Genomic DNA, 57,263 nt, shown 5'->3' with positions numbered 1-57,263 from the left:
ACATCAGTGACGTCATCGACATACGGCTGACCCTGGAGCCGATCGTTGCGCGTCAGGCGACGTCGAGCATCACCACCGAACGCCTCGACGCCATGCAGGCGGCGCTCGACAGCATGCACGAGAATCTGGACGACTACGAGAACTTCCAGGATCGAAACGCGTTCTTCCAGACGTCGATCTACAAAGCCGCGGGCAACCCTGCGTTTCGGATCATCATGGAAACCCTCTGGCTACTGGTGCGCGACGCCGAACCGAACGAGCACCCCATGGCGACGCGCAAGGCCACCGTCGTTGCGCAGCAAGTCATTCTCGATGCAATGAGAGCAGGCGACCCGGACGCCGCCGCCGAGGCGATGAGTGACTTCGTACACGACACTGCCCGGTACTACCGAAAGCGCCTGTCCAAGATCATTTCCCAGCCGGTGCACTGGCAACTCTGACGGTGCGATAGGTCAGTTCCTAGACACCCGATCCAGAAAGTCATGTTTGTTCTCAAACATGTACACATTTGACAGAGATTGGGGTTACAGTGTGATCGCGCACACCCCACCTGATCTCCGCTGTGCTCCTCCCAGCCGTGCGCGCTACCGCTCTTTCGCCTCACACAGAACCGGAGCCGTTCGTGGCAACCTCACGCACCCTCGAGCAGACCCGACGCCGCGGCGTTCTCGCCGCTGCCGTCGGCACCATCGTCGAGTACTACGACCTGACCGTGTACGCGTATCTCGCCGTCGTGGTCAGTCCTTTGTTCTTTCCCGGAAACGACCCGACGGCGTCGCTGCTGGCCAGCCTCGCGGTGTTCGCGTCGGCCTACATGATGCGACCCATCGGTGGCATCTTCTTCGGCCGCCTCGGTGATCGGCACGGCCGTAAACGCGCACTCCTGTTCTCGGTGGTGCTCATGGGTGCGGGAAGCGCGTTGATGGCGTTTCTTCCCACGTACGAGAACGCCGGAATCCTCGCGCCCGTCCTCCTCGTCATCGCCCGTCTCGTACAGGGCTTCTCGGCCGGCGGCGAGCTCGGCGGCGCATTGACCTACGTCTACGAAACAGTCGGCGAGAAGCGAAAGGGTCTCGGCGCGTCGTTCGTCGCGTTCGGCAGCAACAGCGGCTTCGCACTGGCCGCGATCGTCGTCGCGACGACGTCCGCACTGACGTCCGACGCCCAGATGACAAGTTGGGGATGGCGTATCCCGTTCCTTCTCGGCGTCCCGCTCGTCCTGTTCTGCCTGTGGGTACGTACTCGCATCGAGGACTCCCCCGAGTTCGAGAAGGTCGCTGCCAAGGACGAGCTCGCAAAAGCCCCTCTCGGAGAACTGCTTCGCACGCACCCCAAGCAGGTGTTGCAGGTGTTCGGTCTCGGCGTCGCCCAGAACGCCACCGGGTACATGGTGCTCACCTACATCGGAATTCACCTCGTCCGCGAAGGTGGTTACAGCCAGACAGCGGTGACGTGGACGGCGGCACTCGTCATCGTTCTCGTCGCACTGTCGATGCCGGTCGCCGGCCTGTTCGTCGACAGGTTCGGAAGCAAGCGTGTGTTGACGGTCGGGCTCGTCGCATCCGCCGTCATCGCCTATCCCGCCATGGTCATGATGGGTGACCATGGATTGTTCGTTGCTGCAATCGCATTCGGATTCTTCGCCTTCGGAACACCGCTGATCCAGACGGCCACTGCTCCGCTGTTCCCGTCGCTGTTCGACCCCCGAGTGCGCCTCACCGGTGTCGCTCTCGGGTTCAACCTCGCAACGATCGCAACGGGAGGCACCGCGGCCTACATCGCGACGTGGCTGATCGATCGCACCGGAAACTCGGTTTCCCCTGCGTTCTTCGTCGTCGGCTCGTGCCTCGTCGGACTGATCACGCTGGCCACCATCCGCCAGACGACCTACCTGGGGTCGCGTGCGGAGCGCACGGCCCCAGCGGCTGTCTGACGCGCGACCAGCCACCCGCCCACGCACAGGCATATGCGTTTGCGTGGGCGGGTGCGTGGAGGCGTTATGCCACCACGAGTTCCTCCCTCGATTCTCTCCACCCGTCCCGGCGGTAGGTCGAGGGCGTCATTCCGTGGATGTCGGTGAAGACTTTCGTGAATCCGGACGACTGCTTGTAACCGAGCGTCCGCGCGACCTCGCCCGCCGCCAGGCCGTCCCCCAGATACCGGCGGGCAAGGGTCATCCGTACATGGGACCGCCACCGTGGAAAGCTCTGCCCGATCGTCGTCGTGAAGCACTCGTTCAGCACCTTGCTGTCGATTCCGGCCTCATGCGCCCACTCCGCGAGCGTCCGGGCGTCGGCCGGGTTACCCCGCACCGCAGCAACCACCGCATTCACCACGTGCACTGCGTCATCGAACTCGACAGCAAGAGAACAGAACTCGCGAAGGGCAAGGTCGAACAGTCGATGGCCGTCGTGCATCACCGGGCGGAGAAGGCTGTAGTTCGCCACGACGGTATGCATGAGATAGTTCTCGGCCTCGATCGGAAAGTGGACGACATCGTCGAACCAGGACCGTGCCGAGTCGCGAACCGGGCTGGATCCCAGCGGAAGCAGAAGCAAACCGGGGGTGGTTCGGACGCAATTGCGCATTCCTGCCGGAAGCAGAAGTGCGTCGCCCCTCTCCAGACGGACAGTACGGCCGCCGACGGTCACCGAGGCACATCCTCGGTAGACCCACACGAAAACATGGAAATCGTTGACGCGCGCCCAGGTCTCGCTGGCCGGAACGATCGGAACCGTTGTCGTCGAGACAGATTCGTAGGGGCCAGCGGAACCCGCCGATAACTCATGGCGAGTACGTAGGAAGTCGCTCGGGTTCGAGCCCGTATGCCGACGGAACGCGCGCGTGAATCCTCCCGCTGTCGTGAATCCGACTCGATGGCCGACCCACCCGATACCGCGACCCGCGTCCAGGTAGGTCGCAGCTGCAGCAATGCGTACCGCAGTACGCCACCGAGTGAACGGCATTCCGGTCTCATCGACGAATTGCCTCTGAAGAGTGCGACATCCGATGTGCAGCGAGCGTGCAAGCGCAGCGAGGTCGTCGTCGTTGTCGGGTGAACGCAGCAATCCGCGCGCAACGGTGACCGCCTCGGGCGATACCGGCATCGGGGGCACGCCGACACTCGTAGCAAGGGGCCGCGCCCCGGCGATCAGCTCGACGAAACCGTCACTCTCCACCGCTGCACCGCGAAGGTAGCCCAGGCTCCGGGCGAAACGATGGACGAGCCAGTCCTCCCACTCGGTCGTGATTGGCACGCGCACGACATCGCCCGACCCGTCCGGAGTGTCGGCGACCGGGACGAAGATGGGAAACGCGACGGCACCTGCCTCCGCGTCCAGGCGGTACCGAAATCCGGCCGGAACCCACAACGCTTCCCCCGAGCGGAGCGCGAAGGACCCACCCCCGACGTCGACGACTGCTGCACCCGATCGAACCCAGAACAGAAGCGGTTCACGCGAATTCGTGACGAAGTCGGTACGCGCCGGAGGAATCGCGGGGACGGCATCCGCGTCGAACATTCGGTTGCGCGCCATAGCCGTTCGATCTCCTGTCGTCTCACCGATGCCGGGTGCAAGAACTCGGCAGATCGAGACAACGCTATCTCATCGACCAAGGCTAGCCTTACTCGCCTTGTCCATGAATCGAAGGAAAAGGGCAGCCGATCACATAGTGCCGCTCGTTTCCACCGCACTCTGATGTCCCCGACCTGGCGCGGAGTCGCTGCGCGCCAGGTCGATAGTCATGTTCGGTCGCCAGATTTTCGCGTCACGGTGCGTGACGACGACGAGAGTCGCGCCGGTGGCCACTAATGCATCGACGACGACTCGCTCGGTCCTCTCGTCCAACGCCGAAGTCGCCTCGTCGAGTACCAAAATCGGAGCAGCCGCGAGCAAAGCTCGTGCGATCTCGACACGCTGGCACTCCCCACCCGACAACGCACTACCGGCATGTCCGACGTGTTGGTGAATCCCCTTCTCGGAGCGGTCGATCACGGGACCGAGCGCCACTTGTCTCGCCACGGATTCGAGGTCCGAATCCGTCGCGTCGGGTCGTCCCAATCGGATGTTCGACGCCAGCGACCCGGTGAACACGACGGGATTCTGCGGCACGTACCCGAAACACGACGCGACATCGTCGAATGGCACGGCGCTCAACGGAACCCCGCCGAGTCGGATGCTGCCACCCAGTGGGTCCTCGAATCTCATGAGCAGTCCGAGCAAGCTTGTCTTCCCACTTCCCGAAGGCCCGCGAAGTACCACACGAGAGCCTGCGGTCACCGACGCGGAGACCGCAGGCATGCCGGGTACAGCAACAACATCGACGACGTCGATCACGGTGTCCTGCATGACCGATCGCTCGCCCGACGATGGTTCGGTCAGAGACGGTGCCGTCGCCACTTCGATGAAGTCCGCGACGGTGCCGCGCAGAGTATTGATCCCGATCCCGGCAAGCGCCAGGTCGTCGAGAGGCGCCGACGCGCGAGCCGTGAGTACGATCGCCGCGAGTGCCACCGATGCTGGGACATCGGATACCAACAGATACCCGAGAACTCCGACGAGTGGAACAGTGGTCGCCAGCGCTGAGACGAAGGTTGTTGCAGCCGCGGCGACAGTGGTGCGTCGGGATGCACCTTCCTGCCCGGACCATACCTGCTCGAGTCGCGCGACGGCACCACTCGGACCAGCCGTCGACCGCAGCAGCGCAAGGTGGTCGACGAATTCGAGAACTGCTGCGGTCGCGGCATTCTCGATGTCGTGCTGTGTCGAATCGATGGTGGCGAGACGACGCTGCGCGAAGACCTGTGCCACGAAGCTCGCGATCAGCAGCACGGCGACGACGGCCGAGGCGATCCAGCCGACGGTGACACCGATGCCGATCAGAAGCATCAGCGGAACGAGCGGCGTGACGATATACGTCTGCATCTGGTGTGCCGGAACGGCCATCAGCGTCGGCACGCAGCGACCGGCCACCGAGGAGACGAGCGCACGGTTCGCGTCGGTGAACCACGACAGCTTCGCGCGGGCGAGAGCTGTGCCGACAAGACCGTACAGGTCACCGGCGAGGCGAGCCCCGGTCAGATATCCAGCGCGCGTGACGATCACGGTGATCACCACCGCCGCGAGTGCTGCCCCGACGACAGCAGTCGGCGACCAACCGTGCACGATGGACCAGGCAAGTACGGAATATACGACGGCTTCCGCTGCGGCGGCCACTACCCAACCGCCGCCGGCAGCAAGCAGTCGACGTCGAATGATCGGTGTGAGTGCACGATTCACCGTGATACCTCCGAAGTCGGAACGCGTGCGCCACCGAGAACGATCGAATCGTCTGCGAGAGCGCGTATGTCGTTGTCGTGTGTCACCATCACCACGGTTTTGCCGCTGGAGCGGGCCAAGCACCCGATCCGTCCGACTACCGACGCCGCGGTGTCGTGATCGAGTGCGCTGGTCGGTTCGTCGAACAGAATCACCGGCGCTTCGGACAGGAATGCGTGCGCAATACGGAGCCTCTGCTTCTCGCCCCCCGACAGGTACTGCGCATTCACGTCGAGATCGACTCGCAGGTGGGCCGATTCGAGTGCGTCGAGCAACGTCGCGTCCGTGGCGCCTGGCGCACTCAGCTGAAGGTTGGCGCGGACCGTTGCCGCGAGGACGTCGGTGCGTTGCTGGATCAGCAGGATGGACCGATGCCTCCTTCCCTCCTCCACGTCCTCGATCGGCACCTCTCCGAGAGAGACCGATCCCGCACTCGGGATGTCCACTCCGGCCAGCACATGCAGCAACGACGACTTCCCCGAACCACTGGGACCGACAATCGCGGTGACAGCGGCAGGCAGAAATCCGTCTTCACCCACGATGGTTTGGTCTCCGTCTTGGATCGTCTTGATCGCCGCACGAGCATCGCCGAGAAGCGTCGTAGAGCGAGATGACCCTGGATACTGGTTCTGCACAAGAATCGCTGCGGCAAGCTTGATCGTTAGCGTGTGCACGATCTCGGGAACCTTTTGAAACGGAACGGTGTAGAGATTCGCGAACGCGGTGTTGATCTCCGCCTCAGCTGCGCGGCGCTGCTGATCGATGACGGTATCGCTTAGGTTGTAGGCATTCTCGAAGCCGGCCTCCTTGCGGATCTCGCTCAGGCTCGCGTAGTGGCCAAAGTCGTCACCACGGGTTGGCGTCGAGTCCTTGAGTGCAGTCTCATCGAGGGTGACCGCGTTGTAGTACGTGATCCGATACCAGTAATTGGAGTTGCCAACACTGTCCGTGTAGTAGGTCGAAAGTTGGTCGGGATCGACTGAACGCGTTCCCAATACAGTAAAAGCCTCATCGGGTGGAACCTGTTCGTTGATGTTGGCAGCTCGATAGACATGGATCATGCCGCCCAGGACTGCGGTGACTGGCTCGAACCGGTCGTGAGCGCGGACCAGTGGAGCCGCAAGCGTCAGTACTGTCTCGCTTACTGCACCTGCAACGACAGCCTTCTCGCACCCCTCACGGCTCAACTGTCCAACGTAAATGATCTGCCCGGACTTCATAACCCTGGGTACTGTCGACTGGAAGCGAGGTCATCCCCGCTAGCACTGCCTCTTCCAAGGTAGCGCGTTCTCGTTTGCTATTAGCGCTGAATGATTCGCTCGCGAGTGTTGTTGACATGCATGTGTTACCGCTTATTTGTTCTTATTATGTTGACGTTACTCCTCGCGGTCAATCGCGCACCCCGGCTTACTGGTGCGACTGCGTTGAGCGATGGTTTAATGACGATCACCGTTGCCCGAGTAGCAACATTGCCGACCGCTTCCTCGACGCTCAACTTGAAGACCCCTGCTAACTGGACTGTTCCGAGAGCAAAGCCAAGCACTAACGCAGGCTCCCATACGGGATCTGCATTTTGTCAGTCTGCATCGTCGATAAGTCGTCATCTACCTCTAATTTACAACAAGACCGTAATAGAACGAACCCTCCACTCATTACCAGCCCTGACAGCGAGCAGTTCTACTTCTTCTTTCTTACTTCGCTATTTATCCCCCACATGAAGAAAATCGACAAAAGAATACTAATAAAACCAAATGGATAGATCAGGTGGATAACGCCGATTGCGCAAACAGTCGCGACAAATGCTACCGGCCTACCGTACTTAGCATCGCCACCGGAGGCCTTTACGATGCCGCCACCGGTTGACCGACGGGCGTAGGCGTTGACTGCGTAAACGTTAAATTTGTCGTCGAAGCGGAAGAGCTTGATACCCACCTCATTGCCGTACTGCAACGCCTGAGCTGTGTAGCCCGAGTATGAGAAGAAGAGCATGTCCATGTGGTGCGAGTTGCCCCGCGCCCCGTACAACCGCTGCAAGTCAGGGCGACCCACCGGAACCCGATGCCGCTTAACCTGAGCGATTCCGCCGTGAGCCTTAATGTCAATACCCGCGTCTGGACCGACCGGAAGCGCCCTGGCTCCCTTGTAACCCATCTGAGTCATCGCGTGCGCCATCCCGATCTCGGCTTGCTCGGGGGTCATCATGGCCTAGTTCCTTTCTCAGCTCTCCTAACGGAGTAGGCGGATCGTAACCGAGGGATACGACTAGATCAGGCCTGCAAGAAGCAGTCCCACGAGCGATAACGCCAGCAGGAAGCCGATTGTCGCCACGTACCCAACGTCCGTACCGAAGATCCAGCCGTTCAAGTTCATCTGTTTGAATGACACTTTTGCTCGTCCATCATTCGTTTGAATGAACGCTTTCGCTACTTTGTTCGATGGTTCTACTTTGCCTACCGGGTCATAGATGAACAGTCCGATTGGTAGTAAAGGTTGCCGGTGTCACGTACTGGTACGTCCCGGTCGTCGTCGGGGAACTGTTGCCGGACTCGTAGATCGTGCCGCCTACCCGCAACTGTGTGCGCGTCAGCGCGTCGACGTTGTCTACCTTCATGACCGAGGCACCCACGGAGACTGGCTGAATGATTGCACCTACTGGGATGTTGGACGCATCGACGGTGAAACGCATGAAGTCGCCACTGTTTGCCGAGTAGACAGCGCTCGTGGCCCCGTCATCTGTGGACATCTTTGCAACAGTTGCCGCGCCCTCTGGGTTCCAGCCTGACGCAGTAAGTAAAAGATTGGGAAGCAGATGAAGCGTTGCCACCGCTACGCCACCATGATCGGACAGATCTTCATTGTGATTGACCGGGTGGTAGAAGCCAGATTCCACGTCGCGGTGACGTCAACCATCTGATCCACTGTCGTGTCGACGGTGACTACTGACCCTGTGTTGTCCCAGAACTTTTGCCCAGAGACGTTCGTGTAGTTGATCGTGCCGCCAGCAACGACAGACCCGGTTGCACCTAGCGAGCGACACACGAGCCGGATGTTGAGCGAGATGGCCTTCTTGTCCGCACCGAGTAGCAGGCTTGATGTTGTGGCAGAGGCGATTATCGTATTGCCGAGCTTGACCTTGATTGTCATGTTCGATGTGAGCAGCGCAGGCACTGTGTAGAGCCCTTCGCCGCTGATCAGGATGCGTTTGCCGGGTGCGAGCATATTGGCGAGGATCATCTGACTACCGACGCCGCCGTTGAGCACACTGGTTTCAGCTGTGGTGTTGGTGACGGTCGTGTCCGCCGTCTGCGAGAAAATGATTGCGTCAGTGTTGCATCCCCCGGCACCAACGTGAACTCTTCCCCTGTAGTTGAGGGGGAAGGTGGGATCTGGACTGTGCCGATCAGTAGGTTGACGTGGGGATCGAACGATGCCATGTACATCTAATTAAGCACATTCTGAAAGCTTTTGGGATAGCTTGCGACTCAACTTGCTCATTGAATCTTTTTCCTCACCCACATTCCGACAACTATGGCCGCTAGGGAAATAGCCGCTAAGCTATATAGATGAGTCGCCAGTTTCGACCACGTGCGAATAGCACCGTAAGCGGGTTCATTGAATTCCGGATTAAGTAAGATTAGCTTATCTATCAGAAATACATGTACATCCAACAGCAATGAAAGCAGCACTCCCAAGGCTGCTACCACGAAAACGGCTAGCTTAAGGAGAGGTGGCAAGAACCTTTCGCTATCTATTTTCCTCAAGTTTCGCATAGGCCGTGACTGGTCCTTGAACCTGCAACTAACCGCAAGATCGCCCGGCTGAGAGTCGAACAGAAACCGCATCGTGAAGCTCTCTCGAGGATTCCAGTAATGCGGGAAAATCTCTGCTGGGCTTGACTTCGACGAACCGTCGTCGCTCTCCGACAGAACAAGGTTCTGAGCGCTCTCCTGCGTGATCGTGGCATGGACCGCTCGCTTACCGTCAAGCTCTACGACAATTCCTTGTCTGTAATCAGATTCACTGATAGTTGAACGGCCGTTGTTTTTAAACTGAATTATTGCGACTCTGGGGTTCTCGATTACCCTGCCACCGTAGGTAACCGCGAGCCCATTTGGTTTAATCTTATCCTTAGCAACCAGCATGCTGAACTCATCGACTACTTGGTAATCGACTGTCTTAGGACTAGCGTTCTTCCGATAAACAGTAATGGCGATGGTTGCTGCGACGACTGCTCCTAGGATCGTCAGTAGCCAAGTGTTCGCACGCAACCACTCAAGAGTGAGGCTCATCGCCGGATCGTAGAGCAAAGACTGCCTGCCTGCCAAGATCAAAGACCACCCCCATCAGGCGGTCTCGTGTGCTGTGTTGGTGTTGACGTCTACTTCGTTGACGTAGCTGGTTTGGTCTCAGATGCCTTCTTAGCAGTGTACTGAGCGTCTTTGACGATCTTCTCAGCTTCAGCCTTCGCATCAGCCTTGATCTTGTCCGCATCCTTCTGTGCCTCGTCGCGGATAGCTTTTGCCTCAGCTTCAGCGTCGCTGGATAGCCGTCACCTGCAGTCTGTGTCTTCGCTTTAGGGTCGCAAGCTGCACCTGCGGTGATCAAATCTTTTACAACTTCATCTTCGCCTTCGAAGTATGTACCAGCTTCGTGGCGAACGCCGTCGTGGTGAACAGGGTGTAGTAGTAAAACTTTTGTCATGTCGTCTCTCCTTACGGTTCGAGAATCGTTACTTTGTATTGGTTGGCAGCAGTCGCGTTTGCCGCGAGCGTGACCGTGAGAGTCGTGCTTGAGATCGCAACGTTGTCGACGAACTGATCCTGGTTGCCAGCTGGGTAGATCCCGAGGACCAAGGACCCAGCAGTCACCGTTGCAGTACCTGTAGACGCACCAGCGCTTACAGTCACGCTGATGGTCTTGAAGTTCTTTGGAACAATGCTTCCCCGTATGCGAGGAATGATGCTTAGTGGTTTAGCCATGTGACCTTCTAGTTCGCGAATGCGTTCTTAAAGCAGTACCAAGCCTCTGGAAGTAGCAACTGCAAGCTGTAATAGTCAGTTGCTACGATCTCGGTGTACGCAGGGTTGTGTTTCTGATCTTTAGTGACTTCACGACCGCTTGTAAGTGCGAATTTGTAGCCACCGTTGATTTGCTTACGAAAAGGTTTGTTAGTGACGTAGCCCAAGCAGACGTCGCCGTCCCAGATGTCGTTGATGCTTTCAGTCGTGCCCTCTGGTGAGAAGTTCGCCTTAGCCTGCCCGATAATGATGTTCGTGATGCTGTAAGGGGTGAACAAGTTCTTGAGTTGATCCATACTGACAGCGCCGCCTTGTGCCCATTTGAGGCGATCAAGGATAACCGGGTGACTGATCAAGCTGAGGTAGCTGTTTCGGCTGATAGCCAACGTGTTGTACTTTACGAATCCTGATTGTTTGACCGCAAGACGAACAGCATCAAGTGGACCAGAGTTCTCATCGCTAAGCGCAAGGAGTGCTGCGGACTACCTCAACTCGCAGATTGACAGCATGGGTTCGTGGTATCTGATCAAGAAGCGGACTCTCAAGCGCGATCGTTCCTACAAGAAAGGACGTGCATACCCCTTGGTCGCCCATCCGTATGAATCCTTACTTATGTGCGAGAAGGCAGAGCAGGCGAGGGCGAACAGACCGAATCAAACTAACCGCAGACCTCTTCAGACATGGCAAGACGCCGAGCTGTTCGCCGAACAGTGGATGCACGCAAACGGCTACCCAGACGCTCACCGAACCGGCCCCGGCGCGGACGGTGGTCTCGACGTCATCTCACGAGATGCTGTCTGCCAGGTGAAGCCCCACGCCAAACCGGTCGGAGTCAGCGAGATACAACGACTCGCAGGTATCGCATCCCACCTGAACAAGAAGGCGATCTTCTTCTCGCTGAATGGCTATACACCCCAGGCCAAGAAGTGGGGCGACCTCGCAGGGGTGAAGTGTCTGACCTACCGGGCGCGGTCCTGAACGATACGGTTGTGTCTCACTGACGCCGTAGCATCGGCAAGGTGGTGGACTGCAAACACTGTCGACAGCCGCTCTACACGACGATGAGTGGCAAATGCCGAACCTGCGGCAAGCAAGCGGGGTTCTTTCGGCAGCTAGGCGGCACGTCTACGTTCACGCAAAAGGGCGCGGTCAAAGATCTTCAGCGCAAGATCGACAAGGTTCAGTCCGAACTCGACACGGACCCGCAGGATCTGTATGCGATCCCAGTGACCGACAGTCCTCACGGCATGACGTGGCAGGCTGCCGAACAGATGACACGAGACTGGATGAAGAAACACGGCTACAGGGATGCCGAGCTGACGCCACCGGGAGCTGACGACGGGATAGACATCACTTCGCGTCGAGCGATCGGTCAAGTCAAACACCACGCGAAACCCGTTGGCATGTCTGAAATGCAGCGCATCCATGGGATCGCTGTCTCACGCAGGAAGAAGGCACTGTTCTTCTCAGCCAACGGATACACACCTAAAGCTTTGGCTTGGGCCGACCAGCACAAGATCGAGTGCTACGTCTACCCGAAGGTCACGCGCGTTCGTAGCTAGTACTCCAAGTAAATCCCGCAGCGACAACGGGGATGTGCGGATGGCTTGTCCTTCCCGTTGCTGAACATCTCGTCAATGTCGACAGTCTCTCCATCGAGCGGCGCACACACCTTGCACGCGCCAGCTAGTGACTCCCATGTCTTGCGCTTCGCACCTGACGCGAGGCCGAAGTTCTTCAGACCGGTTTGGTAGGCGTTCACGCTCTCCGTCTGCGCGATCATCTCGGCACGTACCGGGTTGTTGATGACCTTCTTGATGCGCTCAGCAGCGTCCTGCAGGGTCTCTCCCCTAGTCAAGCTGCTCCTGATTGCCTCGCGGATGAGCTTGCGGTTGGTGTCGAATACACCGCTGACCAATTCGGCCACCTGGTCACGTGCCGCCTTCGTCACTGAGTCCGTGAGACTAGTGATCCCCAGTGCGATCCCGTATTCAAGCTCGCCGGCCTGTCCCCCAGTCGCGATCAGTAGTTCGATCGCATCAACCACCGCCTTGGTGAAGTTGATCTGTTCCTGCTTCCACACAGCGTCCGTCGCGTTGAGGTCGCCATCCGCGGATGCGTTGAGCTTGCCTGAGTAGACAGTCCAGTCAACGTACGTAGGAGCCCGCTCTGCGAGTCCAGCGAGATATTCGCTGACTTGTTCCTCAAGCTCGGCTTCGTGCTTCAGAAGCGCTTTAAACGTCTCAGGGTGCGCCTTGTAGCTAGGCTGCCACTCCTCGCTCGCACGAATCGCGACTGACACTTCCCTGCGGGCCTCAAGCAGCGTGTGGCGTTGTGTGTCCGGTTGTGCCATATAAGTTCTCGGTTCGAGGTTGCTTCATCTCACGTGCAGCTGCGAGAGCGCGTGCTGCGTCGACCTTCTTCGTTGTCTTCTCCTCACCGTTCGGAAGATCCCCGTAGTTGATGGCGGAAGTTTTGATCGACTTACCGTTGTAGACCGCGCCTAGACTCTCAACCCATCTGTCAGCCGTGGCTTGGTCCTGTTCGACGTAGGCAAGTGTGAGATGCAGCTTGTACTCGCTGAACGTCTGTACGTGCGGTAGGAGTGTGAGACGTTCGTGTCCATCGACTAGCTCTGGTGTTGTCTCGATGTGAGCAACGATCGCGTAGCTCTCGCCCAGGTCGAAGTAGCCAACTTCAGCAATGACGGCGCTCATCGAAATTCCCCACTAACGCTCACCAAAATTCCCCACCCGTGTGGCACCGCCAACGAGGGCGGGTCTCCCACGATGCTGATGGTCTCTGACCACACACCAGCGATCCGAAGGAGACCCGCTCCTCATGCTTACACGGGAGGAAGATGTGGAAATGCACGCCCTGCACAAACGAGGCTGGAAGATCGCGGACATCGCGCGTCACACCGGCCGGGACCGCAAAACGATCCGGTCGTACCTCAACGGCACCACCGCACCGGGAGTGCGTAAACGCAGCATCCCGGACCCCTTCGATGTATTCCTCGCCTACGTCACCGCCCGCTTGATCGACGACCCACACCTGTGGGTCCGGACGCTGTGCGACGAACTCGAAGACCTCGGCTACGCGATGTCGTATCAGACACTTTCCCGCAAGATTCGCGAGCTGAAACTGCGACCGATCTGCCAAGCCTGCCTGACCGCCACCGAGCGACCCAACGCAGTCATCGATCACCTGCCAGGCGAAGAGACACAATGGGATTGGGTCGATCTTCCCAACCCGCCAGCGTCGCGGGGATGGGGTTCGACGGCGCACTTGTTCGTCGGAACCCTCGCCTGCTCGGGGAAATGGCGCGGCATCCTCGCACCCGACATGACTCAGCCTCGTGTCGTCGACGGCCTCGACCGGATCTGCCGTGGGCTCGGCGGCATCACGCGGGTGTGGCGGTTCGACCGAATGGCGACGGTCTGTCACCCCGACACCGGTCGGGTCACCGCCAGCTTCGCCGGCGTCGCGAAGTACTACGGCACCTCCGTAGCGATCTGCCCACCACGGCGCGGTAACCGCAAAGGGGCGGTGGAGAAGTCCAATCACACTGCAGCACAACGATGGTGGCGAACTCTCCCTGACGATGTGACCGTCGAGCAAGCGCAAGCGCGCCTCGATCGGTTCTGCTGTCTGCGCGGTGACACCCGCCTGCGTCCGACGAAGGACGGCAAAGCGTCGGTGGCAACGATCGCGACGGCGGAAGGATTGCATCCGATGCCCGCGACCGCCTATCCGGCGACCCTGACCACCGAACGGGTGGTGTCCCGCCAAGCGCTTGTCTCCTACCGCGGGAACCGCTACTCCGTTCCACCGGAGTTGGCATCCGCGCAGGTCACCGTCAATCAGGTTCTGGGCACAGATGTGATCGACATCGTCACTGCATCCGGCATCACCATCGCACGGCATCACCTCGCCGCCGACGGGACCGGGACGATGGTCCGCGATCACGGGCACACTTACGCCCTCGAGCAAGCTGCGATGGCCGATGCGAACACTGGCCGCCCGCACCGCCGAGAAGAACGCATCCCACCCGGGTCGGACGCTCTCGCCGCCGCGGACAGACTCCGAACCAACTCTGGTGCAACACCTTTCGCAGCAGAGACTGGTGACGAGAACGCCAGTGACACGAAAGAATCAGCTGCCGCAGGCGCGACCGTCTACGACCTGTCGATCTACGAACACGCTGCCCGAGGAAGGAACACCCTCCGATGAGCGACAAGAACACTATCGATCGAATGCCGGCACCGAACACCGCCGAAGCAGCCAGTCTCTACCAACGCCTGCGCGGACATTTGGCGGTATTGAAACTGCACGATGCAGCCGAAGCGCTCCCGTCGGTCCTCGACCAGGCCGCTACCGAGAAACTGTCGATGGACCGCAGCGTTGGATCGGCTGCTGTCCATCGAGGTCGAGGCCACCGAGGCACGGCGGCTGATCGGGCGGCTTCGGTTCGCGTGCCTGCCGACACCGGCTTCGCTCGTGGACTTCGATTTCGATGCAGCCGGTGGGGTCGACAGGAAGTTGGTCGAGGAGCTCGCGACCTGCCGATATTTGGAGACGGTGACGAACGTGCTGCTCATCGGCCCGCCCGGTGTCGGTAAAACACATCTGTCGGTCGGGCTCGCGCGGGCGGCTGCGCATGCTGGGTATCGAACGTATTTCACCACCGCCGCCGACCTCGCGGCCCGCTGCCACCGGGCTGCGTTGGAAGGAAGATGGGCAACGACGATGCGGTTCTACGCCGGCCCGACACTGCTCGTGATCGACGAACTCGGATACCTTCCGCTTCCCGGCGAGGCAGCGTCGGCGTTGTTTCAGGTTGTCTCGCAACGTTGTATGAAGACCTCGATCGTGATGACCACCAACCGAGGCGTCGGATCGTGGGGTGAAGTTCTCGGCGACAACACCGTCGCAGCAGCAATGCTCGACCGGCTCCTGCACCGCTCCGTCGTGCTCAACCTCGACGGTGATTCCTACCGACTCCGCGACCACAACGCCCGATCCGAGAAACTCCGCAAAACCACCACCGGAACCCGCCAACCACTACAGTGAACACCACTCACGAGTAGGGAATTTCGGTGAGCACGGTTGGGGAATTTCGCTGAGCCTCGTCAGCAACCTTGAACTTGTCTAGCGACCATCCATCGAGAACCGTATCGACTTCCTTCTTTCAGATGTTCCCGTTGCGGAGTAGACCGAACAGAAGCGTCACGTGTGCTCTTCGTTCTGCAACTGCACCACGTTGATGCAGTCCGTCATCTGTTGGTGGGATCAAGTCAGCCTCGCCATCTTCCACGTGTTTCGTCACCTCTAACGCTTCAGCGTTAAGCATGATGCAGCCGAGATTCTTGGTGTCGATGCCTAGGCCTTCGTGTAGTCCCGCGAAGTCTTTCGAACTAACTGATGCTGCGATCCGCTTGACTGGCTTGCGTGAGGCATCCACCTTCGTCTTCTCAGCCTCTTCGCTCCCTTCCACGTCGTCGGCGGCGTCCTTGTCCTTCGCTTCGGTCTTCTTAATCGTGCGATCTACCTCTAGATCCTCTGGCATGTCTGGGAAGTGGAGCACCTTGCGTACATGAGCTTCGTCCTCGTTAGTCGGAGTCAGTAGCTTGGCCGTGGTCATCTTGGCGACGGCATCACTCAGCGTCTCGACTGAGTCCTTAGCGATCCGGTCTACCTTCCACTTCGGGTAGTCAGTGACAGTGAAGTTCATGTCGATTATCGCCTTGACCACCTTCTCGTTGATCTCGGCGGCGATCTGCTCTGCGATGGCCTGGTCTTGCTGTTCGAGGAGTTCACGCTGGTCGTTGGATGCAGCGAATGAGCCTGAGCTGCCAGATGATCCGATGTCGATGTACTGAACGGCCATGTTCTTGAGGATCTGGCGGTCGTGGTGGTTGATCGCGTTGGTTGGGTCACTGGTGGTGCGAGCCATCATGTCCATGAAGTTGATATCGAACCCTTCTGGCTCCTTGATGAAAGCTTGCTCGTTGGCACGCACGTTCATCGCGGCACGGCGAGCGTTCTCTTTGTCGATCTCCTTAGCGTTCTTCGGGAACTTGATCTTGACGACACCGAGTGCCTGGCGCTCGTGCTTGACCGCCTCCATTTGGTAGAAGTTCTTCTTGAAGTACCAGTTCTGGTAGGCAGAGCGCAGCATCGAGACACCCATCCAGTTGTCGCCCTCTTGCTGGTGAGTCAGGACCAGAAGCTTTTCATCTGGGATCGAGACGGATGTTCCGTCAGTCTTGCACTGCACGATGCCTGGTGTGCCGTCTTCCTGCGTCCACTTCTCGATAGTGGTCTGCTTGCGGTAGGCGATTTTCGAGAGCACGATCCGGTCAGTGCCGTTGACGTTGCGCCAGTCGAAGACCAGCTCTGCCACGCTGAAGCCGAACTCAAGCATGGTCGGCATCTTCGTAAGAACTGCCTTCCAGTTGAGCACCTGCGCGAAGTTGAAGTCGATGAGTTCCTTGGCCTGTTCATCCACTGCGTCATCGCCGCCGGCTTCCGCATAGTAGTCGGCCGCGATGATCGGTTGCTTTACCGCCATGAGTCCTGCATGCACTGTCGCGTCACCACGGCGCATCTCTTCGATCGTGCGCATCAACTGACGGCCACGGAGTTCAGGGCGATACTCGTCGCCTGTGATAACGCCGTTGAAAATCTGGATGCCAGATACGTTGAGTTCGAGTGGTTTCTTGCGTGCAGCCATCTACCACCTAATGTAAGTCAGAATGATGAACCGATCAATCCTGAAAATATTGTGCCGCTTGCACTTTCGCCGCCACCATGGTCTGGGAACGACTCAACCGGACGCAGTGCAACGTAGAGCGGCATGATCACTGAGTCGAAGATGTCAGGGCTGACACCGAGGCGTTTCTTGATCTGTTCCTTGCCCTCGACCTTCAGCACTTTGTCCGTGATGTCAAAGTTGTGGTACGTCGCTTCCTTCTGTAGCTCCTTCAGGTACGGACATCCCTTGAAATGCTTGATGATTCCGAGTTCCACGCCACGTGAGTACAGGTAGATCATCTGCGAGCGGAGGTTGTTGAAGTGCAGCGGTATGTCTGCGACACCCGGTAGCCTGATAGCTGGGTCTGGGGCAGATCCGCTCATGAACTCGTATGGGTGCAGCCCTTCTGTCACCAAGTCACCAACGAGGCCTGCTCCGAGACCTACGGCGTCCACTGCCGTGTTGTCGATGCCGTACTCGTTCTCGTTGGCTTCGTTGATGAGCCATGTCGCTTGATCTGGCAGTTCGACGCGCTCGTTCTTGTCCTTGGCGATGGCGATGTCAGCAATCACTAGCCCGTATAGCAATGCACGCGACGAACGGTCGACACCCTCCCATGCAACGTCAAAGCCTGCGGCTCGTTCTGCATCGGCGTCGATCTCATCGATCGACTAAGGATGCTGCCCACTGACGGGATTTGAAGAGGCTGTTGCTCTCGTCAAATATGATCATTAAAGAAAACAACCACATAAACATCCCTCTTACCGCTAAAGCAACCTTGACCCCCTACCTCAAGACAGCCGAAGCTATCATCAACGACTTCTTCGAACGACCGCTCTAGTCGCGAACTTGTGACTGTACAATCTGCGCATGAACAGCGAAAGACCCCAACATCGCGATCCTCTGAAATACCTGAAGAAGTGGGGTCGAGACGAAAGCTTCTACAGGGATATCGCCACCAGGACACTCTCAATCCTGATATCTAGCGTGTTTGTCTACGTTGGAGCACTCCTCCTGGGGTATGCAAGGCGGCCCGAGACAGCGGCGTTGTTCTGGATCGGCGTGGTCACAGCCGTAAGTGCCGTCCTCGTTTGTGTCTATCGCAAGGTCGATGCCGGAATCGATGAACGGGCAGCTAAGCACTTCGAAGCTCTCGCGCGCAAAGAGGACAAAGAGATCGGTTCATATCAGGGTCGACGCGAGGCCTGGGAGTTCAATCGATCTTTGTTCGCACTCGGAGCACTCGTGATTGCCATAATGGTCATGGTCGGACTTGTGCTGGCCTTCTACGGACCAGAGCCCCAGGAACCGATCACCGAGGGTCTTAGTTTTCTGGCTGAGCAGCAGGCCTAACTACCCACGCGGGTACCCACTGCGACTGCGGTGCCTTATCGCGGTTGAACTCCAGCTTGTACGTCACGTAGAGCAGCGTTTCGCCTTCGACGGTGAGGCCGATTCGACTCAGCTCTCCCTCAACGACCTCGCACACTCGTAGCCCCTGCGCCCGGTGCGCCACCTTGTGATGCGGCGAAGATGGAAACAGCGCTGTCAGATCCACCTGCACCTTCTCGGGTGGGTTCACGAACTTGATGGGGTTGAACGTCGAGCGAGCCATTTAGCAATGTTCGCACACGCGTTCGACTCCGTGGTAGCGTCTCGTTCGGCAGGTTCGGTGGACAACCACTCCCCTGGTTGCCTAACTGGGAAGCGCCGGTCCTGCCCTCCCTCAGATTCCAAACCGTTCGGTCGTCTACTGTCGCTTGATGGGTTTCGTGACGTTCCTTGTATGCCTGCTCTTCGTCGTCGGGGTCATCACGGTGGGTGTCTCCTTGTACCAGCTCTACGACGTCACGAACACGACGCAAAAGAAGCTCGATAAGTGGGCGTTGAAGGCAGTTCTGGTTGTCCTCGCAGTAGGCATCGTCGTTGACAGGGCTCTGTGTTTGGTACCTGGTTGAACGCTGGACTTAAACCCGCACAGCTTGCCGTCTTAGAACCAGGACACTCGTTGCGCCACACGGCGTGTCGTGTTGACGGAACAAAACGAACCACCTTGCACGTTTGAAATTCGCACGGGACAATCTGTAGGTACGACCCGCCCGCATCGTGGCTGGCCTCCCTTCCCAGCACCGGAGTCCTGCCATGCGCGAATCAGATGAGTTGACCCCTACCTACGATCTGCCTGATCTGAAGCCGGCCGAATCGCCAGAACCACCAGATCGGAAGTCTGACCCGCCGAACGAACGGCTGTATCTGCTCATCGAGTTCATCATCTTCGACGTCATCCTTCGCACGTTGTGGATGACCGGGTATCTAGTTGCCTTCACGCTCGGCTTCCTGGTGTTCGCCATCGTCGTGGTGCTCCTGCTGTGCACGATTGCCGTCATGCCGCACTGGTGGATGAACAACTACGAGACAGCCTTCATGGAAGCAAACGAGAACCAGCCGATTGTGCACGAGTGGGTGGACATCGATCACATGAGCCTTAACGCCCTCGCTGCGGCAATTGTGTTGGAGGACGTGGACTTTGGGGACCGGGTGCTGGCGTTCAACATCGACAAGTTCATCGACACGGCACAGCAACACATGGCTGGTCTTGAGCCTGAGGGCGGCTCTACGATCCCTCAGCAGCTCGCAAAGAACCTGTACCTAACGGAAGGTCGTTCTGCGATCCGCAAGGCCCTAGAAGCGCCCCTAAGCATGACGTTGAACGCGATGATGAGTGAGAGGCCGTTAAAGGCGAGTACAGAGGACGTGCTGACGACCAGGACACTAGCGGCCACGATGACCTGCATACGACGGCTGTGTTTGAGGGGGTTGAGGGAGATCATAGCCACGCCCCTGCCCAAAGGATTACTACGACTACAAACGCTGCCGCTATAAGAGCACGCAAGATTCCTAGTCCATCAATCTTAGTATTATTCCTGTGTTTAATACGCTTGATTCCTTGTTTAACTTTTACAAATGATTATTAGCCAATTGGGTTATAAAGTCAATAGGACTTAGCATTTAAATAGCTGGAGTTATCCACAGTTACTATGGAATATACCCTCGATCGGTTCCGCCGCGGTCTTTGTCATCAAGTATTCGAAGGATCTCTGTCACCTTCGGGGATTGTTCCTTCAGCAGTTCGAGCAACTTGGCCTCTGCCGCTGCAGCTTGCTTGTCTGTCCGCTGCTTCGGGTACTCGTTGTGCAGAGCAACATCGAACCACTGCCCAGCCACAATCGACGTCCAGTCCGCGACATGGGTTAGCTTTATTCTTAAACCGACATCGGCTAGCCGGCCTGCGAGGGACTTCAACGAACTCTTGCCCTGGTTGACGGTATCGGGAACCGCGGAGTCCTCGAAGCGACCGTTGCGTATGGCGGTCAACGCCCGCTGATAGGCCGCGCTTAGATCCTCCAGCTCAACTCGCACCTGATCCTCCAGCTCACGCTGACGCTCACGTACCGGGGCCTTCTTCGCATACCAGAAATTGTAAACGCCCAGTAGGAACGACAGAATAGCCACGATACCTACTACTACCTGCATGCCAAACGGTGTCATGAGTAGATAGTAAGTAGAGAGAGCGACAGAGACCGTATGCCCCTCAGATGCATTCATCCGTTTGAATGAGTGCCGATAGGCCTAGGCGTCTAGCTACCGCTCGCCTGATTCAATACCTCCGTGACCAAGAAGCCTGACGTCCCGGTGAAGCGCCCACTCCACAAGCGAGTACTCGACAAGTTGCGCGCCAGTATGGGGTTCAGCATCTTCTGCACGGTGCTCATCCTGTCGCTCATCGTACTCAGCATCATCGGGAACTACTACGACCAGGGCTGGTCAGCAGAGCAGTGGGGCCCGGTGGCCGCGTGGTTCGGTGGGTTGTTGACGGCGGGTGCGGTCACTCTTTCGCTCTATCAGTCCCGTGAGGCAAAAAAGGAGGCGGATCGCAACCGTGAAGATGCAGAAAGACGGCACACAGAACAGGCTCAAGAACGAAGCGAGATCCGGCAAATACAATCACTTAAGCCGGTATGGGACGCCCTCACTGCCCTTGCCGTCCCCAGCGCGAAATACCTAGCCTCGTTGACTCTCGTCGAGCACACTCTTACGCAGTTGGAGGTGGAGCGGACGACCGGAAACGACAACACGATGCTCAAGATCGCTCAAGACGCCGTCGTTTCGGCGCGGCAGCAGGCTAGAGACTTTTATTTAGACATGGCACCTTTTCTGATGGAGGTAGAGATGTCGTTCACGGAAAGTCTGATCGTTGTAGACCAAGACGATGTGTGGAAGCTAGTAGAAGACCTCTATGAGGCATCTGGCGTGTATCACGGCAAACTCGCCGATTCATTCAGCGCACTCATGGACAAACAACCCGTCGATATATCCGAAGTTGAACTCTATAAGAAATATGTCAACACCAAACGAAGCGATATTGTCGCCGCTGCGCGCAAACATCTTGCACATGCCAAACCTATGAGAGCAATCCATACTGGGGAGAAACCAACGCAAACAGACCCTCCCAAGAGCAGGTAAGCAGCCAACATTTTAGCTACTCATTATAGGGGAGGTTAGCGTCCATATGGCCGACATCCTAGAAGCGCATGACGAGTACAAGCTCAAGAACAAGGGCGCTAAAAAAATCAGCGGCTTAGCCGCTACGCTCCACCAGTCATCCCCGCCCATAGCGCTTCGAGCATCCAACCGTACTTGTTAACTAGGTAGACAACCCCAAGTGCCAAGATCACACCGATCAGCGGAACCAGCAGTCCCCTGCGATGCAGCTTCCGCACCCACGAGCTGCGCCAGTCGCTCCGAATCTCGGACACGGTCTTCCAGACGATGACCACGAGGAAGAGCAGGGCGACGTACTTGAGCACCGGTTGAGTGTACGAGCAACGGCGGACGACCTAACGTTAGAAGTCACCACCCCGCTTGCAGTGACGACAGATGAGCCGTAGCGAGATCAGGCTGTCGTCATCGGGCTCGGTCTCACGGAAGTACATCGGCCAGTAGCTGGCCTTTAGGCAAGCAGTACACAGACGCACATTAACCCCACTGGCAGCGAGCGTTGCGATTACGCGGCGACGAAGCGGATCTTTCTGTATAGGAGGCAGCCGCTTAGGGCGAGGCCCGGAGTATCGGTTGATCGCCTTCTGCACTGAGCGGAGATGTTCGGCGGGGATACCTGCGGCCTCCATCACGTCGGGAGCTGAGCGGTAGTTACCGCTCTCCCAGTAAGCAAGACGCTCGTCTAGGTCGTAAGGGCGTGGGCGAGGCATAGATAACATTTATTATAACGGAGTAACAAAACCATGACAGCACTACTATCAACAAATGGCCAGTATGAGATTGCGGCCTACATCTGCAGGAAATTTGGAGCGAACGATGCAGACCAGGATCAACTAGATGGAATTCTGGAGTTCGTAGACATTGAAAGCATATCAATGTTCCTTCAATATACGGGCGATAACAATAGTTCGCGTTAGGGCACTCCGTCAGACGTAGATTGTGCGTCGCAAAAGCGTGAGGTCTGGAACCCGCTCAACAGAGGTCAAACGTTGAAATCTAAGTTAGAACATCAGGCATAGGTGTTTGTCAAACAGGATTTGACATTGACGCGAGGTACGAGATACGTCAAAGCTTGTTACCAGAACATCAAACACCATTTTGGTGCAAGCACCCACATGGTCAGCACCAAACGACGACTTTTCCACAGTTGCGGGATGAACAACACACTTGACAAAATTAACGCGGTGCAGTCCGTAAGGAACAACCCAAATGAAAACACGCATTAAGGCCGAACAGTTCGTACGTCTATGGAACGAAGCGGTTGAGAATCGACGCAGCATCAGCTGGATTGCCGGGAAGATCAGTTGCAGCGACCAGCACGTTCATCACCTGGCTGCATCGCTCCGCAGTCAGGGAGTCGAGCTGCCGAAGATACGACGAACGTTTGTAGAGACTGTTGACGTCAAGCAGCTGAACCGGTTGATCGCCGAGAAGTTCGGCGGGAGGTCAGTCTGATGCCGCTCCTTAACTACACAACCAGCATCTCCCCAACCAAAACCATCATGGAAATTCAGGCCGCACTCGCCAAAGCTGGTGCGTCCGCGAGCATGGCGAACTACGACAGAGAAGGCAACATCGTTTCGCTGAGCTTCCGCATCATGGCGGATGGCCAGGAGATCTCGTTCCGACTGCCGACAGCTTGGGAGCCTGTCCAGCAGACGCTCAAGAAGCAGCGAGTCTCACCGAAGTACCAGACGCCCGAACAAGCGCTCCGCGTTGCCTGGCGCATCACGAAGGATTGGGTCGAGGGACAGCTTGCGATCATCGAAACGCAGATGGTCACAACCGCACAAGTCTTCCTGCCGTACGCCATTACTAACGATGGATCGACTGTGTGGGAGTACATGGCGCACAACCCGCAGATACTCATTGGAGACGGCAAGCGTGACTAGCATGCCTAACACCTATGCATGAACAGTCAAGCCAGGGGACTGCCCCGAGTTCAGTTGACTCGTGGGGTTGAGTGAATCAGGCCGCGTGTGCGGACTGGTTGATTGTCTCAAACTCGATTGGGGTGAGCTTGCCGAGCCTGCGTTGGCGACGCTTGCGATGGTAGGTCCGTTCGATCCAGGTGACAATCGCCAGCCGTAACTGCTCTCGTGTGGACCAACGTTGTCTATCAAGCACGTTCTTCTGTAGCAGCGCGAAGAACGACTCCATCGCAGCATTGTCTCCACACGCTCCGACTCGGCCCATCGAACCCTGTAAACCGTTGCGCAACAGCTCATGTACGAACTTTCGTGAACGGAACTGGGCAAGTTCAACCGGTCGTTGCAACACCGGGCTGTTGGAGTGAGCTTAGCTGCTCGGCAAAGACTTCGGCTGGTGTCCGCCATTTGAGGCTCTTGCGTGGTCGGTCGTTGACGGCGAGTGCGACGGCCTCGAGGTCCTTGGCGGACCAACGGGACAGATCTGTACCTTTCGGGAAGTATTGCCGCAGAATCCCGTTCGTGTTCTCGTTCGTTGGTCGCTGCCAGGGTGAGTGCGGGTCGGCGAAGTACACCTTGGTACCGGTATCGAGCGCGAACTGGGCATGCCCGGACATTTCCTTGCCACGGTCCCACGTGAGGGTCTTGCGAAGCTGCCCGGGGAGCTCGGCCATCGATTCCTTCAGGGCGGCGTTCATCGCCACAGCGCCGTAACCGCCCAGTGAGAGACCGTTTTTCACTGGCGGGTTATCACCCCAACCTTCCAGACGAGGAAGGTGCACGAGGAGCGTGCATCGACTGCTGCGCTCGACTAGCGTGCCGATCGCAGACCGGCCCGTCCCGATGATCAGGTCACCCTCCCAATGCCCAGGGAATGCGCGGTCATCAGCTTCGGCTGGACGTTCGGAGAGAACGACATCCGCGGTGACATGCCCCTGTGGCTTATTCTGCGACCGAGCGCGTGGCTCCCTCAATGCGCGGCCTGTACGCAGATACGTCACCAGATCACGCTTGAGGGCGCCGCGGCCCTCGATGAACAATGACTGGTAGATCGCCTCGTGGCTGATACGCATGGACTCATCATCCGGGAAGTCGATTTTCAACCGGTGCGAAATCTGCTCCGGGCTCCACGCAGTCGACCACTTCCGGTCCTGTCGATGCGGCTTGTTCAACCCCTTCCATGCCGGCGTCTGCGGACCCTCGACGACGGTGCCGTCGGGTAGCCGTACGCTGCCAGCTAGCCGTTCTTGGACGTATTCACGTAACTGTGTGTTGTCCAACAGTTTTGCGGACTTCGGACGCTTGGAAGCCTGTTGCGCTTTCCACTGCGCCACCAGGGCGCGGTAGACCTGCTTCCCGCTTCGGGTTGCTGCGTTACGGCGCAGTTCGCGTGAGATCGTCCCCGGGTCGCGGCCGATCCTGCGTGCGATCTCACGCACACCGACGTCCTGAGCGCGTAGCAATGCGATTTCCTCGCGTTCGGCGAACGAGAGGTAGCGGCCGGTGGGCTCATCCAGACTCAATGGCGTCATTCCGCCAGCGTGGCGGAACCACCGCGACCCAACCGGGACCGACACGCCGATCGCTAACGACGCCTCCGCAGTACTCATGCCGGTTGCGATCAACCGCCAGAACTGACGCTGCACCGCCCGCGAGGGCTCCGGACGCCCGGGCGATCGCATCGCTGGCCGAAGCGCACGATCAGCACGCCACTGGCGACGAGCCCCCTCTGGAACATCGCTCGCCTTCTTGCTCCAGTCTGCCGTAGCCACGTCGCACACCTCCGAGATCAGGGTGTTGCGACGACCAGTTGAATCCACCCTGGCTACCGCGATCGGAGTGGACGATGGTGCCGTCCGGATCTCGTTGCTCGACGGCGTTTCGCAGTGCAGATACTGCGAGCGAGGCTTTCATACGGCTGTCGATCGAGTATCCGACGATCTTGTTCGAGTACAGGTCCTTGATCGCGCAGAGGTAGAGCTTGCCCTCGTCGGTGCGGTGTTCGGTGATGTCGGTCAGCCAGATCTGGTTGCGTTCCTCGGCGGTGAATTGGCGGTCGACGAGGTCGTCATGGACAGGCGGGCCGGCTTTCTTGTTCAGTCCGCGCTTCTTGGAGAACACGGACCAAAGCCGTTCCTGTGAGCACAGTCGTGCGACTCTGTTCTCGCTGGCGGTGATGCCGCGGTCCGGTAGTTCGTCGGCGATGAAGCGGTATCCGAACGCTGGGTCGTCGGCATGGATTTCACGGGCGATGTTGATCAGATGTGCGTCGTCCCAATCACGTTGTGTGACTGGCTGTTTCTTCCATTTGTAGAACGCTTGGGTAAAAAATTAAGCACCCGGCAGGTCACTGTGACGGGTACTCCGTCGGCAGCAAGGTCGAGGACCAGCGGGTAGATCATTTTGGGTTGACATCCCGGGACAGGTAGGCGACGGCGCGGCGCATGACCTCTGCTTCTTGCTCGAGGAGCTTGATCCGCTTGCGGGCCTCTCGCAGCTCGGCGGACTCGTCCGAGCCAGTAGATGTCGTCGAGCCTCGTTCGATGCCGTCGTCGCGGTCGGCGATCTTCAGCCACCGGTGCAGGCAGCCCTCCGAGATTCCGAAGTCCTTCGCGATCTGGCGCAACGGGGCTTCGCCCTTGCGCGCAACAGCGATGACGTCGCGACGGAACTCCTCTGGGAACGCTTTTGGCATGGAGAACATCCTTCCACCGTGAGGAGTGATCCTCACAGATCAGATGTCAACCAAACCTGGGGCAGTCCCTTGGTGAACCTGGTACGCGTCGTTGCCGCCTGATCGTTCGAGAACACAAAGCCCCGGCTCCGGAAGGAGTGCGGGGTGTTTACATGCACGCGGATATGGCCGCCTGACTCTGACATAATGCCCTCATGTCCGACCCGAATGGTGGAGCTGCTGATCAGGCGACGCGGCGCAAGCAGTATGGTGCACAGTTTGACGATGGAGTTCAGGCATTGCGCCGCCTCGGTGGAGAAGTGCAGTTTGCACTTGAATCAGCACTTATTGTGGAGAAGATCAAAACACACTCCGTCACTCACCGAGTCAAGGACAAAGCCAGCTTCCTTGACAAGATCGAGCGCAAGGCCTACGAAGATCCCTTCGGTCAAACTCCGGATTTGGTTGGTGCCCGTGTGGTGTGTCTCTTCAAAGAGGATCTGGAACGTATCGACTCAATCGTACGGAGTACTTTCGAAGTACTCGAACACGAAGATAAGTTGCAGACAGCGGAGACTGATCAATTTGGCTACATGTCGGTCCACTACGTATGCGAGCTATCGGCCAAAGACTCGGGCGCTCGATATAATGGAATCAAGGGTTTGAAGTTTGAGATACAATGCCGCACGTTGCTGATGGATGCCTGGGCAAACGTGTCACACTATTTGGCCTACAAAGGTGAAGCAAGTATACCCGATGAAATTTTGCGGGATTTTCACGCGCTAAGCGCACTGTTTTATGTCGCGGACAATCAGCTCCAAAACATCTATAATCAGTCGCGGAACTCGGAAAACGAGGAGGCAGTAAGCGTCGAAAGTTCCGGCAGCCCCACCAGTGACAAGATCGATCGATCATCACTGAAGGCAGTACTCCGGCATCTCTACCCTGATCGTGAAGCATCAACAGACATTGAGTACTCGGAGTTCGTGGAGGAACTCGCAACTTTTAGTTATAATTCAGTTGAGCAATTCCTCGAGGCGCAGGATCAGGGCTATAAAGGTGCGATAGAGTCCGAAAGATACAATCCGCCGTCCGATGAACACGATCTCTCAGATAACAGCTTTACGAGATACACAGACATAGGTTTCGCTAGAGAGGCCTTAGGCATGGTTGATCAAGAATATGCAGAAATTCGTAGGCGTCTTTGGATGCGTCAACAGCCAGATGATTTCTTTGCCGGACTGGCTGGAGATGACGACGGCCCACATGATCCAGACAGCTGAAAATGAAGCACCCCTCGTCTCTTTGAAACGAGGGGCTTTTAAGTTGTGTAGTAGGGACAGTGATGTCAGCCGGTTAGGGCGAGGCGAGGGCTCAGTCGATCCATACTCCGCGCCTACGTCCGCGGATCCCGTCTGCGTCCTGAAGGACTTTCAGGGGAACCACGTTGTCGAGTTCGGTCTCTGTAGTGAATACCGTGGTGGAAGTTCCATAGGGTCGACGGTATTCCAGCTCGGCAAGCCCTGACGTGGTCTTGAGCGGTGCGATCTCCGCTTCCGCGACGTCGATCTGCTTCGGCTCGCTGAGCTTGCCGTGGGTTCGAACGACGATGTTGATGACTTCGTCGTCATGAAGTTCTTTCCCAGAGATATCGGAGGTACGGACTTGTTTGAACCCCATTTTTCTCACCTGACTTTCAACTAGTGCGTCACAATAACGATTGTTGTCGCGATACACTCAGTTAATTACAAAGGCGTTTATCTAGCAAGAGCATCAGAGTATAATGGGCATATAAACACTAAAGCCGGAAGTTGCGGTTCCGGCCTCCCTCTACTATGAACGATGGCCTCCATTTCGGCAAGGAGGATTCGTGACAGATCAGATAAAATTTAAAGCTTACGTTCCAGAGCTAAACAAGACGGTTGATGTGTTTGCATTGAACCCCATGAACCAGACTGTCTACCTGAGCCATCCACAACTCTTCGGCAAGCCGGGGGATGACGTTCTTATGAGCTACAGTGAAACTTTAAATGAATTAGATCAGAGCCGGGTCAAGGGACGGTGTTTCACCGGCCAAAAAGACGAGCACGACATAGACATCTATAGTGATGGCATACTGGATTTTACGATGAAGGCAAGGACGGCCGACGGAAGCGTCGAGATTTTTGACACATATTATTAGCCTAAGCCTGTAGAATGGGATAATGACTCTGCAAGTTGAAGATGCGCGGCGGTTACAAGAAATTTGGCGGATGGGGATTTGAGATTGTCGACAACATCTACGAGAACCCTGAACTGCTGAAAGCAGAATTTTAACGATTCCGGGATAATGTACGGATGCCCAGACAACAACTGCCACCAAATTTCAACAAAATAACCCTGCCCACTGGCGGCATTAGATACGAGGTAATTATCGACACTGGCGTCGTCGCTGGAAAGCGGAAACAAAGCCGTAAGCGCTTCCGAACTGAGGAGGAGGCACGGCGCGAACTAGGACGGTGGTCTATCAGCGCGACCAGGGTACGTACGTCCATAAGCGATCGACGACCGTAAGTGAGGCTATGACTAGTTGGCTGAGCGGACGCAGTAGTTGGCAATTTTCTACCCTCACTGGTCACCGAAACCGCCTTAAGCCGCTCCTAACACTTTACGGCGACCTTTCACTGCAAGACTTGACTAAAACACACCTCGACGAGCTCACTGCACGGTTGGAAGCTGGATACTTACCCCGCGAAGGTAAACAGAAGCGACGCCCTTCTAACGGACAGTCTCGACGCAACATCCTCAGCTCAATCAGACAGCTCCTCGACAGCGAAGTAGAGCAGGGACATCGCAACGTCGCGCAGTATGTGGACACGCCGCGAGTCGACAGCAAGGAACGCCCAACACTTACGGTTCAAGAGCTACAGCGTGTGCTCGACGTCACGAAGGATGATCGCGACGGTCTTTAGCATCAGCTCGGCTCGGTTGGACTTCGCAAGCAACAGTTAGCCGGCCTTCTGTGAAAGCACATCGACAAGCGCACACTATGCGGATCATCCGAACGCGCACGATTGTCGACGGCAAGGTGATCATCGGAGAACCGAAGACGGAGCGGTCAAAGCGTGACCTCCCGATCCCTCACCCGGTCTACTCATCACTCTTACACGCGCGTGCCGTCCAGAGACAGGAAATGTCACAGGCTCGTGACCAATACCGTGACAGCGGCCATGTGTTCGTGAACAGGTTGGGCGACCCGGTGTACCCCGACTACCTCACAGACCGCTGGAAAGCTGCCTGTGATCGATCTGGAGTGCCAGTCATCAACCTGCACGACGAACGACACACCTGCGCGACGTTGATAATCCTCAACGGCGTGCCTATCCCGGTGGTTTCCGCATGGCTTGGGGACGCAACAGCTGCTTTCACGATGCCTCGCTACGTCCATAACCAACCCCTCGCGCTCATCGCTGCTGCGACGAGTTACGGAGCACTTGTCACAAACCGTGATAGGACATCGTCATGAGCCAGCGCGAGTACAAAGAGTATTACGTGGTCAATGACGACATCGAACAAATACATGCCAAGCTCGTGAGAGCCGCAGACTCAAGGGTGCTCGACCTATCCGTCACCGGCGAGGATGGCATTTCGACGTTCGACCTGCACGATCCGGTGCCGCACTACTGGGAGTCTGACGAGCTTAGCCACGTCATCGGACGATCGGCTGAGGGCGATCAAGTGAACTTGGACATCAAGACTGATGGCGAGCCAGCCACGCTTATCGTTTGGGCTGACGAACAGTGAGTTACGGACCAGTTGTGACCAAGCGTGATGAAAAATCGCTCTCAATCGGGTCAAAACAGCGTCAATAACCCCTTTGACCAGGGTGGGCGCAGAGGGGTTCGAACCCCCGACCGCTGGTGTGTAAAACCAGAGCTCTACCGCTGAGCTATACGCCCGAGCATCCGGCGGCCGAAGCCGCCGGTACGCACCGAAAAACTTAGCGCGTCATGCCGATATCTACAATTCCGCTGGTCAGACGCTGGACAGCGCGTCGTCCCACAGGGTTTGATCGCGCGCTTCGCCGGGCTGCTTCATCTCGGCGAAGCGGATGATGCCGTCCTTGTCGATGACGAACGTGCCTCGGTTCGCGAAGCCTGCGTTGTCGTTGAAGACGCCGTACGCCTGGGCCACTGCACCGTGAGGCCAGAAATCGGACAGGAGAGGGAAGGTGTATCCCTGCTCGGCTGCCCAGATCTTGTGCGTCGGTGGCGGTCCCACCGACACCGCGAGAACTGCGGTGTCGTCGTTCTCGTACTTGGGCAACTCGTCGCGCACCTTGCACAACTCACCCTGGCAGGTGCCGGTGAACGCGAGCGGATAGAACACCAGGAGTACGTTCTTGACGCCGCGGTACGACGCCAGTGACACTTCCTGGTTGTTCTGGTCCTTGAGAGTGAAGTCAGGCGCCTGCGCGCCCACCTCGAGTGGCATCAGATGTGTGTCCTGTTCCGAAAGTGTCTACCGCTTGCTGCCACGAGTCTTGGGCTGCACGAGCCGACTGCCGATCCAGTCCCCCAAGTTCGCTGCAGAGGTCTGTGTCAGACCTGCGGTCGGTGCGGACTCGGCGATTTCGCTGGGTTCGACGTGACCTGGGAGTCCGGTCTTGGGGCTGAGGACCCAGACGAACCCGTCGTCCGACAGGGGGCCGATCGCATCCATCAGTGCATCGACGAGATCACCGTCGCCGTCGCGCCACCACAGCAGCACAACGTCGATCACCTCGTCCGAGTCCTCGTCGAGGGTTTCACCACCGATGATCTCCTCGACATCCGCACGCAGATCGTCGTCTGTGTCCTCGTCCCAGCCCAGTTCCTGAACGACCAAGTCGCGGGTGATTCCAAGCTTCTGAGCGTAGTTCTGAGCGTCCGCCGCGGCGACCACGGTGGTGACCTCCTTGCATAGTGGGTGAAGTAGTGCAAGCGAACAGGGTTTTCGCCGCATCCGCAAGCCGACCGCGCCGAAATTGCGTACATAAATTTCTACTCGTGGGTAAGGGGACTCCGTACTACCTCCGGGAAAGATGTGTAGGAGGATTGATACGGATCACCGGAAATGATGAACGTGTCTCGCCGTCACAGAGTGCGAGATACAGGGAACGGTCGCCGCACCGAGCGACCGCCACACTGAGGAGTACACACGTTGTCCGAGCTGAACAAGGACGAACGGCAGACCACACACGCTGCCGGCAAGACAAGCGGGCCCACCGGCTCGGACGGCAGAGTCCGCGTCATCCGTGAGGGTGTTGCGTCGTACCTGCCCGATATCGACAGTAGTGAGACCGACGAGTGGATCGAGTCCTTCGACGGCTTGCTCGAACGCTCCGGCCCGGCCCGCGCCCGGTACCTGATGCTCCGGCTGCTCGAACGCGCCGGCGAGCGCCGCGTCGCGCTCCCGTCCTTGACATCGACGGACTACGTCAACACCATCCCCACCGAAAACGAGCCCTGGTTCCCCGGTGACGAAGAAGTCGAGCGTCGCTACCGCGCCTGGATCCGCTGGAACGCCGCCATCATGGTCCACCGGGCGCAACGCCCCGGCGTCGGCGTCGGCGGCCACATCTCCACCTACGCCTCCTCCGCCGCCCTCTACGAAGTCGGCTTCAACCACTTCTTCCGCGGCAAGGACCACCCCGGCGGCGGCGACCAGATCTTCATCCAGGGCCACGCCTCCCCCGGCATCTACGCCCGCGCCTTCCTCGAAGGCCGCATCCCCGCCGAACGCATGGACGGATTCCGTCAGGAGTACAGCCACAGCGATTCCGGCGGCGGCATCCCCTCCTACCCGCACCCACGCCTGATGCAGGATTTCTGGGAATTCCCGACGGTGTCGATGGGCCTGGGCCCGATGAACGCCATCTACCAGGCTCGTTTCAACCACTACCTGCACGACCGCGGCATCAAGGACACCGCCGACCAGCATGTCTGGGCATTCCTCGGCGACGGCGAGATGGACGAACCCGAATCCCGCGGCCTGGCGCACGTCGCCGCCACCGAAGGCCTCGACAACCTGACCTTCGTCGTCAACTGCAACCTCCAACGCCTCGACGGCCCCGTCCGCGGTAACGGCAAGATCATCCAGGAGCTCGAGTCGTTCTTCCGCGGCGCCGGCTGGAACGTCATCAAAGTCGTCTGGGGACGCGAGTGGGACTCGCTGCTGCACGCCGACAAGGACGGCGCGCTGGTCAACCTCATGAACGTCACCCCTGACGGTGACTTCCAGACCTACAAGGCCAACGACGGCGGCTACGTCCGCGATCACTTCTTCGGCCGCGACCCCCGCACGAAGGAACTCGTCGCAGACCTGTCCGACGACGAGATCTGGAATCTCAAGCGCGGTGGCCACGACTACCGCAAGGTCCACGCCGCCTACGCCGCTGCGATGGCCCACAAGGGTCAGCCGACGGTCATCCTCGCCCACACCATCAAGGGCTACACCCTCGGCAAGAGCTTCGAGGGCCGCAACGCGACCCACCAGATGAAGAAGCTGACCCTCGACGACCTGAAGAAGTTCCGGGACCTGCAGCACATCCCGATCTCCGACGAAGAGCTCGAAAAAGACCCGTACCTGCCCCCCTACTACCACCCCGGCCCCGACGCGCCGGAGATCCGGTACATGCTCGACCGGCGCAAGAACCTCGGTGGGTTCGTCCCCGAGCGTCGCACCAGCCCGGCCCCGCTGCCGCAGCCGGGCGACGACACCTACAAGACGCTGCTCAAAGGCTCGGGCAAGCAGGAGGTCGCCACCACCATGGCCCTCGTGCGCGTCATGAAAGAGCTGCTGCGCGACAAGGAAATCGGGCACCGGATCGTGCCGATCATCCCCGACGAAGCCCGCACGTTCGGTATGGACTCGTGGTTCCCGTCGCTGAAGATCTACAACCGCAACGGCCAGCTCTACACCTCCGTCGACTCGGAGTTGATGCTCGCCTACAAGGAGAACTCGACCGGGCAGATCCTGCACGAAGGCATCAACGAGGCAGGCTCCACCTCCTCGTTCACCGCCGTAGGCACGTCCTACGCCACCCACGGCGAGCCGATGATTCCGCTGTACATCTTCTACTCGATGTTCGGCTTCCAACGCACCGGAGACGGCCTGTGGGCCGCAGCCGACCAAATGGCCCGCGGTTTCGTCCTCGGCGCCACCGCCGGCCGCACCACCCTCACCGGAGAAGGCCTCCAGCACGCCGACGGCCACTCGCTGCTGCTGGCGTCGACCAACCCCGCCGCTGTCGCGTACGACCCGGCGTTCTCGTACGAGATCGCACACATCGTCAAAGACGGACTCCGGCGCATGTACGGCGGCACCGACGGAGTGGACGGCTTCGGTGGGGAGAACATCTTCTACTACATCACCCTCTACAACGAGCCCTACCAGCAGCCGGCGCAGCCCGAGGACCTCGACGTCGACGCCCTCCTCAAGGGCATCTACCGCTTCGAGGCCCCGCAGGACGGTGAGGGTCCCGAAGCGCAGATCCTGGCCTCCGGTGTCGGCCTCGTCGCGGCCCGCAAGGCCCGTGAACTCCTCGACCAGGAGTGGGGTGTCCGCTCCGGTGTCTGGTCGGTCACCTCGTGGGGTGAACTGCGTCGCGACGGCGTCGAAGCCGAGCAGGAGGCACTGCGCAACCCCGGCGCCGAGAAGCGGGTCCCGTTCGTGACGCAGGCCCTGGCCGACGCGGCTGGTCCCGTCGTCGCGGCTTCGGATTGGATGCGCGCGGTCCCCGACCAGATCCGGCAATGGGTCCCCGGTGACTACGTCACCCTCGGCACCGACGGATTCGGATTCTCCGACACCCGCCCCGCCGCCCGCCGAGTATTCAACGTCGACGCCGAATCCATCGTCGTCGCCGTACTCACCGCCCTCGGCGACTCCGGAGAAATCGACAAGTCGAAGGCCGTCGACGCAGCGGCCAAGTACCGCATCGACGACGTCCACGCCGCGGAGACGTCCTACGCCGACACCGGTTCCGCGTAGCACGTCGTATGTCCACCGCCCGCCCACCCGTGTCCGCGTCATCGGACACGGGTGGGCGGGCGTAGGTTTTTCTCATGGTCGACAACGAAGACCCACACCCAGTCGAGACCGACGGGTTCATCACCGACAACGAGGTACATCTGTCGGTCAAGGCGCTTGCGCCGTCGAGGCACAAGCGCGACCCGCTTCCCGACGCGTTGCTTCGGCGCGTGAAACAGTTTTCGGGGCGCCTGTCCACCGAGGCCGTCACGACGATGCAGGACCAACTTCCGTTCTTCGGAGGCCTCGACGCGGCCCAACGTGCGAGCGTCCAACTGCTGATCCAGACAGCTGTCGACAATTTTCTGGAGTGGCTGAAGAACCCGCAGAGCGACATCAGATTCAGTCTCGACGCGTTCCAGGTGATTCCGCAGGATCTCGCGAGGCGGCTGACGCTGCGTCAGACCGTCGACATGGTTCGCGTGGCGATGGAGTTCTTCGAGCAGTGGCTTCCCGCTCTGGCACGCAATGATCAGCAGCTCGTTGCGCTGACCGAAGCGGTCCTGCGGTACGGGCGCGAACTCGGGTTCGCGGCCGCGTCGGTGTACGCGAGTGCCGCGGAGTCCCGCGGCGCCTGGGACACACGGCTCGAGGCGTTGGTCGTCGACGCCGTCGTCCGGGGTGACACCGGATCGGACATGCTCTCGCGCGCCGCGACATTGAACTGGGATGCGACTGCACCGGCCACGGTGCTCGTCGGCACACCGCCGGAGAACGAGGGCGTGTCCGTGGTGGGCACCGTCCACGCCGTCGCGCAGAAGCACAACCGCGCGGCGTTGGCCGTCGTGCAGGGCACTCGGCTCGTCATGGTCGTCAGTGGTGAGTTGATGGACAGCCCGACCAACGGAGCGTTCTTGTCCGACATGCTCGAGAACTTCTCGGAGGGGCCGGTCGTCATCGGCCCGACGACGCGAACCCTCGGCGCTGCGCACTCGAGCGCGGTGGAGGCTTTTGCGGGAATGCAAGCCGTTGCCGGGTGGCGTGGGGCGCCGAGACCGGTGCATGCCGGAGAGTTGCTGCCCGAACGCGCACTCCTCGGCGACGGGGCCGCCATCGCCGCTCTGAACGACCAGGTGGTGCAGCCGCTGTCGGCGGCCGGATCGGGATTGGCGGACACTCTCGACGCGTACCTCGACTGTGGAGGGGCCGTCGAGACTTGTGCTCGTCAGCTGTTTGTTCATCCAAATACTGTCCGGTATCGCTTGAAGCGTATAGCGGAAGTCACAGGCCGAGATCCCACACAATCGCGTGATGCATATGTATTGCGAGTTGCCGCAACGGTGGGTCGACTAGCCCGAATGCATCACGAACCGCAATATCCTGCCCCACAGATCACACACGTAACATTTGGTGAAGTGGTGACGTAACGCCGAAGCGGGTTGCGGCGATGCGACCGAGCCACGTGCCGATTTGTTGGGTCCCCACAAAATGGGTGCCGAAGGTTCATCGGGAGCGACATCGGCCAAACGGGTAGCTACGGTGTTCCCTTGACGATGTGATTGCGTTGCTTGCGCCCGGTCAGGGCTCTCAGACACCCGGCATGCTCCTGCCATGGCTCGAACTCCCCGGAGCAGCCGACCGTATTGCTCTGTGGTCCAAGGCGTCGGGACTCGATCTGGCTCGCCTCGGAACCACCGCGACTGCGGAGGAAATCACCGATACCTCGGTCACGCAGCCGCTCGTCGTCGCCGCCGCACTCCTCGCATTCGAAGAGGCAGACAGCCGCGGAATTCTTCCGGCGGACGTCATCGTCGCAGGTCACTCGGTCGGTGAGCTCGCGGCCGCAGCGGTGGCAGGCGTCATCACGTCCGACGAGGCCGTCGCACTCGCCGCCGTCCGTGGCGCCGAGATGGCCAAAGCGTGCGCCCTGGAGCCCACCGGAATGTCCGCAGTTCTCGGCGGCGACGAGGCCGCTGTTCTCGCCCGTCTCGACGAACTCGGTCTCGAACCAGCCAACATCAATGCTGCAGGCCAGATAGTTGCAGCAGGGTTGCACACGGCACTGGCCGAGCTCGCCGCGAACCCGCCCGAGAAGGCTCGCGTCCGTGCACTTCCTGTCGCCGGGGCGTTCCACACCCGCTTCATGGGACCGGCGCAGGACGCAGTCGCGGCAGCAGCGGCAGCCGTCACCCCGTCCGATCCGACGCGGTCGCTGCTGTCGAATTCCGACGGCAAGCCCGTGACGTCCGGCGCGGACGCGCTCGCCAAGCTCGCCGCTCAGGTCACCAAGCCCGTGCGATGGGATCTGTGCACGGCGACCCTGAAAGAGAACAGCGTGTCCGCCGTCGTCGAGCTTCCGCCCGCCGGAACGCTCGTCGGTATCGCCAAGCGCGAGATGCGGGGCACTCCCAACCTCGGTCTCAAGACCCCCGAGGACATCGCCGCTCTCGCCGAACTGGCCTGACCGGCGCTCGACGTCCCGTCGCGCACGCGTGACGGGAGCACGACACACGTCGCCTCCGACGAGACGACACAAGCTTCGGTGCGTCGACCTCGATGCACCGACACCCGAAAAAGATCGACACCGATAAGAAGGGAGCCACAACAGTGGCCAGCCAGGAAGACCTCATCGCCGGACTTGCAGAGATCATCGAGGAGGTCACGGGTATCGAGCCCTCCGAGGTGACCATCGAGAAGTCCTTCGTGGACGACCTCGACATCGACTCGCTGTCCATGGTCGAGATCGCAGTCCAGACCGAGGACAAGTACGGCGTCAAGATCCCGGACGAGGATCTCGCCAGCCTGCGTACCGTCGGCGACGCCGTCTCGTACATCCAGAAGCTCGAAGCGGAGAACCCCGAAGCCGCTGAGGCAATCAAGGCCAAGCTCGACGACTCCGCGAGCGAGTGAGTCGGACCGTGACCAACCCATCCACCAACAACGGGCGCTTCCCGAATGTCGTCGTCACCAGCCTCGCTGCGACCACGTCCATCGCGGGCGATGTCGATGCCACGTGGAAGGGTCTGCTGAACGGCGAGAGCGGGATCGCAACGCTCGAGGACGACTTCGTCAAGGAGTTCGACCTTCCCGTTCGAATCGGCGGCCATCTCGCGGTGAACCCGGGCACACTCCTCAGCCGAGTCGAGGCTCGGCGACTGAGCTACGTGGAGCAGTTGTCCACGGTGCTCGGTCGTGAGGTGTGGAAGAACGCCGGTAGCCCCGAGGTCGACCCACTTCGTCTCGGAGTGTCGATCGGAACCGGCCTCGGTGGCGGAGATTCGCTGATCGACGCCAACGACAAGATGAAGGCAGGCGGCTACCGCAAGGTGTCGCCCCTCGCAGTTCAGATGGTCATGCCCAACGGACCGGCAGCGGTCGTCGGGCTGGAATTGAAGGCACAGGCAGGCGTCATCACGCCGGTGTCGGCATGTTCCTCGGGTTCCGAGGGCATCGCTCACGCGTGGCGGATGATCGTCATGGGCGACGCCGACATGGTCGTCACCGGTGGCGTCGAGGGGTACATCGACGCCGTGCCGATCGCGAGCTTCTCGATGATGCGCGCGATGAGCACCAGGAACGACGACCCGAAGGGCGCGTCGCGGCCGTTCGACAAGGACCGTGACGGCTTCGTGTTCGGCGAGGCAGGCGCGCTCATGATCATCGAGACCGAGGAGCACGCAAAGGCTCGCGGTGCGACGATCCATGCTCGCCTGCTCGGTGCCGGTATCACCTCGGACGGGTTCCACCTCGTGGCCCCCGATCCGGAAGGCACCGGCGCGGCTCGTGCCATGACCAGGGCAATCGAGAACGCAGGACTGCAGAAGTCCGACATCAAGCATGTGAACGCGCATGCCACGGCAACACCGATCGGTGACACCGCCGAGGCACTCGCGATCAACAAGGCCGTCGGAAATCATGCAGCGGTGTACGCACCGAAGTCGGCACTCGGACACTCGATCGGCGCCGTCGGCGCTCTCGAATCCGTGTTGACGGTGTTGTCAGTGCGCGAGGGAATCATCCCTCCCACGCTGAATTTGGAGAATCAGGATCCCGCAATCGATCTCGATGTCGTCAAGGGCGAAGCCCGCAGGACGGAGATCGACTACGCGATCAACAACTCGTTCGGATTCGGTGGGCACAACGTCGCGCTCGCCTTCGGTCGAGCGTGATCCGGTAGGGCTTTCCGCTCGATCGATCTCGCTCAGCAGGTACTCGAACCCGAGCGGGGACCACTTCGGTCCCCGCTCGGGCACCGCCCCCTCAGGGCACGCAGAAGGAGAACGCGATGACCATTCTGTCCCCCGTCACCCGATCCGGTAGTTCGACCGATCCTCGTGATCCAGTTGCACGTCTCGAAAAACTCTTCGACGCCGGGACGATGGTCCCTCTCCACGACCGTGACAAGTCCGGTCTCCTCGCCGCATCGGGCGACATCGACGGTGTGCACACCGTCGCCTACTGCTCCGACGCCACCGTCATGGGTGGCGCAATGGGTGTCGACGGGTGTGCGCACATCGTCGACGCCATCGACACCGCGATCGATCGCGGTGCGCCCATCGTCGGAATCTGGCATTCCGGTGGCGCCCGCCTCGCCGAGGGTGTCGAAGCACTTCACGCCGTCGGCCTCGTGTTCGAGGCCATGGTCCGAGCGTCCGGCCTCGTGCCGCAGATTTCCGTCGTTCTCGGTTTCGCAGCCGGTGGCGCCGCGTACGGTCCCGCATTGACCGACGTCGTCATCATGGCTCCCGAGGGACGCGTGTTCGTCACCGGTCCCGACGTCGTTCGCAGCGTCACCGGCGAGCAGGTCGACATGGCCTCGCTCGGTGGACCCGACACGCACCACAAGAAGTCCGGCGTCTGCCACATCGTCGCCGACGACGAACTCGACGCCCTGACCCGCACACGACGCCTCGTCTCGATGTTCAGCGAACAGGGCACGTTCGACATCGCCGCCGCCGAGCACGGTGACACCGATCTCCGTGCACTGCTGCCGGAGTCGAATCGTCGCGCGTACGACGTACACCCGATCATCGACGAGCTTCTCGACAACGTCGAAGGCGAGTCCACGTTCGAAGAATTCCAGGGCGGGTGGGCCCGCAGCATCGTCGTCGGGCTCGGTCGTCTGTCGGGGCGCACGGTCGGCGTCATCGCCAACAATCCGATTCGACTCGGCGGCTGCCTCAACTCCGAGAGTGCAGAGAAGGCAGCGCGCTTCGTGCGTCTGTGCGACGCGTTCGGCATTCCCCTCGTCGTCGTCGTCGACGTTCCGGGGTATCTGCCCGGTGTCAGCATGGAGTGGGAAGGCGTCGTGCGTCGCGGCGCGAAGTTGCTGCACGCGTTCGCGGAGGCCAAGGTTCCGCGCGTGACTCTGGTGACGCGCAAGATCTACGGCGGCGCGTACATCGCGATGAACGCCAGAGCCCTCGGTGCGACGGCCGTCTACGCGTGGCCGGGTTCGGAGGTCGCCGTCATGGGCGCCAAAGCTGCAGTGGGGATCTTGCACAAGAAGGCGTTGGCCGCCGCGCCCGAGTCCGAGCGCGAGGCTCTGCACGATCGTCTGACCGTCGAGCACGAGACCATCGCCGGTGGTGTCGACCGTGCTGTCGCGATCGGCGTCGTCGACGAAGTGATCGATCCCGCCCGTACGCGGTCGATCGTCGCTCGAGCCCTTGCCGCTGCACCCGCTCTGCGCGGAAACCACAAGAACATTCCGCTCTGAGCCTCAGCTCGACGATAGGACTGTGCCCCGGTGATCACACCGGGGCACAGGCATGTTCGAAGGTCAGTCCTCGACCCAACGATGAACACGCGCAATTCGAGTGACGGTGTCTCGGACGTCCAGGACCTGTTCGGCAGTGAGGCCGGGGTGCGCCCGCAGGAGCCCCTCGGTCAATTCGGCGGTGAACTCCGGCAACGTCAACACGTCGCACACGACGTCGTCGTAGTGCGTCTCGGCAGCAGGTACGACAGCGGGGACCGCCGCCCGGGTGACGGGTTTGGGCGCGTCCACGATGCGAACCCGCCCTGCCTTCGGCCCTCGGTCCCCCTCTTCGGCGACATATTCGACGCGAACGCCCGGCGCCAGCAGTCTTTTGTCGAAGGTCAGGTCGTTGACATGGATGAAGACGTCCTCACCGCCGGAGTCAGGGGCGACGAAACCGTATCCCTTGAACTCGTCGAAGCGAACGACCTTGCCGGTCGACAACATCAAGCACCACCCCGTTCACACGCACCGCAACCACACCTCGACACGGTGAGAATGTTACCGATGCGGCGGCGCTGCGACAGGAATCTCGGTCAGCCGGCTGTACGGCTGAGCCAGGTGACTTCGGTTCCGCCACCGCCCGTCCGGTAGGGCTCGAGGGCGTCGTCCCATGCGCTGCCGAGTGCGTGTTCGATTTCGGCAGCGAGGTTGCCGGAGTTGCCCTCGATCATGGCCTTCAAGCGCATCTCCCCCAGGATGACATCGCCGTTGGCGCTGGTCGATCCGCGCCACAGACCGAGGCCAGGGACGTGTGCGAAGCGTTCGCCGTCGACGCCGTCGCTGGCGTCCTCCGTCACCTCGAAGCGAAGCATCTGCCACGCGCGAAGCACTCCCGCGAGCTTGGCGCCCGTTCCGACGGGCCCCACCCAGTTGGTGGTGGCACGCAGCTGTCCGTCCGACGCGGGCTGGGACGACCATCCGAGGTTCGCACGAGAGTTCAGTGCATCGGACAGCGCCCATTCCACATGCGGGCACACAGCAGCAGGCGACGCGTGGATGTAGACCACACCCGACGTCGCGTCCGCGAATTGGTTCAACGCGCGCATTCCACAACACCTCCAGCTTCGACGAGGGACGTCTTCCCCAACGACCTCGACACGAGCTACAGATGTTCCGAAAGAACACGTACGTGCACTAGTGTGCCCGCTGTTACCCCTGTTGCGCTAGTGCATTCTCGTTTTCATGCGTGTCACCTGCGGTTGTTCTGCAGAATCTCGTCCGACAACTCGGGCCAGAGGGGCTTCGCCCACTCACCGAAGGCGAGGTCGGTGAGGACAACTGCGGCCAGGTTCGCGTCGGGATCGACCCACAGGAACGTCCCCGACTGACCGAAGTGACCGAACGTCCGGGGCGAGTTCGCGGCACCGGTCCAGTGGGGAGATTTCGAGTCACGAAGCTCGAATCCGAGGCCCCAGTCGTTGGGCTTCTGCGACCCGTATCCCGGCAGCACGCCGGACAACCCGTCGAATTGCACGGTGCGCGCCTGCGCCAGCATGTCGGGAGAGACCAGTTGCGGCGCCAGAAGCTCGGCAGCGAACGCCGACAGGTCACGGACGGACGAGTGCGCACCGTGTCCCGCCGACCCCGTCAGCGTCGAACTGGTCATGCCCAGCGGCTGAAAGACAGCCTCGTCCAGATAGTTCGCGAACGGGATGCCGGATTCGGTCGCGATCTTCTCGGCGAGCACCTCGAACCCTGCACTAGAATAGATGCGACGGGTACCAGGCTCGGCCTGGACCTTGTGCTCTCCGAACGCGAGGCCCGACGTGTGCGCAAGCAGATGTCGAACCGTCGACCCTTCCGGCCCTGCAGGCTGATCGAGTTCGACGGCCTCTTCTTCGAGTGCCACGAGCGCCGCGTAGGCGACGAGCAGTTTGGTCACCGACGCGAGTTCGAAGACGCGCTCGACATCGCCGTACTCGTCGGTCACCCCGGCAACGGACACCACCCGAGCTGCTGCGTTGTCGACGGGCCACCCGGCTATCAAATCCAGACTGTGCACGGCGACAACCCTAGTGGGGGGTGCCCCGCCCGCTTGAATGGACCACGCACGCCATCAGATCGTATGAATGTCACATTCAAGCGGTGGGACCCGCGGCATCACCGATCCGAATCCGTGTACTCGATGACCCCGCGGATGTTCTTGCCGTCGAGCATGTCCTGGTAGCCGGAGTTGATGTCGTCGAGCGTGTAGGTGTTGGTGATCATGCCGTCGAGGTCGAGCTGCCCGCTCTTGTACATCGACAGCAGCAGCGGAATGTCGTGACGCGGGTTGCCACCGCCGAAGATCGCACCCTGAAGGTCTTTCTGGAGCAACGTGAACAGGAACAGGTTCAGCTTGACGTCCATGTCCTCCATTCGGCCCATTCCGGTGACGACGCATCGGCCCGCCTTGGCCGTGAGCAGCAGCGCCGCTTCGATGTCCTCCCCCTTGATCTCACCGACGGTGATGATGGTCTTTTCCGCCATCCGGCCTTCGGTGAGTTCCATCAACGGCATCAATGCTTCTGCAGCACTGGAGAATACGTGGGTGGCACCGAACTTGAGCGCTTGATCTCGCTTGAACGCAACAGGATCGATGGCCACCACCTTCGAGGCACCGGATCGCACCGCCCCTTGAAGCGCACTGATACCGACTCCCCCGACGCCGATGATCGCGACGGTCTCCCCCGGCGTCACCTTCGCCACGTTGACGGCCGAACCCCACCCCGTCGGCACGCCACATCCGAGCAGACAGGCGACGTCGAACGGGATGTCGTCGTCGATCTTGATCGCGGACGTCTCGTGCACGGTCATGTACGGCGAAAACGTACCGAGCAGGCACATCGGAATGACGTCCTGTCCGCGTGCCTGGATTCGAAATGTGCCGTCGCTGATGGCCATTCCGCTCAGCAGTCCCATCCCTAGATCGCACAGATTCTGATGTCCGCTCACACACGCCGGACAGTGACCACACGACGGGATGAACGACAGAACGACGTGGTCACCCTCCTTCAGCGTCTTCACCTCGGGCCCGACCTTGGTGACGACACCCGAGCCCTCGTGCCCACCCATGACCGGGAACGACGGCATGGGCGTCGCGCCGGTGACGATGTGATGATCGGAGTGGCACATCCCAGCCGCTTCCATTCGGATCTGCACTTCACCGGCGACGGGGTCGCCGATCTCGATCTCCTCGACGGACCACGGCTCGTTCAGACCCCACAGCACAGCGCCCTTGGTTTTCATGTCCCACTCGCCTTTCGCCCGCCGATTCGACCCGCCCGTCGGGCCGGTTTTCACGTCCGACGATAGCCCAGAATTGGAACACGTTCTAGATGATTTCGGAACAGAGAACTGCGCGCAGCTACGCTCGTCAGGAGACGAAGGGGTGCCGATGACGAAGAAGTACGGATCCTGCAATCTGTGCGAAGCGGTGTGCGGGCTCGAGTTCACGGTCGAGAACAACGCCGTCACGTCGATCCGCGGCGACAAGCAGGATCCGCTGTCCCGTGGGCACATCTGTCCCAAGGCCCTGTCCCTGATCGATCTGCACGAAGACCCCGACCGACTCGTCAAGCCGGTACGACGCACACGCGACGGGTGGCAGGAGATCGAATGGGATCTCGCGTACGACCTCGTCGTCGACGGCCTCGTCTCGACGCGCAAGCAGTACGGCGCCAATGCCGTCGGCGTCTATCAGGGCAATCCCAGCGTCCACAGCCTCGGATCCATGACGCATGGCATTCCGTTCACGTCGATGCTCCGCACCCGTAACCGGTACTCGGCGACCTCGCTCGATCAGTTGCCGCATCAGCTGGTGAACCACCTCCTGTACGGCCATCAACTTGCCCTGCCGATCCCGGACATCGACCGCACCGACTTCTTTCTCGTGCTCGGCGGAAATCCGATGGCGTCGAACGGCTCGATGATGACGGTGCCGGATTTCGCCAACAGGGTACGGGCTCTGCAGTCGCGTGGCGGCACACTCGCCGTCGTCGATCCGCGTCGCACCGAAACGGCCGATGTCGCCGACGTGCACCACTTCATCCGTCCGGGAACCGACGCCCTGCTTCTGCTGTCGTTGATCAACGTCGTGATCGCATCGGGTCGCACCAGGGTCGCGGACTACGTGGACGGCGTCGACGAGGTGACGCGTCTGGTCCAGGACTTCACGCCGTCGGCCGTCGCCGACGTCGTCGGCATCTCTGCCGAGGAGATCGTCACGCTCGGAACGCGCTTCGCGTCTGCAGAAGCTGCAGTTGCCTACGGCAGGATGGGTGTGTCGACCCAGCGGTTCGGCACCGTCTGCCAGTGGGCCATCCAAGTGTTGAACATTCTGACCGGCAACCTCGACCGCGTCGGCGGAGCGTTGCTGTCCGATCCGGCCATCGATCTGATCGACAGATCGATCGTCGGCCGCGGCCATTTCGACAAGTGGCGCAGCCGAGTTCGCGATCTGCCGGAGTTCGCAGGCGAATTCCCGTGCTCGACGCTCGTCGACGAGATGACGACGCCAGGCGACGGCCGTATCCGCGCGATGGCCGTGCTGTCGGGCAACCCGGCGCTGTCGGTGCCCGGCGGGACAAAGCTCGACGACGCGTTCGCCGGTCTCGATTTCATGGTGTCGTTCGACTTCTACATCAACGAGACCTCGCGGCACGCGAATGTGATTCTGCCGCCGACGATGTCGCTCGAACGCGATCACTACGACCTCGTATTCCAGGCGTTCGGCGTCCGCAACACGGCCAAGTTCTCACCCGCCGTCGTCGCGAAAAAGCCCGGCGCCAAGGCAGAGTGGGAGATCTACCGCGATCTGGCGATTCGCTATCAGGCCGCGTTGTCGGATTCTCGGCTCGACCGCGTGCGCCGACGCCTCACACCGACATCGTTGACGACCGAAGCGCGACTTCGGCTTTCGCCGCGTCGCACCGTCGACCTTCTGTTGCGCAGTGCACGTAAGGGCCTGTCGGTGTCCACGCTGTCGAAGTCACCGCACGGCACCGATCTCGGACCTCTCCGTCCGGGACTACCGGGCAAGTTGCATACGCGAGACAAGCGGGTCCATCTCGTGCACGACGTCGTCGTCGCCGAACTGCCTGCGCTGCACGACGTCATGCACCACGCGGCCGTGACCACCGGTGAAGAGCTGCTGATGATCGGCCGACGCCACCTGCGCAGCAACAATTCGTGGATGCACAACGCACCTCGCCTCACGAAGGGCAGGCCGCGGCACCAACTCCTGGCACATCCCGACGACCTCGCGTCCCGCGGTATCGACGACGGTTCCGTCGTGTCGGTGACGTCCGCAGCCGGAACGGTCCGCATCGAAGTGCTGGCGAGCGACCGTATGATGCCGGGTGTCGTCAGCATGCCGCACGGATTCGGCCACCAGAGGCAGGGCGTCGAACTGTCGGTGGCCACCACGGTCGCCGGGCCGAGCGCCAACGACGTCACGGATCCGCAGCATGTGGATGCGGTGAGTGCCAACGCGATCCTCAACGGTGTCCCCGTGACGATCTCGCCGACATGACCGTAGTAGCATTCTGACCCGTTGTGCGAGATGGGGCGGTAGCTCAGTCGGTTAGAGCCGTGGACTCATAATCCATTGGTCGCGGGTTCGAGCCCCGCCCGCCCCACCATCCGTCATGGAACCACCGTCACCGGCCACCGCCCGGCCTTGACGAGTCGCACCGCAACGGACCCGAACATGCGGTGCCCTGCATGCTCCGACGCGCCGACCACGATGGCGTCGGCACGCAGTTCCTCGGCGACCGCGACGAGCCCGTTGTACGGATCCCCCTGCGCCGTACGGAATTCCCATCGAATCGACTCGGCGTGGCGGGTTTCCTTCTCGATGTACGCGAGGAGTTCGGCTGCGATTTCCTCACCGGTCTCGACGAGTGAGATACCGGCCTGGCCCCAGGCCGCGGTGGCGATGGGCTGGACGTAGACGAGAACGAGAAGCGATCCCTGCCGTCGGGCAAGTCCTGCCGCGTATGCCGCGGCACGCCAGGCGGAGTCGGAGCCGTCGACACCGGCGAGAATCACTTTCGGACCGTCGACGCCGTACTCGAACACGTGCGCATCGAACCCATGGGTTTCCGGCGTCTGTTCCACGCCCTGCAGGTTACTCAGCGAATATCGGGCATCGCCGTTACCCACCCCGAATCAGGGTGCGGGCCCTACTCTGAGTGAGCTGCACCCCCTCCGACGAGAGCTGACGCCATGCCGAAGTATCTCCGCCCGATCGTCGTCGCAGTCTCACTTCTGTCCGCTGCCGCATTCTCGCCTGCCGTTGCGAGCGCAACTCCGTCGTCCGGGGTGACTGCCGAGACGCTTGTGCACGTGTCGTTCCCGCTTCTGCCCGGCAGTGCCGAGATCGCGGGAACGGACTTCACGGCGAGGAAGATCACCATCGCGCCGGGCGGAACCACCGGTTGGCACTTCCACGACGGTCCGGTCTATGCCTTCGTCGAGTCCGGCGTGCTGACGCGGGCTCTGCACGATTGCACGCGTGTGAGCACTCCAGCCGGGCAGTTCGTCGCCGAGGAGGTCGGCGGGGACCACGTCCATGAGGGGATCAATACGGGCGACGTTCCGGTGGTTCTGTACGCGGCCTACATCGAACCGCCGGGCACACCGTTCGCCGAGGATGCCCCAGCTCCGCCCTGCGCACGCTGATCGGGATTTCAGCCGCCCGCCTACCAGTGGGTATCGTGGCCGCGAGGGACGGCTGCGCGATGATGCGCGCGGTGACCTGGATCGACAGTGCTCAGGAGGACAACATGCCGGACGAGAAGTCCCCTGCGGATCCATCGACGGTGTTCGCGGCGTTGGCCGACATCGTCTACCGGGGTTCGAGTGCCGACGAGGTCTACTCGGCCATCTGCGTTGCCGCCACGTTGCTCGTTCCCGGGTGTGACCATGCGAGCCTCATGCTGGTGCGACGCGGCCAGCCGATCACCGTCGCCGCGTCCGATCAGGTCGCTCGCACTGTCGACGACATCGAACGCGCCACCGGCGAGGGGCCCTGCCTCGATGCCCTCGAGAACGAGGTGGCTCAGATCGAGCCCGATTTCCTGACCCCGACGGCGTGGCCGAAGCTGGGCCGTGGAGTCGTCACTCGCACTCCGGTTCGGGGCGCAATGGGCTTCCGGCTGATATTGGACGGCAAGAAGGTCGGTGCGCTCAACTTGTTCTCCGACGTTCCGAACCGCTTCGACGCGCAGTCTGCCGACGACGCGATAGTGCTGACGGCATTCGCGTCGGTCACGGTGTCGGCCATCGTCAACGGCCAGGAGGCGGAGACGCTGCGTCTGGGCCTCGAGAGCAACCGCGAGATCGGCAAGGCCATCGGCCTGCTGATGGCGACGCACAACGTCACCGACGACGTCGCATTCGACATGCTGCGTACGACGTCGCAGGACATGAACATCAAGATCGCGGCGCTCGCCCAGTCCGTGGTGGCGGCTCACACGCGCGATCTCGGCGCCTGATACTTCTACTCGGTCCTGGCCGGAGCTCTGGCCCCGTCCACGCGCTTCGGCAGCGCGAACACCAGAAGCAGCGCCAGCACACCGAACGCGGCGCTGACGCCCATCGCGACGGACGCGGCGTGCATGAACCCGCTCGCGACGGTGTCCGGACCGGTGATGTTCAGTGATCCGAACAGCACGCTGCCGATCACCGCGATGCCGACTGCACTACCGATGCGCTGCATCGTCGAGATGACGCCGCTGGCCGCACCCGCGTCCTGACGATCGACGGTCGCAACGATGAACTGCGCGTTCGGTGCGATGAATGCGCCGTTGCCGAGCCCACCGATGAGCAAGGGCGGCAACAGCATCCAGTTCGTCAAGTCCGACGGGTCCGTGGTGGCAAGCAGGATCCAGATCCAGATCAGGCCGATGGCCACGAACGACGTCCCGAGCAGCAAGACAGTGCGCCCGAGGCGCTGGGTCAGCTTGTTGCTCTGCGACGACGCGATGATGCTACCGATCGCGAAGGGAAGCATCACAGCGCCCGACGACAATGCGGAATTGCCGAGGCCCGACTGCCACAGCAATGACAAGGTGAAGAAGATACTGGTGAACGACGCGAAATAGACGAGGGCGAGGATCGTGCCACCGGTGAATGCAGGGTGAGTGAACAGTTTCGGAGGGACCAGCGGGTTGTGACCGCGCCGGGTGTAGAACACTTCCCACGCACCGAACGCGGCTATGAGCAGCACGCCTGCGACCAACGAGATGTACGTCCAGGTCGGCCAGCCCTGATCCTGTCCCTCGATCAACGGAACGAGCAGTGCAACGAGCCCGGCGGTGACGAGAAGCAATCCGACCCAGTCGATGCCGCTCTGGACGGGCTGCTCGGACTCGGAGCGTTTCGGTAGAAGCATCGCTGCGGCAACGAGTCCGACGATGCCGATGGGAAGGTTGACCCAGAAGACACCTCGCCATCCGTTCTCGTTTCCGAACACCTCGATGATGAGCCCGCCGGTAATCGGTCCGAGTGCCGTCGACACACCGATGACGGCGCCCATGATCGCGAATGCCTTGCCGCGCACGGGACCCGGGAACAGCAGCTGGATGAACGCCGTGACGGCGGGAACGAAGATGCCGCCCGCCAGCCCCTGCACGATGCGCGCGATCACCAGCTGTAGGTCGTCCTGAGCCAGTCCACACGCGAAGCTCGCGACCGTGAACAATGCGAGACCGGCGAAGAACACCCACTTGTGGCCGATCCGATCGCCGACCTTGCCTGCGGGGATCAGCGCGAGACCGAAGGCAAGCGCGTACCCGGAGATGATCCACGACAAGGTGGCTTCCGACGCATCGAGACTGGTTTCGATCGTCGGCAGGGCGACGTTGACGATGGTCGTGTCGAGCAACGCCATGAACATTCCGAGCAGCAGGACGACGAGCGCCTGCCATGCCCGGCGTGGGACTTCCACCGAGGGCGCGCCGGCCCGGGAATTGGTTTCGGTCATGTCGTGAAGCCGTCCTTGCTGTTCGGTAGAGGGGGAAGTACACGGGTGCGTTCGTCGGCGACGATGTCCGACAGCGCGTCGACCAAGTTCTCGTGCCAGTCGATCTCCGCGCGTAGGCGCGTCTCACGATGCGAGAGCGCGTAGCGCTCGGCGAGCGACAGATACGGCCCGGCTCGCGCGTTCGCGGCTTCGGCGTCGAGCAGGTGCTGTTTCAACGTCTGCACTCGCGCGGCGATGACGTCGGGCAGCACGTCGAGACGCGTCGGGTCCAGCCTGGTCAGAGCCAAGTCGAACGGATCGGGCTTCAGCGAGAAGTGGTCGAGGGCCTCGCTGCGCAGCTGGGCGAGCGCCTCACGCCCGCTGTCGGTGATTCCGTACACCTGTCGAGCTGGGAAGTTTCCCGCCTGCTCGATCCGGATATCCGCGATGAGTCCTTCGGCATGCAACCGCTTCAGTGCGCCGTAGAGACCGCCGACGGAGATGTCGGTCCAGAGATGGATGCGCTCTTCCTCGGCCAACAGCCTCAACTGATGTCCGTGCATGTCGCCTCGCTGAGCGAGCGAGCCGAGGATGAACAGACGAATGGAAGACACGCGACTACTCTTGCACGAGTACTCGTATGCGTCAACGTCGCTCGAGTCGCTCACCAGTACAGATGTCCGTTTTGTCCCACCCACGCGACACCCACCCCGCCGCCTTCGGGCCCCGCCGTCACGCAAATGCATATGCATTTGCGCAGGCGTTGGGCCGACATCACCGCGCACCGCACGCGACGGTGAGGACAACGTCACGCGGGCCTAACGGATGTGTCATCGACGCGAATCGTCGACTCCGCATCGTGGACGACGTGGCAACAGGAGCAGTCGGCATCGACGTGGACACCGTCAAGACGGTGTGCGCCTACTGCGGCGTCGGGTGCGGAATCACGCTGCAGATACAGCGCCCCGAAGGCGGCGAACCTCCGACGGTGAAGAAGTCGATCGGTGACACGTCCCACCCCGCGAACTTCGGCCGCCTCTGCACCAAGGGCGCGACGACGTCGGACATGCTGGCCGCGCCCGGCCGCCTCACAGCCGCACGGGTGCGTGCCCGTCGCGGAGACGACCCGGTGGACGCCGATGTCGTCGACACGATCAAGCAGACTGCACGGACGCTACGAGCGTTGATCGACGAACACGGACCCGACACGTTCGCGTTGTACGTGTCCGGGCAGATGTCGATCGAAGCCCAGTACCTGTCGAACAAGCTCGTGAAGGGCTTCATCGGCACCAATCAGATCGAGTCCAACTCACGGTTGTGCATGGCGAGCGCAGGCACCGGCTACAAGCAGTCGCTCGGTTCCGACGGTCCGCCCGGGTCGTACGAGGACTTCGACCACGCCGACGTCTTCTTCGTCAGCGGCGCCAACATGGCCGACTGCCACCCCATTCTCTTTCTGCGGATGATGGACCGCGTCAAGCAGGGCGCGAAGTTGATCGTGGTCGACCCTCGCCGGAATGCCACCGCCGACAAAGCCGATCTGCATCTCCCCATCTCCCCCGGCACCGACCTGGACCTACTGAACGGGCTCCTGCACCTCATTGTCCAAGCGGGACATACCGATCCGGACTTCATCGCCCAGTTCACCGACGGCTGGGACGGCATGGAGGATTTCCTCGCCGAATACACACCATCGGTCGTCAGCGAACGAACCGGGATACCCGAGCAGGATCTGCGAACGGCCGCACGATGGATCGGCGAGGCCGGAAACTGGATGAGCTGCTGGACCATGGGCCTCAACCAGTCGACGCACGGAACCTGGAACACCAACGCGATCGTCAATCTTCACCTCGCGACCGGAGCGATCTGCCGAACCGGCAGTGGCCCGTTCTCGCTCACCGGCCAGCCGAATGCCATGGGCGGCCGCGAGATGGGCTACATGGGTCCGGGCCTGCCCGGTCAACGAAGCGTGCTGGTCGACGACGACCGGGCATTCGTCGAGCAGCAATGGAATCTCCCCGCCGGGACGCTGCGCACCGACGTCGGCGGCGGCACGATCGACATGTTCTCCAAGATGGCCGACGGTGACATCAAGGCATGCTGGATCATCTGCACCAATCCGGTTGCGTCCGTGGCGAATCGAAAGACCGTCATCGCGGGGCTCGAGAAGGCCGAACTCGTCGTCACACAGGATGCATTCGACGACACCGAGACCGGAGGGTATGCCGACGTCGTCCTGCCTGCGTCGCTGTGGACCGAATCCGAGGGCGTGATGGTCAACTCCGAGCGCAACATGACCCTCTTTCGCAAGGCGACCGATGCACCCGGCCAAGCGATGCCCGACTGGCAGATCATCGCCATGATGGCGACGGAACTCGGATATGCCGACGCGTTCGACTACGCCAGCGCCGAAGAAGTATTCGAGGAGATCAAACTCTTCTCGAACCCCAAGACGGGCTACGACCTGCGCGGAGTCACGTACGAGAGACTGGCCGAGAGGCCGCTGCAGTGGCCCTGCCCTCCCGACGACGACAATGACCGTCACCCGATTCGCTACCTCAACGACGGTGTCAGCCAGACGCTGCGGACACTCGACGACGGCAGCTCGCCACGGCTGTCGTTTCCCACTCCGTCAGGTCGGGCGCAGTTCTTCGCCCGGCCGTCGATGGCACCTGCGGAGATGCCCGACGACGACTACCCGTTCCTCCTCAATACCGGTCGCCTGCAACATCAATGGCACACGATGACGAAGACGGGAAAGGTCGCGAAGCTGAACAAGCTGAATCCCGATCCTTTCGTGGAGATTCATTCCCTCGATGCCGAGCGTCTCGGATGCGTGACCGGGGATCGGATAGAGGTGGCGTCGCGGCGTGGCCGAGCCGTACTGCCGGTCACCGTCAGCGACCGGGTCAGACCTGGTGATTGTTTCGCGCCGTTCCATTGGAACGATTCGTTCGGCGAGTACCTCTCCATCAACGCGGTGACGAACGACGCCATCGACCCGTACTCGCAGCAACCGGAATTCAAGGTGTGCGCGGTAACTCTCACCAAAGTTGCTGCCGCGCCGCAGCCGTCGACCGACCGGGCACCGCAGATCGCAGGGGGAACCATGTCGCCGATCGACGCGCTCGAGCACATCGTCGGACCTTGTTCGGGACCGACCATGCCTCTACCCGTCGTCGAACAGCGCTATGTCGCAGGACTTCTCGCCGGCATCCGCGCCGGAAGCACCGATTCCGGAGCTCCCACTCTGCCGTCGACCACTCCCCTGTCCCCCGAGACACACGCGTGGCTGAGTGGCCTGCTCGACGGCCTGTACTCGCGAACCGATTCCGCACCGGCACCAGGGCAGGCGCTGCCCGACGCCATCCCCGTGCTGTTGCTGTGGGCGTCGCAGACCGGCAATGCCGAGGACTTCGCGTCGTCGTGCACCACGGCCCTACGCTCGGCCGGCCACACGGTGAAAAGCCAAGCGATGGAAGACTTCTCGGTGTCCGATCTGACCACCTACCGCGAGGTCCTGCTCATCAGCAGTACGACCGGCGACGGTGAAGCCCCGGACAACGGAACATCGTTTCTCGACGCACTGTCCGGCGACGACGCACCGGAGCTGACCGAAATCCGTTTCGCTGTTCTCGGTTTCGGCGATTCGAACTACGACGACTTCTGCGGTAACGGCCGTAGGCTCGAGAGTCGATTCGTCGATCTCGGCGCCGAGCGCCTCGTCGGCCGCGTCGATTGCGAACCGGACTACGAGGAAGCGGCCTCGGTGTGGCTCGAACGAGTGCTCGCGAAGCTCGGCGCGAAGGACGAGCCGACTGCTCTCCCCGTTCCGGCGACAGCGAACAAGGTTGCGACGTATGGGAAGAAGTCGCCACTGCCGACTGCGTTGATCCGGAACACGCAGCTCAGCGCTCCAGGATCGGCGAAAGACGTGCGTCAGTTCGGTTTCCACCTCCCCGCGGGGACACTGAGCTACGAGGCAGGGGATGCGCTCGGGGTGTGGCCACGCAACAGCGACGCACTGGTCGACGAATGGCTCGGTCTGACGAAATTGGACGGCGATACGGTCGTCGACCTCGCCGGATACGATTCGATGCCGCTGCGAAGCGCGCTGCGAGAGCGTCTCGAGATCGCAAAAGCGACGCCGGCGCTGCTGAAATTCGTGCACACGCGAACCAAGGACGCAGATCTCGAGCGAATGCTGCTGCCCGAGAACAAAAGTGCGTTGTCCGACTGGATGTGGGGACGTCAGTCCGTCGACGTCCTCTCCCACCTTCCTGTTCGTGCCGACCTCGACGAATGGCTCGGGGTGTTGAGTCCTCTTCAGCCGCGGCTGTATTCGATATCGTCCAGCCCCAAGACCGACCCCGACGAGGTTCAGTTGACGGTGTCGACAGTGCGCTACAACGTGCACGGCGTGCCGCGCCGCGGCGTGTGTTCGACCTACCTCGCAGATCACGCCGAGAGTGACGACGTGGGAATCTTCGTGCAGAAGACGACACACTTCAAGCCACCGGAGGATCCGACAGCGCCGATGATCATGGTGGGGCCGGGCACCGGCGTCGCACCGTTTCGCGCGTTTCTGCACGAGCGGCGGGCACTCGGGCACACGGGGCCCAATTGGTTGTTCTTCGGTGAACAGCACGCCGCGACCGACTTCTACTACCGCGACGAACTGACGGCCATGCGCGACGACGGCCTGCTCACCCGGCTCGACCTGGCCTTCTCACGCGATCAGAGCAGCAAGATCTACGTGCAGGATCGGATGTCGGAGCACGGGGCAGAGCTGTGGCGGTGGCTTCAGCAGGGTGCGAACTTCTACGTGTGTGGCGACGCGTCGCGTATGGCGAAGGACGTCGACGGCGCACTGAAGGGAATCGTCGCTCAACACGGAAAACTGGCACCCACCAGCGCCGACGCGTACGTCAAGGCGCTGTCTGCCGAGAAGCGATACGTACGCGACGTCTACTGAGTCCGGGCGCGCTATCGTCGACAGTGGCCGCGTAGTTCCGTCACTGGAGGCGTCATGCCCGAGGTCGAGTTGAGTGCAGGCGTCATCGAGTACGTCGACACCGGAGGTTCGGGACCGGTGCTGGTGTTCTTGCACGGGTTGACGATGAACGGCACCGTCTGGGATCACGTCGTGTCGTCGATGCCCGCCGAGTATCGATGCATCATGCCGACGTTACCGCTGGGCGGACACCGACTTCCGATGAACATCGACGCCGATCTGTCTCTGCTCGGTCTCGGACTGCTCGTCGGCGAGTTCCTCGAACGTCTGGATCTGCACGACGTGACGCTCGTTCAGAACGACTGGGGTGGAGTGCAGATTCTGATCGCGAACGGATCTGCTGAGCGCATCGGACGGCTGGTGATCACATCGTGCGAGGCGTTCGAGAACTACCCTCCCGGCTTGCCCGGTGCCGTCATCGGAGCAGCGATGCGGGTACCCGGTGGCCTGCGCGCGCTGCTGTTCGGTCTGAAGTTCACGCCGATTCGTCGCGCACCCGGCTCGTGGGGTTGGATGAGCCTGCGGCCCGTCCCGAAACCCGTCATGGACGCGTGGTTCGCTCCGGCCACGCACAACCGGCTCATTCGGCGCGATCTCCGAAAGTACGGATTGTCCATTCCCGACGACGCCACCCTCCTGCGCTGGACGGACGCGTGTCGTGGTTTCGAGCGGCCGGTCCTCGTCGTATGGGGTCACGACGACAAGATCATGCCGATCGAGCACGGCCGCAGACTGTCTCGGCTCTTCCCGGATGCGTCGCTCGTCGAACTGCACGACACGTACACCTTGATCCCGATCGACCAGCCCGAGCGATTGGCAGCTGAGATCGACGCCTTCGTCGCGCGTGACTGAGTAAGGTTTTCCGACATGACCACGTTGCCCGACCGACCGCAGACAGCCCTCGTCGTCGTCGACGTGCAGAAGGACGTGATGGCCGCGTCGGTCGAGTCCGATGTCGTCGTAGCCCGGATCGCAGAGTTGGTGGACAAGGCGCGTGCCGCGAACACACCCGTCGTGTGGGTGCAGCACTCGGACGACGGTCTGATCGAGGGCTCCGCCGGGTGGGAGTACGTTCCCGAACTCGTCCGTCTGCAGTCGGAACCGTTGATACACAAGAAATTCGGTGATTCTTTCGAAGACACCGACCTCGAGACCGTCTTGGCCGAGCTGGAAGTCGGCCTCCTGATCGTGGCAGGTGCGCAGACGGACTTCTGTATCAGGAGCACACTGCACGGCGCCCTGGCCAGGGGGTACGACGCCATCCTCGTCAGCGACGCACACACCACGGAGGACCTCTCCGAGTGGGGCGCTCCATCGCCCGCATCGGTGATCTCGCACACCAATCTGTACTGGAGCAACCAGAAGGCACCGGGACGGACCGCAGGTACTGTTCTCGCCGACGACGTACAGTTCGCGCGCCTTTAAGCCGACTCCAACCGAACTGTAAGAGCCTCCGCGCATCGTCTCGGTGACGACATTCACCACCGAGAAAGGCTCATCATGGATATCGGCATCTGCCTGCCACAACTCGGCGCACAGTCCGACGGCCGTAGTGTCGCCGAATTCGCCTCTACTGCAGAGGCACTCGGATACCGATCGTTGTGGGTCGGAGACCGGGTGCTCACTCCCCTTCATCCGTCCGATCTGTATCCGCTCGGCGGGACGCCGGACAATCCGTACCCTCCCGAATTCACTGCGGCGCTCGATCCCCTGCTGACGTTGACGGCAGCTGCTGTCGCCACGACGACCGTTCGACTCGGAACGAGCACCGTGAACGCGACGTGGCACAGCCCGTTGCTTCTCGCGCGTGCTGTGACGAGTCTGGACGCAATGTCGAACGGCCGCGTGACGCTGGGCCTGGGGCTTGGATGGATGCGCGACGAGTATCACGCCGTCGGAGTTCCGTGGACTGGAAAGTCCGCGCGACTGGACGAGACACTCGATGTGCTGCATGCGATGTGGACGCAGAACCCCGTCGAGCACCACGGGGCGTTGTTCGATGTTCCGCTGTCCGCTGTGGTTCTGCGGCCGACGCAGCCGGGTGGGCCGCCCGTGATGCTCGCCGGCTTCTCGGAGGCGTCGATGCGCCGTATCGGGCGTCGGGCTGCAGGGTGGGTCAATTCTTCCGACATGCCTACCGACTACGCCGCGTACTTGTGGTCGGTCGCGAGACGCGCCGCCGAGGACGCCGGCCGTGACCCAGACGCCCTGCGCCGCGAGACTCGCATCAACGTCTCTTCCGGCCAGGGGCCGACGACCTCGCCGAGTTGGTGGACACGCTGTCGGTCGACGGTGTCGACGGTGCATTCTTCGATCTGCACTACTCGACCCGGTCAGTCGACGAGGCAACAGATCTCGCGACGAGTCTCGCAATTCGCCTCGGACTGGGGAGTGAGGTCGCGTCTACTGCCAGTGGACGCTGAGATAGGATCGACCGATGACCTCCACGGACTCGCCCGACACACACCGGGACACCGGGGACCCCGCTCCCGTCGAGCGCGAGGTCCCCGGCGACACCCCGACCGGGCCGGATCTCGAGAAAGTGATCGCGAAACAGGTACGCGCACTGCGTCGTTCGACAGGATTGTCCGTCGGCGACATGGCCGTGAAGGTCGGCATCTCGAAAGCCATGCTGTCGAAGATCGAGAACGCCCAGACCTCTTGCAGCCTGAACACGCTCGCTCGTCTCGCGGCGGGCCTCGATGTGCCGGTCACGTCGTTGTTCCGCGGTGCCGACTCGGCTCGCGAGGCGGTGTACACCGAGGCAGGGCACGGCGCCGTCATCGTCGGCCGCGGAACACGAGTGGGTCATCACTACGAACTGCTCGGAGCGCTGCGCGGACAACACAAACGCCTCGAACCAGTGCTGGTGACGCTGACCGACTCGAGTGAAGTGTTTCCACTGTTTCAACACGCGGGCACCGAGATCATCTACATGCTCGAAGGTGTCATGGTCTACGGTCACGGCGAGTCGGAATACACTCTGCGCCCGGGCGATTCACTCCTCCTCGACGGCGAAGGGCTTCACGGTCCGCATGATCTCGTGAGGCTTCCCATCAAGTTCCTCGCGATTACCGCCTACCCGGATCATCACGAAGAAGGCTGAACGGTCGCGGCGCCGACCCCGGGTGACCGAATGACGCCCTCGCACACTCAGAGTGACCGAATGTCACCCTCGCTCCGAAACCCCCACCGCCCCCGGGTGACCGAATGACGCCCTCGCACACTCAGAGTGACCGAATGTCACCCTCGCTCCGAAACCCCCACCGCCCCCGGGTGACCGAATGACGC

At 60.8% G+C, this 57,263-nt stretch carries 56 protein-coding genes, 2 tRNA genes and 4 pseudogenes (1 of these 62 running past the window's edge); 31 read left to right on the top strand and 31 right to left on the bottom strand.

Features of this window, described 5'->3' with window-relative positions:
* Positions 1–440, top strand: the 3' portion of a protein-coding gene (locus CHB96_RS26300; protein WP_089251928.1) for a FadR/GntR family transcriptional regulator. Its footprint begins 307 nt before the window's first position; the window shows 440 of its 747 coding nt (coding positions 308–747); its start codon lies off the left edge, out of view; the stop codon is at positions 438–440.
* A 182-nt stretch (positions 441–622) separates the two neighbouring features.
* On the top strand, positions 623–1,933 hold the full coding sequence (locus CHB96_RS26295; RefSeq protein WP_089251882.1) for an MFS transporter: 1,311 nt from the start codon (positions 623–625) through the stop codon (positions 1,931–1,933).
* Positions 1,934–1,997: 64 nt separating this feature from the next.
* Here the strand turns inward: CHB96_RS26295 and CHB96_RS26290 are convergent, their stop codons facing one another.
* The 9 genes from CHB96_RS26290 to CHB96_RS26255 form a co-directional block, all read right to left on the bottom strand.
* Positions 1,998–3,536 carry a helix-turn-helix domain-containing protein gene (locus CHB96_RS26290; protein WP_245866210.1) on the bottom strand — a complete coding sequence of 513 codons (1,539 nt, stop codon included), beginning with the start codon at positions 3,534–3,536 and terminating at the stop codon, positions 1,998–2,000.
* 129 nt (positions 3,537–3,665) lie between these two features.
* On the bottom strand, positions 3,666–5,279 hold the full coding sequence (locus CHB96_RS26285; protein WP_089251881.1) for an ATP-binding cassette domain-containing protein: 1,614 nt from the start codon (positions 5,277–5,279) through the stop codon (positions 3,666–3,668).
* On the bottom strand, positions 5,276–6,505 hold the full coding sequence (locus tag CHB96_RS26280) for an ATP-binding cassette domain-containing protein (RefSeq protein ID WP_176444511.1): 1,230 nt from the start codon (positions 6,503–6,505) through the stop codon (positions 5,276–5,278). The genes CHB96_RS26285 and CHB96_RS26280 overlap by 4 nt, the downstream gene beginning before the upstream one ends.
* Positions 6,506–6,995: 490 nt before the next feature.
* The gene (locus CHB96_RS26275; RefSeq protein WP_089251877.1) at positions 6,996–7,520 is read right to left on the bottom strand and encodes a restriction endonuclease; all 525 of its coding nucleotides are present in this window, start codon (positions 7,518–7,520) and stop codon (positions 6,996–6,998) included.
* 60 nt (positions 7,521–7,580) lie between these two features.
* Positions 7,581–7,703, bottom strand: a complete 123-nt coding sequence (locus CHB96_RS30330; RefSeq protein WP_281254461.1) for a hypothetical protein — start codon at positions 7,701–7,703, stop codon at positions 7,581–7,583.
* Positions 7,704–7,776: 73 nt separating this feature from the next.
* Entirely contained in the window at positions 7,777–8,061 is a 285-nt protein-coding gene (locus CHB96_RS26270) for a hypothetical protein (RefSeq protein WP_141136566.1), read from the bottom strand.
* An 83-nt stretch (positions 8,062–8,144) separates the two neighbouring features.
* Positions 8,145–8,579: a hypothetical protein gene (locus CHB96_RS26265; protein WP_089251873.1), complete on the bottom strand. Its 435-nt coding sequence runs from the start codon at positions 8,577–8,579 to the stop codon at positions 8,145–8,147.
* 230 nt (positions 8,580–8,809) lie between these two features.
* On the bottom strand, positions 8,810–9,607 hold the full coding sequence (locus CHB96_RS26260; RefSeq protein ID WP_089251871.1) for a hypothetical protein: 798 nt from the start codon (positions 9,605–9,607) through the stop codon (positions 8,810–8,812).
* A 698-nt stretch (positions 9,608–10,305) separates the two neighbouring features.
* Positions 10,306–10,722: a hypothetical protein gene (locus tag CHB96_RS26255; protein WP_089251869.1), complete on the bottom strand. Its 417-nt coding sequence runs from the start codon at positions 10,720–10,722 to the stop codon at positions 10,306–10,308.
* Positions 10,723–10,843: 121 nt separating this feature from the next.
* Between CHB96_RS26255 and CHB96_RS29850 the strand changes: the two genes are divergently transcribed.
* The gene (locus CHB96_RS29850) at positions 10,844–11,314 is read left to right on the top strand and encodes a restriction endonuclease (RefSeq protein ID WP_089251867.1); all 471 of its coding nucleotides are present in this window, start codon (positions 10,844–10,846) and stop codon (positions 11,312–11,314) included.
* A gap of 41 nt (positions 11,315–11,355) precedes the next feature.
* The gene (locus CHB96_RS26245; protein ID WP_141136565.1) at positions 11,356–11,898 is read left to right on the top strand and encodes a restriction endonuclease; all 543 of its coding nucleotides are present in this window, start codon (positions 11,356–11,358) and stop codon (positions 11,896–11,898) included.
* On the opposite strand, the gene CHB96_RS26240 is transcribed toward CHB96_RS26245, so the two are convergent.
* Together CHB96_RS26240 and CHB96_RS26235 are read right to left on the bottom strand one after the other, a co-directional pair.
* Entirely contained in the window at positions 11,895–12,689 is a 795-nt protein-coding gene (locus tag CHB96_RS26240; protein ID WP_089251863.1) for a phage minor head protein, read from the bottom strand. The two genes, CHB96_RS26245 and CHB96_RS26240, sit on opposite strands and share 4 nt — an antisense overlap.
* Positions 12,652–13,053 (bottom strand): hypothetical protein, encoded by a 402-nt coding sequence (locus tag CHB96_RS26235; protein ID WP_089251861.1) that lies wholly within the window; start codon positions 13,051–13,053, stop codon positions 12,652–12,654. The genes CHB96_RS26240 and CHB96_RS26235 overlap by 38 nt, the downstream gene beginning before the upstream one ends.
* 124 nt (positions 13,054–13,177) lie before the next feature.
* Between CHB96_RS26235 and CHB96_RS26230 the strand changes: the two genes are divergently transcribed.
* On the top strand, positions 13,178–14,569 hold the full coding sequence (locus CHB96_RS26230; protein ID WP_089251859.1) for a Mu transposase domain-containing protein: 1,392 nt from the start codon (positions 13,178–13,180) through the stop codon (positions 14,567–14,569).
* Positions 14,566–15,409 (top strand): annotated as a pseudogene (gene istB, locus CHB96_RS26225) (IS21-like element helper ATPase IstB). The gene CHB96_RS26230 and the pseudogene istB overlap by 4 nt, the downstream one beginning before the upstream one ends.
* Before the next feature lie 118 nt (positions 15,410–15,527).
* On the opposite strand, the gene CHB96_RS26220 reads toward istB, so the two are convergent.
* Together CHB96_RS26220 and CHB96_RS26215 are read right to left on the bottom strand one after the other, a co-directional pair.
* A complete protein-coding gene (locus tag CHB96_RS26220) occupies positions 15,528–17,072 on the bottom strand; it encodes a phage portal protein family protein (RefSeq protein ID WP_089251857.1) in 1,545 nt (514 codons plus the stop codon).
* 17 nt (positions 17,073–17,089) lie between these two features.
* Positions 17,090–17,665, bottom strand: coding sequence for a hypothetical protein (locus CHB96_RS26215; RefSeq protein WP_089251855.1), 576 nt, complete (start codon positions 17,663–17,665; stop codon positions 17,090–17,092).
* Between the two features lie 298 nt (positions 17,666–17,963).
* Here CHB96_RS26215 and CHB96_RS26210 point away from each other — a divergent pair, with 298 nt between their 5' ends.
* Positions 17,964–18,446, top strand: a complete 483-nt coding sequence (locus tag CHB96_RS26210) for a hypothetical protein (protein WP_089251853.1) — start codon at positions 17,964–17,966, stop codon at positions 18,444–18,446.
* Here CHB96_RS26210 and CHB96_RS26205 read toward each other — a convergent pair.
* Positions 18,418–18,708, bottom strand: a complete 291-nt coding sequence (locus CHB96_RS26205; protein ID WP_089251851.1) for a hypothetical protein — start codon at positions 18,706–18,708, stop codon at positions 18,418–18,420. The genes CHB96_RS26210 and CHB96_RS26205 overlap by 29 nt on opposite strands.
* Positions 18,709–18,856: 148 nt before the next feature.
* On the opposite strand from CHB96_RS26205, the gene CHB96_RS26200 reads away from it, so the two are divergent.
* Positions 18,857–19,051 (top strand): hypothetical protein, encoded by a 195-nt coding sequence (locus CHB96_RS26200; RefSeq protein ID WP_089251849.1) that lies wholly within the window; start codon positions 18,857–18,859, stop codon positions 19,049–19,051.
* A 184-nt stretch (positions 19,052–19,235) separates the two neighbouring features.
* On the top strand, positions 19,236–19,976 hold the full coding sequence (locus CHB96_RS26195; RefSeq protein WP_089251847.1) for a transglycosylase domain-containing protein: 741 nt from the start codon (positions 19,236–19,238) through the stop codon (positions 19,974–19,976).
* A gap of 153 nt (positions 19,977–20,129) precedes the next feature.
* Here CHB96_RS26195 and CHB96_RS26190 read toward each other — a convergent pair whose 3' ends face one another.
* Complete coding sequence (locus tag CHB96_RS26190) at positions 20,130–20,642, bottom strand: hypothetical protein (protein WP_141136564.1); 513 nt, start codon at positions 20,640–20,642, stop codon at positions 20,130–20,132.
* A 120-nt stretch (positions 20,643–20,762) separates the two neighbouring features.
* Here CHB96_RS26190 and CHB96_RS26185 point away from each other — a divergent pair, with 120 nt between their 5' ends.
* Positions 20,763–21,617, top strand: coding sequence for a hypothetical protein (locus CHB96_RS26185; protein ID WP_141136563.1), 855 nt, complete (start codon positions 20,763–20,765; stop codon positions 21,615–21,617).
* A 122-nt stretch (positions 21,618–21,739) separates the two neighbouring features.
* Here CHB96_RS26185 and CHB96_RS26180 read toward each other — a convergent pair whose 3' ends face one another.
* The gene (locus CHB96_RS26180; protein ID WP_089251841.1) at positions 21,740–21,961 is read right to left on the bottom strand and encodes a hypothetical protein; all 222 of its coding nucleotides are present in this window, start codon (positions 21,959–21,961) and stop codon (positions 21,740–21,742) included.
* A 901-nt stretch (positions 21,962–22,862) separates the two neighbouring features.
* Between CHB96_RS26180 and CHB96_RS26175 the strand changes: the two genes are divergently transcribed.
* Together CHB96_RS26175 and CHB96_RS26170 are read left to right on the top strand one after the other, a co-directional pair.
* Entirely contained in the window at positions 22,863–23,108 is a 246-nt protein-coding gene (locus tag CHB96_RS26175; protein WP_089251839.1) for a hypothetical protein, read from the top strand.
* A complete protein-coding gene (locus tag CHB96_RS26170) occupies positions 23,108–23,545 on the top strand; it encodes a hypothetical protein (RefSeq protein ID WP_089251837.1) in 438 nt (145 codons plus the stop codon). Before CHB96_RS26175 ends, CHB96_RS26170 begins: the two co-directional genes overlap by 1 nt.
* 76 nt (positions 23,546–23,621) lie before the next feature.
* Here CHB96_RS26170 and CHB96_RS26165 read toward each other — a convergent pair.
* From CHB96_RS26165 to CHB96_RS26155, 3 genes and pseudogenes are all read right to left on the bottom strand, one after another.
* Positions 23,622–23,909 (bottom strand): annotated as a pseudogene (locus CHB96_RS26165) (integrase core domain-containing protein); the annotation flags it as partial.
* A 4-nt stretch (positions 23,910–23,913) separates the two neighbouring features.
* Positions 23,914–25,263, bottom strand: a complete 1,350-nt coding sequence (locus CHB96_RS26160; RefSeq protein ID WP_245866216.1) for an IS30 family transposase — start codon at positions 25,261–25,263, stop codon at positions 23,914–23,916.
* A gap of 139 nt (positions 25,264–25,402) precedes the next feature.
* A pseudogene (locus tag CHB96_RS26155) lies at positions 25,403–26,276 on the bottom strand (IS3 family transposase); the annotation flags it as partial.
* A gap of 194 nt (positions 26,277–26,470) precedes the next feature.
* On the opposite strand from CHB96_RS26155, the gene CHB96_RS26150 reads away from it, so the two are divergent.
* Entirely contained in the window at positions 26,471–27,538 is a 1,068-nt protein-coding gene (locus CHB96_RS26150; protein WP_089251833.1) for a GTP pyrophosphokinase, read from the top strand.
* Between the two features lie 91 nt (positions 27,539–27,629).
* Here the strand turns inward: CHB96_RS26150 and CHB96_RS26145 are convergent, their stop codons facing one another.
* Positions 27,630–27,992 carry a hypothetical protein gene (locus CHB96_RS26145; protein ID WP_141136562.1) on the bottom strand — a complete coding sequence of 121 codons (363 nt, stop codon included), beginning with the start codon at positions 27,990–27,992 and terminating at the stop codon, positions 27,630–27,632.
* 133 nt (positions 27,993–28,125) lie between these two features.
* Between CHB96_RS26145 and CHB96_RS26140 the strand changes: the two genes are divergently transcribed.
* From CHB96_RS26140 to CHB96_RS26130, 3 genes are all read left to right on the top strand, one after another.
* Positions 28,126–28,437 (top strand): hypothetical protein, encoded by a 312-nt coding sequence (locus tag CHB96_RS26140; RefSeq protein ID WP_089251829.1) that lies wholly within the window; start codon positions 28,126–28,128, stop codon positions 28,435–28,437.
* 846 nt (positions 28,438–29,283) lie between these two features.
* Complete coding sequence (locus CHB96_RS30460; protein WP_089251827.1) at positions 29,284–29,760, top strand: tyrosine-type recombinase/integrase; 477 nt, start codon at positions 29,284–29,286, stop codon at positions 29,758–29,760.
* Positions 29,757–30,038 carry a hypothetical protein gene (locus CHB96_RS26130; RefSeq protein ID WP_089251825.1) on the top strand — a complete coding sequence of 94 codons (282 nt, stop codon included), beginning with the start codon at positions 29,757–29,759 and terminating at the stop codon, positions 30,036–30,038. The genes CHB96_RS30460 and CHB96_RS26130 overlap by 4 nt, the downstream gene beginning before the upstream one ends.
* An 83-nt stretch (positions 30,039–30,121) precedes the next feature.
* Here CHB96_RS26130 and CHB96_RS26125 read toward each other — a convergent pair.
* The 3 genes from CHB96_RS26125 to CHB96_RS26115 all read right to left on the bottom strand — a co-directional run bounded on the left by CHB96_RS26125 (position 30,122) and on the right by CHB96_RS26115 (position 31,178).
* Positions 30,122–30,193, bottom strand: a tRNA-Val gene (locus CHB96_RS26125).
* A 76-nt stretch (positions 30,194–30,269) separates the two neighbouring features.
* Positions 30,270–30,728 (bottom strand): peroxiredoxin, encoded by a 459-nt coding sequence (locus CHB96_RS26120; protein ID WP_089251823.1) that lies wholly within the window; start codon positions 30,726–30,728, stop codon positions 30,270–30,272.
* 27 nt (positions 30,729–30,755) lie between these two features.
* A complete protein-coding gene (locus tag CHB96_RS26115; protein WP_089251821.1) occupies positions 30,756–31,178 on the bottom strand; it encodes a DUF3052 domain-containing protein in 423 nt (140 codons plus the stop codon).
* A gap of 258 nt (positions 31,179–31,436) precedes the next feature.
* Here CHB96_RS26115 and aceE point away from each other — a divergent pair, with 258 nt between their 5' ends.
* The 6 genes from aceE (at position 31,437) to CHB96_RS26085 (ending at position 39,966) form a co-directional block, all read left to right on the top strand.
* Positions 31,437–34,268 (top strand): pyruvate dehydrogenase (acetyl-transferring), homodimeric type, encoded by a 2,832-nt coding sequence (gene aceE / locus CHB96_RS26110; RefSeq protein ID WP_089251819.1) that lies wholly within the window; start codon positions 31,437–31,439, stop codon positions 34,266–34,268.
* 74 nt (positions 34,269–34,342) lie between these two features.
* Entirely contained in the window at positions 34,343–35,674 is a 1,332-nt protein-coding gene (locus CHB96_RS26105) for a PucR family transcriptional regulator (protein WP_245866208.1), read from the top strand.
* 128 nt (positions 35,675–35,802) lie between these two features.
* Positions 35,803–36,711, top strand: a complete 909-nt coding sequence (locus tag CHB96_RS26100; protein ID WP_089251817.1) for an ACP S-malonyltransferase — start codon at positions 35,803–35,805, stop codon at positions 36,709–36,711.
* A 143-nt stretch (positions 36,712–36,854) separates the two neighbouring features.
* The gene (acpM, locus tag CHB96_RS26095; RefSeq protein ID WP_075840447.1) at positions 36,855–37,157 is read left to right on the top strand and encodes a meromycolate extension acyl carrier protein AcpM; all 303 of its coding nucleotides are present in this window, start codon (positions 36,855–36,857) and stop codon (positions 37,155–37,157) included.
* An 8-nt stretch (positions 37,158–37,165) separates the two neighbouring features.
* Entirely contained in the window at positions 37,166–38,416 is a 1,251-nt protein-coding gene (locus CHB96_RS26090; protein ID WP_089251922.1) for a KasA/KasB family beta-ketoacyl-ACP synthase, read from the top strand.
* Between the two features lie 116 nt (positions 38,417–38,532).
* Positions 38,533–39,966 (top strand): acyl-CoA carboxylase subunit beta, encoded by a 1,434-nt coding sequence (locus tag CHB96_RS26085; RefSeq protein ID WP_089251813.1) that lies wholly within the window; start codon positions 38,533–38,535, stop codon positions 39,964–39,966.
* Between the two features lie 63 nt (positions 39,967–40,029).
* Here the strand turns inward: CHB96_RS26085 and CHB96_RS26080 are convergent, their stop codons facing one another.
* From CHB96_RS26080 to CHB96_RS26065, 4 genes are all read right to left on the bottom strand, one after another.
* On the bottom strand, positions 40,030–40,455 hold the full coding sequence (locus CHB96_RS26080; RefSeq protein ID WP_089251920.1) for a cold-shock protein: 426 nt from the start codon (positions 40,453–40,455) through the stop codon (positions 40,030–40,032).
* 89 nt (positions 40,456–40,544) lie between these two features.
* Positions 40,545–41,057, bottom strand: a complete 513-nt coding sequence (locus tag CHB96_RS26075; RefSeq protein ID WP_089251811.1) for a DUF3145 domain-containing protein — start codon at positions 41,055–41,057, stop codon at positions 40,545–40,547.
* Positions 41,058–41,200: 143 nt separating this feature from the next.
* On the bottom strand, positions 41,201–42,013 hold the full coding sequence (locus tag CHB96_RS26070) for a serine hydrolase domain-containing protein (RefSeq protein WP_089251809.1): 813 nt from the start codon (positions 42,011–42,013) through the stop codon (positions 41,201–41,203).
* Between the two features lie 98 nt (positions 42,014–42,111).
* Positions 42,112–43,239 (bottom strand): NDMA-dependent alcohol dehydrogenase, encoded by a 1,128-nt coding sequence (locus CHB96_RS26065; protein WP_089251807.1) that lies wholly within the window; start codon positions 43,237–43,239, stop codon positions 42,112–42,114.
* A gap of 148 nt (positions 43,240–43,387) precedes the next feature.
* Here CHB96_RS26065 and CHB96_RS26060 point away from each other — a divergent pair, with 148 nt between their 5' ends.
* Complete coding sequence (locus tag CHB96_RS26060; RefSeq protein ID WP_089251805.1) at positions 43,388–45,523, top strand: molybdopterin-dependent oxidoreductase; 2,136 nt, start codon at positions 43,388–43,390, stop codon at positions 45,521–45,523.
* A 32-nt stretch (positions 45,524–45,555) separates the two neighbouring features.
* Positions 45,556–45,632 (top strand) — tRNA-Ile (locus tag CHB96_RS26055).
* A 4-nt stretch (positions 45,633–45,636) separates the two neighbouring features.
* On the opposite strand, the gene CHB96_RS26050 is transcribed toward CHB96_RS26055, so the two are convergent.
* Positions 45,637–46,110, bottom strand: a complete 474-nt coding sequence (locus CHB96_RS26050) for a universal stress protein (protein ID WP_089251803.1) — start codon at positions 46,108–46,110, stop codon at positions 45,637–45,639.
* Between the two features lie 108 nt (positions 46,111–46,218).
* Between CHB96_RS26050 and CHB96_RS26045 the strand changes: the two genes are divergently transcribed.
* Entirely contained in the window at positions 46,219–46,674 is a 456-nt protein-coding gene (locus CHB96_RS26045; RefSeq protein ID WP_089251801.1) for a cupin domain-containing protein, read from the top strand.
* A 104-nt stretch (positions 46,675–46,778) separates the two neighbouring features.
* Positions 46,779–47,489 (top strand): GAF and ANTAR domain-containing protein, encoded by a 711-nt coding sequence (locus CHB96_RS26040; protein ID WP_089251918.1) that lies wholly within the window; start codon positions 46,779–46,781, stop codon positions 47,487–47,489.
* Between the two features lie 5 nt (positions 47,490–47,494).
* On the opposite strand, the gene CHB96_RS26035 is transcribed toward CHB96_RS26040, so the two are convergent.
* Both CHB96_RS26035 and CHB96_RS26030 read right to left on the bottom strand, forming a co-directional pair.
* Positions 47,495–48,979 (bottom strand): MFS transporter, encoded by a 1,485-nt coding sequence (locus tag CHB96_RS26035; protein WP_089251799.1) that lies wholly within the window; start codon positions 48,977–48,979, stop codon positions 47,495–47,497.
* Complete coding sequence (locus CHB96_RS26030; RefSeq protein WP_245866206.1) at positions 48,976–49,572, bottom strand: PadR family transcriptional regulator; 597 nt, start codon at positions 49,570–49,572, stop codon at positions 48,976–48,978. Before CHB96_RS26030 ends, CHB96_RS26035 begins: the two co-directional genes overlap by 4 nt.
* Positions 49,573–49,826: 254 nt before the next feature.
* Here CHB96_RS26030 and CHB96_RS26025 point away from each other — a divergent pair, with 254 nt between their 5' ends.
* From CHB96_RS26025 to CHB96_RS30455, 4 genes and pseudogenes are all read left to right on the top strand, one after another.
* Positions 49,827–53,933: a bifunctional nitrate reductase/sulfite reductase flavoprotein subunit alpha gene (locus CHB96_RS26025; RefSeq protein WP_089251916.1), complete on the top strand. Its 4,107-nt coding sequence runs from the start codon at positions 49,827–49,829 to the stop codon at positions 53,931–53,933.
* A gap of 54 nt (positions 53,934–53,987) precedes the next feature.
* Complete coding sequence (locus tag CHB96_RS26020; protein WP_089251795.1) at positions 53,988–54,824, top strand: alpha/beta fold hydrolase; 837 nt, start codon at positions 53,988–53,990, stop codon at positions 54,822–54,824.
* Positions 54,825–54,839: 15 nt separating this feature from the next.
* On the top strand, positions 54,840–55,397 hold the full coding sequence (locus tag CHB96_RS26015) for an isochorismatase family protein (protein ID WP_089251793.1): 558 nt from the start codon (positions 54,840–54,842) through the stop codon (positions 55,395–55,397).
* A 75-nt stretch (positions 55,398–55,472) separates the two neighbouring features.
* Positions 55,473–56,156, top strand: a pseudogene (locus tag CHB96_RS30455) (TIGR03619 family F420-dependent LLM class oxidoreductase); the annotation flags it as partial.
* Here the strand turns inward: CHB96_RS30455 and CHB96_RS30250 are convergent.
* A complete protein-coding gene (locus CHB96_RS30250) occupies positions 56,114–56,293 on the bottom strand; it encodes a hypothetical protein (protein WP_245866204.1) in 180 nt (59 codons plus the stop codon). The pseudogene CHB96_RS30455 and the gene CHB96_RS30250 sit on opposite strands and share 43 nt — an antisense overlap.
* Positions 56,294–56,409: 116 nt before the next feature.
* On the opposite strand from CHB96_RS30250, the gene CHB96_RS26005 reads away from it, so the two are divergent.
* A complete protein-coding gene (locus CHB96_RS26005; RefSeq protein ID WP_089251791.1) occupies positions 56,410–57,078 on the top strand; it encodes a helix-turn-helix domain-containing protein in 669 nt (222 codons plus the stop codon).
* Positions 57,079–57,263 lie beyond the last annotated feature (185 nt).

This window comes from Rhodococcoides kyotonense (genome assembly GCF_900188125.1).
Taxonomy (GTDB): Bacteria; Actinomycetota; Actinomycetes; order Mycobacteriales; family Mycobacteriaceae; genus Rhodococcoides; species Rhodococcoides kyotonense.
This window is presented reverse-complemented; position numbering and strand designations above follow the sequence as displayed.

Excerpts from the sequence above, each read along its gene's own strand:
- CHB96_RS26290 (WP_245866210.1), bottom strand. The coding sequence starts at position 3,536 with ATGGCGCGCAACCGAATGTTCGACGCGGATGCCGTCCCCGCGATTCCT.
- CHB96_RS26275 (WP_089251877.1), bottom strand. The coding sequence starts at position 7,520 with ATGATGACCCCCGAGCAAGCCGAGATCGGGATGGCGCACGCGATGACT.
- CHB96_RS26270 (WP_141136566.1), bottom strand. The coding sequence starts at position 8,061 with ATGTCCACAGATGACGGGGCCACGAGCGCTGTCTACTCGGCAAACAGT.
- CHB96_RS26260 (WP_089251871.1), bottom strand. The coding sequence starts at position 9,607 with ATGAGCCTCACTCTTGAGTGGTTGCGTGCGAACACTTGGCTACTGACG.
- CHB96_RS29850 (WP_089251867.1), top strand. The coding sequence starts at position 10,844 with ATGGGTTCGTGGTATCTGATCAAGAAGCGGACTCTCAAGCGCGATCGT.
- CHB96_RS26240 (WP_089251863.1), bottom strand. The coding sequence starts at position 12,689 with ATGGCACAACCGGACACACAACGCCACACGCTGCTTGAGGCCCGCAGG.
- CHB96_RS26235 (WP_089251861.1), bottom strand. The coding sequence starts at position 13,053 with ATGAGCGCCGTCATTGCTGAAGTTGGCTACTTCGACCTGGGCGAGAGC.
- CHB96_RS26230 (WP_089251859.1), top strand. The coding sequence starts at position 13,178 with ATGCTTACACGGGAGGAAGATGTGGAAATGCACGCCCTGCACAAACGA.
- CHB96_RS26220 (WP_089251857.1), bottom strand. The coding sequence starts at position 17,072 with ATGGCTGCACGCAAGAAACCACTCGAACTCAACGTATCTGGCATCCAG.
- CHB96_RS26210 (WP_089251853.1), top strand. The coding sequence starts at position 17,964 with ATGAACAGCGAAAGACCCCAACATCGCGATCCTCTGAAATACCTGAAG.
- CHB96_RS26205 (WP_089251851.1), bottom strand. The coding sequence starts at position 18,708 with ATGGCTCGCTCGACGTTCAACCCCATCAAGTTCGTGAACCCACCCGAG.
- CHB96_RS26200 (WP_089251849.1), top strand. The coding sequence starts at position 18,857 with ATGGGTTTCGTGACGTTCCTTGTATGCCTGCTCTTCGTCGTCGGGGTC.
- CHB96_RS26195 (WP_089251847.1), top strand. The coding sequence starts at position 19,236 with ATGCGCGAATCAGATGAGTTGACCCCTACCTACGATCTGCCTGATCTG.
- CHB96_RS26190 (WP_141136564.1), bottom strand. The coding sequence starts at position 20,642 with ATGACACCGTTTGGCATGCAGGTAGTAGTAGGTATCGTGGCTATTCTG.
- CHB96_RS26175 (WP_089251839.1), top strand. The coding sequence starts at position 22,863 with ATGAAAACACGCATTAAGGCCGAACAGTTCGTACGTCTATGGAACGAA.
- CHB96_RS26170 (WP_089251837.1), top strand. The coding sequence starts at position 23,108 with ATGCCGCTCCTTAACTACACAACCAGCATCTCCCCAACCAAAACCATC.
- CHB96_RS26160 (WP_245866216.1), bottom strand. The coding sequence starts at position 25,263 with ATGCGATCGCCCGGGCGTCCGGAGCCCTCGCGGGCGGTGCAGCGTCAG.
- CHB96_RS26150 (WP_089251833.1), top strand. The coding sequence starts at position 26,471 with ATGTCCGACCCGAATGGTGGAGCTGCTGATCAGGCGACGCGGCGCAAG.
- CHB96_RS30460 (WP_089251827.1), top strand. The coding sequence starts at position 29,284 with ATGCGGATCATCCGAACGCGCACGATTGTCGACGGCAAGGTGATCATC.
- CHB96_RS26130 (WP_089251825.1), top strand. The coding sequence starts at position 29,757 with ATGAGCCAGCGCGAGTACAAAGAGTATTACGTGGTCAATGACGACATC.
- CHB96_RS26120 (WP_089251823.1), bottom strand. The coding sequence starts at position 30,728 with ATGCCACTCGAGGTGGGCGCGCAGGCGCCTGACTTCACTCTCAAGGAC.
- CHB96_RS26105 (WP_245866208.1), top strand. The coding sequence starts at position 34,343 with ATGGTCGACAACGAAGACCCACACCCAGTCGAGACCGACGGGTTCATC.
- CHB96_RS26085 (WP_089251813.1), top strand. The coding sequence starts at position 38,533 with ATGACCATTCTGTCCCCCGTCACCCGATCCGGTAGTTCGACCGATCCT.
- CHB96_RS26080 (WP_089251920.1), bottom strand. The coding sequence starts at position 40,455 with ATGTTGTCGACCGGCAAGGTCGTTCGCTTCGACGAGTTCAAGGGATAC.
- CHB96_RS26075 (WP_089251811.1), bottom strand. The coding sequence starts at position 41,057 with ATGCGCGCGTTGAACCAATTCGCGGACGCGACGTCGGGTGTGGTCTAC.
- CHB96_RS26065 (WP_089251807.1), bottom strand. The coding sequence starts at position 43,239 with ATGAAAACCAAGGGCGCTGTGCTGTGGGGTCTGAACGAGCCGTGGTCC.
- CHB96_RS26060 (WP_089251805.1), top strand. The coding sequence starts at position 43,388 with ATGACGAAGAAGTACGGATCCTGCAATCTGTGCGAAGCGGTGTGCGGG.
- CHB96_RS26045 (WP_089251801.1), top strand. The coding sequence starts at position 46,219 with ATGCCGAAGTATCTCCGCCCGATCGTCGTCGCAGTCTCACTTCTGTCC.
- CHB96_RS26040 (WP_089251918.1), top strand. The coding sequence starts at position 46,779 with ATGCCGGACGAGAAGTCCCCTGCGGATCCATCGACGGTGTTCGCGGCG.
- CHB96_RS26035 (WP_089251799.1), bottom strand. The coding sequence starts at position 48,979 with ATGACCGAAACCAATTCCCGGGCCGGCGCGCCCTCGGTGGAAGTCCCA.
- CHB96_RS26020 (WP_089251795.1), top strand. The coding sequence starts at position 53,988 with ATGCCCGAGGTCGAGTTGAGTGCAGGCGTCATCGAGTACGTCGACACC.
- CHB96_RS26015 (WP_089251793.1), top strand. The coding sequence starts at position 54,840 with ATGACCACGTTGCCCGACCGACCGCAGACAGCCCTCGTCGTCGTCGAC.
- CHB96_RS26005 (WP_089251791.1), top strand. The coding sequence starts at position 56,410 with ATGACCTCCACGGACTCGCCCGACACACACCGGGACACCGGGGACCCC.